This window comes from Phytobacter palmae, assembly GCF_039409775.1.
Taxonomy (GTDB): domain Bacteria; phylum Pseudomonadota; class Gammaproteobacteria; order Enterobacterales; family Enterobacteriaceae; genus Phytobacter; species Phytobacter palmae.
Window position 1 is genome coordinate 56,764 of the sequence record NZ_JBCIVJ010000015.1, and the last position, 55,890, is coordinate 112,653.

Here is a 55,890-nt window from a genome sequence, read left to right on the forward strand (position 1 = left end):
CCGATCACCGTCAGAGAAATGAAGCTGGATAAACAGCGTTCGTCACCCACAGTTGAGGCATGTATAAAAGCGTGGCTTGAAAGTGCACCCGCCAAACGCCTGGTAAAACACGATCACTGGGAAAGGGCGCTAAATCGCCACGTTGTGAGCCAGGTTGGTTCAATGGTCGTTGAAGACATGGAGGTTAAGCACTGGGAGCCTGTATTTGCCAGAATGCGAGCAAACGGCGCTGAGACGTTTGCTGGTGAAATGCTGTCGCGCATGAAAACAGTATTTTCATATTGCATCCGTACCGGGCTCATACGTTTTAATCCCGTTGCTGAACTGCGTGTGATGGATGTCGGTAAGCCTGTAAAGACCGGAAAACGCGTTTTTAACGACAAAGAGATCGGCGCATTCTGGTTAGCTGTAGAAGCTTCGACCATCACTGAACAAAACAAACTGATGTTGAAATTGCTGTTGCTGACCGCGTGCCGGGGTGTAGAAATGCGGCTCGCTAAAAAGAACGAATTCGACCTCGAGGGAAAGGTCTGGTACGTGCCGGAAAGCAGTTCGAAAACGCGGGAGCCCTTCGAGCGAGGATTGTCTGCCGAGGCCGTGAGGTTATTAAAACAAGCGTTTGCTCTTTACCCTGATTTTCAGCAGGTCTTCCCCCCTGCGGCAAAAAAAGAAGACCGGCCAATGGCTGCGGGCGTTCTTCTTAACCTTGCCGCCCAGCTTCGTGATGATCTGGATATTCCGCACTGGTCCATCCATGACCTGCGCCGAACTGCCAAAACTAAAATGAGTGAGCTGGGTGTTCAGCCCCATGTTTCGGAAAAAGTGCTGGGCCATAAACTCGCCGGGGTACTCGCGGTTTATGACCAGCATGCATACATCAAAGAACAGCAGGATGCGGTAGAGCGCCTGGCCGCTCATATTCATTCCTGTGTTGGCTCTACCAGGCCCTGAGATTCAAAAAAACTCATCACATCACAGTAACGATATTGCTCGCCACCGCGCCCCGGGTTTGTGCCGGGCGCTGGTGATGGAAAGGGCGTTCCGTTTTTTTGCCAGGCCTGGCGTTTTCTCCAGAACGTCGTGCGTGAAATGCCGCCCAGCATAGCCTGTACATTCTCACGGTTTACCAGCACTGGTGGAATAGTAACTTTATGCATTCTGCTCTCCCTATGGCCCCTGCCGGGGCCAGTAAATTCAACGTAAGTGCTTACCGCGCTTTTCTGCGTCAGCCTGGCAACTCGCACACATCCGGCAGCCTGGCATTGCCCGGCGCCGAGCCTCTTCAATCGCATCACCGCATTCATCACAGTGAGTCGCTGATACCGCGGTTCGGTTAATGCGCATACTGGCAACGGTCAGATCAATACGCGCCTGTGCCAGCTCGTTGGCGGCGTCGATAGTGTCAGGTTTCATGCTGCATTCTCCCCGGGTAGGGGTTGTAACCCATCACTTAAAGTTTTCTCGATGCGTGTTAAAACACCGCGTAGCCTTTGGATTTCTTCGTCACCAGTAAGTCGGCGTGTAGCCTCCCAGAGCGTGCGGATTAACACATACATAGGCACATTTGGTTCAAGGCCCAAGGCTTTCGCCAGGTCCTGCTGCGCATCTGTAAGCCTTTCCTCAGCCTCTTCACGACGCTTGCGTCTGCGTTCAATCTCTTCCTGGCTTTCCTTGCGAACCTCTTTAAGGCGTTCATCCCTGGCCTTAATTTCCTGCTCCAGGCGTTCTTTTGACCGATGAGCACGACACACAAGATCGGCAATCTCAGCACCGTGGGTTTTCATAAGTTTTTGGTCAACAAAGTAGGTATTAATTGCGCGGCTTTTAATTTGTGTGCGTTCTACCTGCCGGGTAACACCATCCATCAACAATTTCATCCATGCATCGCGTGGTAGGTTATCTATCTGGCGCATGGTTGGTCCTTTCAGGGTGTGCCAGCCTGTTTCTTTCCGGATCATCAGGCCGCAGCCTTCCGGAATGTCGCTTTTCTTGAGTAGCCCTTCTGGTACCGCAAACACTACGCCGCCAGCGTATTTAAAGTATTTGGTGTACTTCCCGGCCGTGACGTCTGCGCGGAAGTCACTCACGCTAACCTTCACCTCATAAACCACCGGGCAAAATTTGCTGTAGCTATGGGCCATTGCATAAACGTCAGGGCGGCATGTGCCGGATGGACCAAGTTGCATATCTTCCCAGCAGATGCGGGCAGTGTTTTGGCGTAGGTGTTCAGCCAGATCGTGCGCTAATTCGTTATGCCCCCATTTCATTCTTCACGCTCCGGATCGAATTTGTCCCAGCAGTTGATTTCGATATTCCGCTGCAGGCGACGCTCCGCGACTTCTTCCACGCTGCGGCCAGTCAGTTCTGAAACAACCGGGTTACTGTGACGGGCCAGCAAAGCAAGTTCCTCAATACTCCACTCCATAAATCCTCCTGTGTGGGAGGGTTTCCCCTCCCGACGTTGCTTAGCCCACGTATTCCGGTTTCATATCCAGCAGCGTTACGCTGTATTTTTCGTACAGTTCATCGCCGAGGTGACGCCTGGCCGCCGTCAGTGATTTCTCAACATCAAGAAAACGGGCTTCGGCATCCGGTTCATCTGGCTGTGGCAGGGAGTTGATAGCCGCTTCCACTTTGTTGCGGGCATCGACCAGGTAATAGCGTTTGACCGCTTTGTTTTTCAGTTCGGTGAACAATGCTGAACCCAGTACCGCTTTTTGCGATTCGATATCAGCGCGCACGGCTTTGGCACTGTCGACGTCCTCAGCGGTATCTATGCGGTCACGGAAGTCATCGGCCAGCAAATCAATGGAATGTGTGGACTCCTGCGCGCTGGTGGTTGTTTCCACCTCGGCAGTGATCTCCTGCACGGTCTTTCTCGCCCCAGAGACCGGATTAATTTCTTTCTCCGTTCGTTCTTCAACCTCATCAGGGCTGTAAACACCTAAAATCACATCAGGGCAATACAAACGCGCCCAGCGTTTTACGGCGAGATAAGCAAGCTGCTGACGCGGGTCGCTGGCCCACAAGGTTGAATTACGCACCTGAGCCTGAGACAACATCAAAACCAGTTCACGCGGTTCGTCCTCGCCCTTCATTGTTGCCCATACACGGATCCCTACACCTGCCTCGTCTTTTAAATCCCAGCCTGGGGCAATGTACTTATTGCCCTTGGAACTGGTTTTCTCTACGAAACGACCCACGATGTTTTCCCATGCTCCAAACCATTCGTAATGCAGGCGGTCTTTTGTCGGTGACATGTTGGTTACGACGGCGTTTAACCGACTGGATGAGATGGCAGCCGGTACTAACGTTGATCCGATCCACATCTCAACAGGCCTGCTGTATTCCGGTATTGCCGCGAACGGCGAGTCGAAAGGCAAAAGGTACAACGAAATTGCCACCAATATGATGTTCGATCATGTAGCCGTGTTGCTGGACGAACCCGGTGCAGGCACGCCAGGCGAAGGCGTTGGAATCTTCGTTAATGCCGAAGGTGAAGAACTCGAAATCGAAGTCGTAAATCTTGCTGATTCCGACTCTCCCGACCCGCAAGACCCCTCATTCAAAACCTTTTTCAACCAGCTAAAGGCGTTTTTCAGCGCCAACAGCGACTCAACCCATAAGGAAACAGACCCGATGAAAGAACTCATCGTCAATGCGCTGAAAGCCAAAGGTAAACCGGTTGACGGTAAAACCGATGCCGAGCTGATGGACGCATATAACCAGATGCTGGCGGAAAACGCCGACAGAAAAGAAGAAACGCCGGAAGAGAAAGCCGCACGCGAGAAGAAAGAGGCTAACGACAAGAAGGCGAAAGAGCAGGCCAACAATAACCAGGAAGCCCCTGCATGGTTCGCTCCATTCGCCGAGAAGTTGAACGCGATCGAGTCCGGTCTGTCGGTAAATGCAGACAAAGTTAAAAGTGAAATGCGCGCTGCTGTGAAAGCGAAGTTCGGCCTGGACGACCTCGCAGTAAACGCACTCGACGGCGCGGCTCTGGAAGGCTTCTACGCGCAGTGCCAGACATCAACGGGCCTGAATGGTGCATTCCGCCAGGCGAACAACAACCAATCTTTCAGCGAAATGCCGGAGTAAGAAATGGCTAAAGACGGGAAACATGTAATTCATGCGGGCGGAATTTTTGCCAACCCGCAGTTGCACCGGGAAGGCGCTGCGGCTGCTGATACCAAACCCGGAACCATCGGATTCTTCGATAACACCACGAAGAAATTCACGGCATCGGTAGACGGCAATGAAGACGCCATTCTCTATGTGGCCAACTATGACTATCTGCGCTGTAAAACGGTGGATGACACCATTGCCGCGGGTGACTGGGTAGTCGCGATGCATCCAACGCCCGGTGTTTTCTTCAACGTCCCTGCGGCGGCCGGCACGTACACGAAAGGTCAGCCGCTTTCAATCGCCAATGGCTTCGTAAAAGCGAAGGCCGCTGGTGAGTCTGTCCGCGCTTATGTCGAAGAGGACCGCGCATACACCATTGCCACCGCAGGCGATCTCCTGCGCGTCGTCATTAAGTAAGGAGCAACGAATGTTTGCATTTTCAACACGACAGGCAACCGAGACCCGAAACCTTGAGGCAAACACGGCTCAGTTTCAGGAGTTGCAGTTTGCCCGTAATGCCAGCGCCCAGGCTGTAGCAGATTTCATTGCCCGCACCCGCGCGCGTGGTGAAGCTGCCAATGCCCCGGTACTGGATGCAGTGAACGCAGTGGATGATATCCGCCGTCTGTATCGCACTTACGACCAGACCGTGCTGGCTGAATTCCAGCCCAATACCGAATTCACGTTACTCAACGATCTGATGCCTCTTTCCCGGTCTGTACGACTGGAAGAATCGGTATATGAATATGCGCGCACGGGTGGTCGCGGTTGGGCTCACACCTCAATGTCCGGCCAGATTGGTGCGGCGCTTGATGCGAAGTCCTATACCTTCGACGGCACGATGGTTCCTATCCACGATTCCGGTTTTAAGTTCAACTGGCGTGATCCGGTGTTCAATAAAGGCTCTGCACTGTCGTCTCTGGCCGACGCCCAGGCTGGCTCAGTCGATGATGTGCGCCGCCAGTACGTGGACTATATCTGGAGCGGTTTCCGCGATGCTGCGGGCAACTTCATTAAGTTTGACGATAAAACCTGGAAAGGCCTGCGCGCTGATGAGCGTGTCGCTCAAATTACGCTGACCTTCGATTTCGCGACCAGTACGGATCCGAAAGCTATTCGCGCCCAGGCCATTGCGCTGCGTGATGTGCTGAAACTGCAGAACTATCAATACGGCGAGCAGACCTGGTACGTTTCCAGCGAAATCATGTCGAACTGGGAACAGTATTTCGATGTGAACTCCCTGCGCACAGTGCTGGAAGAGATTAAGAAGCTCTCCGGCATTAAAGACATCAAAGAAGACGCCAAGCTATCCGGCAATCAGATTCTGGTTGTACCGCTGGGTGCTGGGGTTATCGCTCCGATTGTCGGCCAGGCGTTCGGTACCGTTGCCGATCCTCGCCAGTTCTACAACAGCGACTACGTATGGCGCACCTGGGGTGCTGCTGGTCTGATGGTTAAGCAGGACATCAGCGGTCACTTCTCTGTCGTTTACGCCTCGAGCTAAGGAAACACCTATGGCACTTGTAAAGATACTGGTAGCGAACCTCTTTGCCGGTGCCAGCTTCCAGAAGCTGGAGGCTGGTAAAGTTTATGACGTCGATGATGCGGTTGCTGAGAACTGGATTGCAGCGGGCAAAGCTGAGGCAACGAAAGAAAAGGGCGAGACGCTGCTGTTTGAGGTGGCTACGCCCTCGACACCCCTGGCAGTTGAAACCACCGTGCTACAGGAGCAACTCGACAATGCTCTTGCGATGGTCGAACAGTTAAAGGCCGAAGCGACAGTGAAGGATGTTGCTCACGCGGAAGCCCTGGCTGCTGAAACAAAACGCGCAGATGTAGCAGAAGCGGCACTGGCAGAAGCAACCAAGAAGGCGAAATAATCATGGCTGACCCAATCACAGCGGCAGACGTGCAGGCGTTCCTCGGTGAATTGGGTTATTCCATTCCCGGCGCGTTGCTGGATCCGATCCTGTGCGTGGTGAACAAAATCATTCCGTGCCTCAATGGTGCCGGCTATGACGAATGCACCGCAAAGCTCATCCTGATGTATGCCGCCGCGTTGATGGCAACGTCTTCCGGCGCCCGCCGCATCAAATCACAGGGGGCACCATCTGGCGCGTCGCGTTCGTTTGATTATGGCGAAGACAGCATCACATGGTTACGCGATTCTCTGTCCCACCTCGATACGGGCGGGTGCACCAGTGCACTGCCAATCAGCGCCGGTAATAGTGTCGGATTTTTCGATGTGGTGGGGGGCTGCTGATGGCCTGGATATCCGTTAAGCAGCGGCTGCCTCCTTCATTCTCGCGCGTATGGGTAATCATCGATACCGGGCAGCAAACGACAGCGTACGTCAAATCGGACGGTGAGTGGTTCATTAACTGCCCGCACATCCGGGCGACAGGCGCGGTTGTGCTGCAATGGAGGGAGTAGGCCATGTCGTCAATAGCCAACTGGTCATACACCGCTAAGGCAACTATCTGGCGAAAGCTTGCCGGGAAAGACGAGAACGGAGATCCGCTGGGTTATGCGGAACCAGAAATCATCTTATGTGATTATGAGGGTGGTCTTTCGAAGCGCATAGGTAGCCTTGGCACTGAAATCGTCGTGAACAATACCGTCTGGACAGAGGCACTGGCAGCGGCAGGGGATTACCTGCTGATTGGAGAGTCGACAGAAACGGACCCGGTCAGAGCTGGCGCTGACGAAGTGCGGCAGGTTATCCGCTATGCCGACACATTTGAGCGTCTCGCGGATGATTACGCTATTCTGACGGGAGTCTGATCTATCTGTACAATAATCGGTATAAATCATTAAATGGAATGAAAAATGAGAGATGGTGGATATTGGCTGCTGGTAGGTTTAATTCTTTTAATCGCTTCAATAATGTTATACAAATCAATTACCTATATTCGCTGTGGTATCTATACGAAAACCTTTAAAGGATCACGCCAGGACGAATGTATTCATAAAAATAAAACACCTCTCGTGTACTGGTTTCATGTGATTTTTGATTTAATAGCGAGCATCAGTATGCTCTATGTGGGTTTCTGGTTTTTAGATTGGGTTCCCCCATTTAACGAATTGTATGAGAGGATACGTTCAGTTTTATCATCATTGATATCCGCTTTTTGATGAGGACATTAGATCGAATCCGGTACTAATTATTAATCCTTTGCCTGACTCAACCTCGCCATGGCGGGGTTTTTTATTATCTGGAGAAAATCATGGGCGTTAAGGTGAAAGGGATTCAGCAGGCCAAGGATAATCTGAACCGTATCATTGATGACATTAAGGGGAGAAAAGTTGTTCGCGGAATTCAGTCTGCCTTGCTCATCGTTGGCGCCCAGGCGGCGATTTATACGCCTGTAGATACTTCAACACTTCTCAACAGTCAGTTTCGCGAAATAATGTTGAACGGAACACGCATCACCGGGAGGGTAGGCTATTCAGCAAACTATGCTGCGTATGTCCACGCTATGCCGGGCAAACTCAAAGGTCAGCCTCGCGCGCACTTCGGTAAAACCAGAGAAGGGCAGGAGTTCGGCGGCGGTACGGGTACTGGCAACTATTGGGACCCACACGGTGAACCTCAGTTTCTGACAAAGGCAGCCAACGAGACCAGAGACCAGATTGATGCCGTGATGCGCAAGGAGTTGGCGCTATGACACCCATGATGCATGAGCGCGTCCGTAACATGTTCGGCGACGCCGGACTTACAGGCGGTTTCACGGTGCAGAAGCTGTTATACGATGACCCTGGCGACTTGTCGACGGCGGTGATGGTATTCAGGCCAAACGGTGGCTCAGCAATCAGGAATGCGCTGGGCTCGGATTATTACGTCCTCGTCGATGTTGTCGGCGCGAAGGACAAGCGCGGCGATGCGCTAAATGCAGTGCAGCGCATTGTTGATTATGTCCAGGCCAATCCCATGGCTGATGAGTGCGTCGGCTATATCCAGAATATGGGCGCAATTCCCGCGCCGGTGCTCACAGAAGAAGGGCGAATAGTTTTCCGTCTCCAGTTCGTCTGCACCTATGGCGATTAGCCAATCCCAACCAAATAACCCGCTACGGCGGGTTTTCTTTTATACGTCAAAGAGGAGTTTCACATGGCTGATTGCCAGAACTCAAACGAGCGCCTGTTCGGTGGCGCGGTCGTGCTTGAAGTCGCCGATGGCTGCCCGGATGTCAAACCGCTTGAATCTGAGTGGAAGTCTTTAGCTGCGGGCACGTCGAAGGGGTTCGACTTTAACCCGAACAGCGTGACCAGTGATGCAGATGACGGCGGCGGCTATGTCGAAACCATCATCACCAACAGTGATTTCACTCTCAGCTTTGAGGGTGAGGTTCGCAAAAAGGATAAGCTGGATCAGTACGGCGTTGGCCGGTACATCGCTTATTTTGCTGGTGAGCTTAAGGCCAAGCGTCAGCCCGGTCTGTGGGTGCGCATGGATTATGGCCCGGTTGAGTTTATCGGTTATATGAACATCACGGCGCTGAGCTCTGACGGTGGTACCAACGACATCGTGACGTTTTCTACTGAGTTCAAAGTCGGCGATGCGAGCACTATCGAAGTGAACGAAGTCACCGATATCCCTGTGACTGGCGTGACGCTTACCCCGACAACCAGCACCGGGGCTGCAGGCGGTACCAGCACGTTTACGGTGAATATCGCCCCGGCCGATGCCAGCAACAAAGGCTTCACCATTGCTACGACTGACGCAACGAAAGCCACAGCAACGGCTTCCGGAAATACAGTCACGGTCACCCGTGTTGCGACGGGTACCGCGCAAATCGTCGTTAATACGGTCGACGGCAATAAGGTTGCCACGCACACCGTTACCGTCAGCTAATGGCTATTACAAAGGGCGGCGCGCTGCCCTTGATAATAATCGTTCACGGAATGGCCTATGACAGCATTAAAAGAAATTGGCGAAATCGGCATCAGTGATAGCCGGGAAGGGGGTAAAGATTTCCTGCTGCGCCCCTCATTCGCTGCGATGGCCCGCCTGGGCGAACCGGCCGAGATTGTGAGGATTTACGGCACGGTCAATGGCAGCGATGCGCAACAGTGGCTGGTGGCGTGTACTGGGGCGCTGAAATGCGTTCCCGCCTGGGTGTCGCCATCATTCAATCTGCTGGCTGATCGTCTGCTATCGGCGGCGATGCATGTTATGCAGGCATGCTGCGAAGAAGACCTGACCGCCATTATCGGCGAGTGGAAAGGGTGGTCACGCTATGTCGTGTATCGGCCCGGTATGATGCCCCGTAATGACATTGTTGTGATGGCTCAGCAGTTACTGCAGCATGGCGTAATAGGCAAAGCAAAGGTGCGCCGGCTGCAGCGCTATGAATCCGGTGAAACGACGAAAGAGTTCAGGGCATTCGATTACATCAGCGCCGCGCGCTCGCATTTTGGCATGGGCCGCGATGAGGCCGCGGCATTGACTATGACAGAGTTTCAGCTCCTGCTGGCAGCCAAATATCCGGATCAAAAAGGGTTCACCCGAGAAGAGTACGACGCGGTGGCCGATGATTATCTGGTCAGAAAAGCCAGAAGGATAGCTAAAGAACAATAAGTCACTCAGGTTGGCCTATTCAAAATGTGATGTAAGTCGCAAATAACAGAAGTGGTCAAAAAATAACTTTCCACCGTTTTTCATCGTTATATCTATTCATATCTATTAATAGGTCTGATTTATAACATTTAACTGTTATATGCTGATTTGACAGGGTTTTTTATTGGTAGTTTAATCAGGTTAGTAGTTGCTCTTTTATAATTAGGTGGATTTAATTATTTGAGTTTGCGTAATTTAATATCGCTTTATAATGAATTTTTTTAAAAGTAGTAGGCTTACATATCAGCACCGGTTGTTTTTTTTATATAGTGTTTAAGTAACGATATCTGATCTGTAGCCAAATCAAACGCCTGTTTCTGAATTTTTATAACTTCTTCCATTGCCTTAATTTTTTCTTCATAGGCTTCGATTAATTTACTATCTAAATCATCGTCATCATCTGCCAATGCTTCCTCTAGCAGGAAAACGATTTCTGCGTTCATTGATCTACCATTTTCCTTGGCTTGTACTTGTATTTTTTCTTTAAGCTCATCAGGAATCCTGACGCCCAATGGGGCGATCAAGCTAGCACCTTTCATACTACATCCTCGCAATCAATAATCTACATAATGTAGTTTAAATGGAATTGACTTGGAAGTATCACGGTGTAGTATTAATGCTACATTATGTAGTTTTTTTGGGGGTGCTCATGGACAACTAAAGCAAAACCCCACCAACAGGCATTCGTTTCCCAAACTCAATGTAAGAGATTTTAAAACTTGCAGCCAAAAATGAAGGTAGATCAGCAAATAGCGAAGTTATCAAACGCATCGAACAGAGCCTGATAGATGGTGGACTTATCAAGGGGCGAAAACAACGAAGCCCAGAAGTGCGCTAACACTCTGGGCTTCTTATCGAACAAATCCAGCGAAGGAAATATCGACATGAACATTGTAGCGAAAACAGGCCTTAACTTCCAAGGTATTCATCTACAGCCGATCGCAAATCTGGCTGACACCTGGCTTACTGCCAGTCAGATCGGTTTTGCCCTTCAGTATGCAGACGATAAAGCAGTGCAGCGTATTTACTCGCGCCATGCTGATGAATTTACAGAGAATATGACACGGGTGGTCAAAGTGACCACCCCTTACGGTGAGCAATTGACGCGCGCGTTTTCCCTTCGAGGTGCTCACCTAGTTGCCATGTTCGCCCGAACGCCAAAAGCGAAAGATTTTCGCCGTTGGGTGCTTGATATTCTGGATCGTGAAGCTGCACAGTCGCCAATCACAAAGCAATTTACCGATCAGGAACTAAGTGATCTCGCGTGGTTATGGAGAGCAAGTGATGTGATGATTGCGGCTTGCGAAAGCGTTTACGGGAGGTTATCGCCACTGAAACACAGGCCCGCGTTACGGACGTGACGCGCCTGGAGGCGAAAACCGACCAGAACGCGGCACAGGTAACGCAGCTCACGCAGGCGCTGGCTGACGAGACACAGGCCCGCGCGACGGCGGTTAATACGCTGACGGCACAGACGGAGGAGAATACCGCTGACGTAACCCAGCTCACACAGGCGGTGTCCACCCTCGACAGCGCTACCGCGTCCCGGTTCGACGAACTGTCAGGGAAAACGGCTAATGCATCCGGCGGGGTGCAAAACACAGCGATTGCGCTGATTCAGGAGACGCTGGCGCAGGTTAACACCCGGATGACGCTCAGTGCTCAGTACGGCGCAAACAGTGCCGGTATCCAGCGCGTTGATAACGTGATGGTGGACACGAGCAAAGCCGTTGCGGAGTCGCTGAAAACCCTGGATGCCACGGCTGGCGGAAATGCCAATATCACTGATTTTGCGAAAACGATGTCTGATTTTACGCAGACCTCCGCAACGCGAATCAACTCACTGAGTGTCACGGTAAACGGCCAGGCTGCGGCAATTACCACGAACGCCCAGGCAGTAGCGGATATCAACGGCAACCTGAACGCGATGTACTCGATAAAGGTCGGCGTGGATGCGAACGGGCGTCAGTACGCGGCGGGGATGGGGCTGGGTGTCCAGAACACCCCGTCAGGCATGCAGTCACAGGTTATTTTCCTTGCTGACCGTTTCGCTGTGATGAGCCAGGCTGGCTCAGCCGTCACGCTGCCGTTTGTTATTCAGAATGGCCAGACGTTTATTCGTGACACGTTTATCCAGGACGGGACCATCACCAATGCGAAAATCGGTGCGTATATTCAGTCAAATAACTACGTGGCGGGCTCAGTTGGCTGGCGAATTGGTAAAGATGGCTCATCTGAATTCAGTAATGTCACGGTGCGCGGAACTGTTTATGCGACGGACGGGGAATTTACGGGGAAAATCAATGCGACCAGCGGGACGTTTAAAGGCACCGTTCAGGCTGAATCATTTATCGGTGATGTGGCTGTGGGGCAGACGTTTAGTGATATTGAGGGAGATAATGTCACCCGAAATTTTGTATACACCGATTCCGGTAACCTGCCAGGTGAAAAACATGTAGTGGTACTGGCGCTGGTTAAGGTCCAGATTTCTGCGACTGAGGCCGGTGCAGGCGTTACTCAGACGATGGGGACGGCGACTCTCACCATTGGTGGATCGAGCAGAAGCATTGATATTTATACCCCACCCAATACTGACAGATCGCGTCCTACATACGTCACAGTTATGCACAGCGCCCGCGTGACCGGACAGGTGGTGAATTGTTCGATTCAGATGCGCAGCGCCAATACTCCCTACCATGCGAACGTTGGTATTTATTCCCCGACAATACACGTATCCAGAGGTTCCGGTTCGTTCACTCAATCCTGATTTCAACCCGCTCCGGCGGGTTTTTTTATGCCTGGAGAAAACATGATTTACACAACTGGCTCGATTGCGGTCAACGGCAATATCCTGACGGGTACTGGCACAAATTTTACAGCGGCAGGTTCGCTCATACGGGTTGGGTGCTCGTTGATTTCCCTGACTACACCGCCACAGGTATTCCAGATAACGGCAATCAACAGCGCAACCCAACTCACCATAACGCCAGCGGCAAACCCGGCAATTGCAGCCGGTACCGCTTACGCCATCCTGCTGAGCGATAGTCTGAGCGTTGACGGTCTGGCGCAGAATATCGCTGAGACGCTGACGCTGTATCAAAAAAATATGAGCGGTTTCGCCGACGTAATGAACGGGGCGGGTGACGTCACTATCACGATTAACGGTGTAGCCGTCACCGTTCCCGGCCAGAAATCGCTGGCAAAAAAAGGCGCTAACTCGGATATCACCAGTCTGTCCGGGTTAACCACTGCGCTGTCAATTGCACAAGGCGGTACCGGAGAAAAAACAGCAGCCGCCGCCGCCACGGCCCTTGGCCTGGGTACAAACAATGCACCGTATTTTTCCTCGCTGGAACTCAGTGCGGCCACGCCATTTATTGATTTTCATTTTAATAAAGGCACCGATGACTACAACGTCAGGCTGATTAATGGCCTCAGTGGTGTGCTGCAGTTGGTTGGACAAATGGACTCGTCAAAAGGCTTCATGTCGCGTGCGGGAATGGATGGTCCAACAGATGTTAACGTACCCTGGAATTTTTTCTGGAACTACGGTGGCAACGTCGGTTTATCCGGGTTTGTTGGCGTGACCAACCTCGGACGAATAACGTTCACAACATCATCAGATCGTCACCTGAAAAAAGATATCCAGTACATCGCCACGCCTGATATCGCACTGGCCGAAGTGCTGCAATGGAAACCTGCTCATTTCAAAATGAAAGCTCGCGGGGTAATTCCTGAAAGCGAGGATATGCTCGGTTTTATCGCAAACGACCTGGTAACGGTATCCCCTGAGTGTGTCGGCGGTTCTGGTCTGGTTGACGGGTATGATGAGGATAACCCTACTGACGCGTATTACCTGAAAGAAGTACCCCTGATTGCAAAATTGACTCAGGCGATACAGGCCCAACAGAAACTAATCGACGAGCTGACCGCGCGCGTTGCTGCACTGGAGACAACAAAATCCGAGCTACCAGAGGCCTGAAAATTTACACTCCAACTAAGCACTTCATTCGAATGGTGCTTTAACCCAAACTGCTCAATCTTCACTCACCCACAAACGAAGCGCTATCTTGATCATTTGCGCTCAAAAAACTACTGTATATAAAAACAGTAATAGTGGGTGCGTCGTATGCAATTCATCAAACCAGCAGATTTTCCGCGCGCAGTTGTCGCGCTACCGTTGTTCAGTGATCTGGTTCAGTGCGGTTTTCCTTCACCGGCTGCCGATTATGTTGAGCAGCGTATCGACCTGAACGAACTCCTTATTCATCATCCCAGCGCAACATATTTTGTGAAAGCCGCAGGGGATTCAATGATTGAAGGGGGGATAAGTGACGGAGATTTGCTGGTGGTGGATAGCTCCCGTACCGCGCAGCATGGCGATATCGTCATCGCTGCGGTGGACGGCGAATTTACAGTGAAACGACTGCAATTGCGCCCGAACATACAACTTAATCCTATGAACAGCGCCTATTCGCCGATACGGATTCAAAGCGAAGACGTGTTGGACATATTTGGGGTGGTGACGTTTATCGTAAAAGCGGCGAGCTGACTATGTTTGCGCTCTGTGACGTCAATTCGTTTTACGCGTCCTGCGAAACCGTGTTTCGACCTGATTTGAAAGGGAGACCAGTCGTTGTTTTATCAAATAATGACGGTTGCGTAATAGCCAGGAGCGCTGAGGCGAAACAGTTCGTTGTAATGGGCGAACCTTACTTCAAACAGAAAGATATGTTCAAAAAGCACGGCATCGTCGCGTTCAGTAGCAACTACGAGCTTTACGCAGATATGAGCAACCGGGTGATGACGACGCTGGAAGAAATGAGTCCTCGCGTGGAAATTTATAGCATCGACGAGGCCTTTTGCGACCTGACTGGTGTCCGTAACTGCCGGGTACTGGAAGAGTTTGGGCGGGAGATTCGCGCCACCGTTCTGCAGCGTACTCACCTGACAGTGGGTGTTGGAATCGCACCAACAAAGACTCTGGCGAAACTGGCGAACCATGCCGCTAAAAAATGGCAAAAGCAAACAGGCGGGGTAGTTGACCTTTCAAATGTTGATCGCCAGCGGCGGCTGATGGCTCTGGTTCCGGTTGAGGACGTCTGGGGAGTGGGGCGACGAATTACCAAAAAGCTGAATGCAATGGGGGTCAGAACAGCCCTCGATCTGTCCGAACAATCCACTTGGGTAATAAGAAAGCATTTTAACGTGGTGCTGGAGCGAACCATCCGGGAGCTACGCGGCGAGCCATGTCTCGAACTGGAGGAGTTTGCCCCAGCCAAGCAGGAGATAGTATGTAGTCGGTCATTCGGTGGCCGCATTACTGACTATGAAGAGATGCGCCAGGCCATCTGCAGCTACGCGGCCCGCGCTTCTGAGAAGTTACGCAGTGAGCACCAGTACTGCCGGTTTATTTCCGCCTTCGTGAAAACGAGCCCGTTCGCGCTTAACGAACCCTATTACGGTAACAGTGCCTCAGTGAAGCTGCTGACTCCAACGCAAGATAGCAGGGACATAATCTGTGCTGCAACGCGCTGCCTTGATAAAATCTGGAAAGATGGTCACAGGTATCAAAAAGCAGGCGTGATGCTTGGAGACTTTTTCAGCCAGGGCGTGGCGCAATTGAACCTTTTTGACGACAACGTGCCGCGCGCCAACAGCGAACAACTGATGACAATGCTGGATCAACTAAATGCCAAAGGTGGAAAGGGTACTCTTTACTTTGCCGGGCAAGGAATACAACAGCAATGGCAAATGAAAAGAGAAATGCTCAGCCCCAAATATACGACCAGATTTTCCGATTTACTTGTCGTTAGGTAAAATATCAGGCGATATTTTTTGCTGGCTGATGATTTAAGCCTCTTAGCTCATATGTGAACTTGACCGTTTTTTGTCAAAAATTGGACGTTGTTAACATCACTCTATGTTAGCGGGTCACAACTGCTTTATAAGAGATATTCAGTTATGTGAGGCCACACTAGGTGGCCTTTGTGTTAGCCATTTAGTGGTCTATTACCGCAATCACAGTTTTCAATTCGTCTTCCACAGTTGGGACAGTACAACGCATCTTTTTTCTGTATCATTTTGATTTTCATTGCTTATGTTTCCTTTTGCTTGTTTAGTAGAATATATTTCTGCAATCACCACACATACTTATCGGCATTTTATGACTTGTCTTTAGGAGGGATTTAACACCTGTGTCTAAATTAATTGTGAAGAAAATTATAAAGTTCCGCTGTTTGCTTATGGCAGACTAATCCATACCTTTATTCGTATTAATGAATTGCTTCGATTAACTCCCACCCTTGATTTATTACATTACCCACGGCACGCGTAACAGCGTGCCAGACAAAATTATCAGCAGGAACAGCCCCCTCGGCTGCAATTTCGCACGCCTCCTTCCCACCAATATCCTGTCGCATCCATTCCATGGCCGCTTCCGGCGTCAAAACCAATGGTCGCCGATCGTGAATATCGACCAGCCCCTTATCCGCCGCTGCTGTCACAATCAAAAATCCCTCTTCTTCATCGCCACGTTCGAACGGTGTGCTCCCAATGCAGGCCATAAAGATTGGATTGCCGTCGGCGCGGTGAATGAAGTAGGGCTGTTTCTTGTCACCTTCCTTTTTCCATTCAAACCAGCCGTCAGCGAAACAGATTGCACGGCCATGCTGCCATAATGGTTTAAACATTCTGCTAGTGGCTGCCGTCTCGACGCGAGCATTAATCAATGGTGCTTTATCCCACCACCCGGGTGCGTAACCCCAGACCACCGGATCAAGATGTAGTTGCTCGTCGCGTTCGCTAAGCAAAAGAACTTTAGTGCCAGGCGCGACGTTATACCGGCCAATCGGCTCGGGGTCATAAGCTATATCGCGTTCTGCTTCGTCTGTAAGGTAAGCAAGGTATTCTTCACGCGTTTGCGCTTGGGCAAATCGTCCGCACATATGCACCTCCAGTTTGATAAATGAAGTATAGGCATTCGGTCCGGGCGCTCTTTATTAACAGCATAATAGAACGGGGAGGAGATGAGCTTAGTGTGTGATGAGGTTAACACTAACCTTTTATCGTACTGATTAGACGTGTACTATCTGTGGTGAGCTTATCAGTAGAAGAGAAGGGTACATTTAGCATTTTGTACACGCGCATGTACACATTCGTCAGAGTGAAGACGAAAACCTTACCTAACCTGCTGATAATTATTTAAAATATGATTTTGCATGTGATCTTTCGTGTGGGTCACCACTGCGAATTAAGGATATGAAATGCCTGTAATTACTCTTCCTGATGGTAGTCAACGCCATTATGACCACGCTGTTAGCCCAATGGATGTGGCTCTGGACATTGGTCCGGGCCTTGCGAAAGCGACTATAGCGGGTCGTGTGAACGGTGAACTGGTTGATGCGTCCGATCTGATTGAGAATGATGCAACCCTGTCTATCATCACCGCCAAAGACGAAGACGGTCTGGAAATCATCCGCCACTCCTGTGCGCACCTGTTAGGTCATGCTATTAAGCAACTGTGGCCGAACACCAAAATGGCGATTGGCCCGGTTATTGACAACGGCTTCTACTACGACGTCGACCTTGACCATACCCTGACCCAGGAAGATATCGACGCGCTCGAAAAAAGGATGCACGAGCTCGCTGAAACCAACTATGACGTCATTAAGAAAAAAGTCAGCTGGCACGAAGCGCGTGAAACTTTCGTGAAGCGTGGTGAGAGCTATAAAGTCTCTATTCTTGATGAAAACATTGCCCATGATGACAAGCCTGGCCTGTATCATCACGAAGAATACATCGACATGTGCCGTGGACCGCACGTGCCTAACATGCGTTTCTGTCATCATTTCAAACTGATGAAAATCGCCGGTGCTTACTGGCGTGGCGACAGTAACAACAAGATGCTGCAGCGTATTTACGGTACCGCGTGGGCAGACAAAAAAGCCCTGAATGCCTATCTGCAACGTCTGGAAGAGGCTGCGAAGCGCGATCACCGTAAAATCGGTAAACAGCTTGACCTGTACCACATGCAGGAAGAAGCACCGGGCATGGTCTTCTGGCATAACGACGGCTGGACTATTTTCCGTGAGCTGGAAACCTTCGTGCGTTCCAAGCTGAAAGAGTACCAGTATCAGGAAGTGAAAGGTCCGTTCATGATGGACCGTGTACTGTGGGAAAAAACCGGCCACTGGGACAACTATAAAGATGCGATGTTCACCACCTCTTCTGAGAACCGTGAATACTGCATCAAGCCAATGAACTGCCCGGGCCACGTGCAGATCTTTAACCAGGGGCTGAAATCCTACCGCGATTTGCCGCTGCGTATGGCGGAGTTCGGTAGCTGCCATCGTAACGAGCCGTCAGGCGCGCTGCATGGTCTGATGCGCGTTCGCGGTTTTACACAGGATGACGCGCATATCTTCTGTACCGAAGAACAGGTGCGTGATGAAGTCAACGCCTGTATTCGACTGGTCTATGATATGTATAGCACCTTTGGCTTCGAGAAAATCGTTGTCAAACTGTCCACTCGCCCGGAAAAACGTATCGGTAGCGATGAGATGTGGGATCGTGCTGAGGCGGATCTGGCAGTTGCGCTGGAAGAAAACAACATCCCGTTTGAATATCAACTGGGTGAAGGCGCATTCTACGGTCCGAAAATTGAATTTACATTATATGACTGCCTCGATCGCGCCTGGCAGTGCGGTACAGTACAGCTGGACTTCTCGTTACCGGCTCGCTTAAGCGCCTCATATGTTGGCGAAAATAACGAGCGTCAGGTTCCGGTGATGATTCACCGCGCAATTCTGGGGTCGCTGGAACGCTTTATCGGCATCCTGACCGAAGAATTCGCCGGCTTCTTCCCAACCTGGCTGGCCCCTGTTCAGGTTGTGGTGATGAATATCACTGATTCACAAGCTGAATACGTCAACGAATTGACCCGTAAATTGCAAAATGCGGGCATTCGTGTAAAAGCGGACTTGAGAAACGAGAAGATTGGCTTTAAAATCCGCGAGCACACTTTACGTCGTGTCCCTTATATGTTGGTCTGTGGTGATAAAGAGGTGGAAGCTGGCAAAGTGGCCGTTCGCACCCGCCGCGGTAAAGACCTGGGCAGCCTGGACGTAAGTGAAGTGATTGAGAAGCTGCAACAAGAGATTCGCAGCCGCAGTCTTCAACAACTGGAGGAATAAGGTATTAAAGGCGGAAAACGAGTTCAAACGGCACGTCCGAATCGTATTAATGGCGAGATTCGCGCCCAGGAAGTTCGCTTAACTGGTCTGGAAGGTGAGCAGCTGGGTATTGTGAGTCTGAGAGAAGCTATCGAAAAGGCTGAGGAAGCTGGAGTAGATTTAGTTGAGATCAGCCCTAACGCCGAACCGCCAGTTTGTCGTATCATGGACTACGGCAAGTTCCTTTATGAAAAGAGTAAATCTTCTAAGGAACAGAAGAAAAAGCAAAAAGTTATTCAGGTTAAGGAAATTAAATTCCGACCTGGCACAGATGATGGCGACTACCAGGTAAAACTCCGCAGCCTGGTTCGCTTTCTGGAAGATGGCGATAAGGCTAAGATCACACTGCGTTTCCGCGGTCGTGAGATGGCCCACCAACAGATCGGTATGGAAGTGCTTAACCGCGTCCGTGACGATCTGAGTGAACTGGCAGTAGTCGAATCCTTCCCTACGAAGATCGAAGGCCGCCAGATGATCATGGTGCTCGCTCCTAAGAAGAAACAGTAAGGCCTTCAAGTAGCAATTCCTGTGGTGCCTTTGGGCTTCACAGGTTTTGCTCGCCTGGGTTTCGTTTATTAACAATGCGAAGTGGAAGTTATTAAAATGCCAAAAATTAAGACCGTACGCGGTGCTGCTAAGCGCTTCAAAAAAACCGGTAAAGGTGGTTTTAAGCACAAGCACGCTAACCTGCGTCATATTCTGACCAAAAAAGCTACCAAGCGTAAACGTCACCTGCGTCCGAAAGCCATGGTTTCCAAAGGCGATCTGGGCCTGGTAATCGCGTGCCTGCCGTACGCATAAGTCGTTAACGTTTAACTTTTTTAACTTAGAATAGATACAGGAGAGCACATATGGCTCGCGTAAAACGTGGTGTAATTGCACGCGCACGTCACAAGAAAATTTTGAAACAAGCTAAAGGTTACTATGGTGCGCGTTCACGCGTTTACCGCGTTGCCTTCCAGGCTGTTATCAAAGCAGGTCAGTACGCTTATCGTGACCGTCGTCAGAAAAAGCGTCAGTTCCGTCAACTGTGGATTGCGCGTATCAACGCAGCAGCACGTCAGAACGGTATTTCTTACAGCAAATTCATCAACGGCCTGAAAAAAGCCTCTGTTGAAATCGACCGTAAGATCCTGGCTGATATCGCAGTATTCGACAAAGTAGCGTTCACCGCTCTGGTTGAAAAAGCGAAAGCAGCTCTGGCTTAATAAGTCAGTGGAAGAGGGGGCAATGCTCCCTCTTTTCGTTTATACCCGTCATTTTTCACGTTGCATGCGCGTAGACTGGGGTCGTTTACCCGGTCACTTACTTAAGTAAGCTTCTGAGAATTCACTCTCTCGCCGCTTTTTCTGCAAAGCGAATTATTTAGGGTATAACATCATCAGAAGATTGACTTTTTTTCGATGAGCCCTTTCAATAAGGTCATCCGTTTTTTACCACACAAGGTAACGCAAGCATGAATGCTGCTATTTTCCGCTTCTTTTTTTACTTTAGCACCTGATTACGGGAGGCTAGCGCGTGAAAGAAGAAACGGAAAATTAACGCCAAAAGCCTCCAACAGGAGGCTTTTTTTGTGTCTGAATTTTAAGTAAAAAGTCCAACAACAAGGACATAACGAGGAAAATTATGTCACATCTCGCAGAGCTGGTTGCCAGTGCACGGGCAGCCATTAATGATGCCTCAGATGTTGCCGCGTTAGATAACGTACGCGTTGAATATCTGGGTAAGAAAGGGCATCTGACCCTTCAGATGACCACCCTGCGTGAGCTGCCGCCAGAAGAGCGCCCGGCTGCTGGGGCGGTGATTAACGAAGCGAAAGAGCAGGTCCAGCAGGCGCTGAACGCGCGTAAATTCGATCTGGAAAATGCTGCGCTGAACGCGCGTCTGGCTGCGGAAACCATTGACGTATCCCTGCCAGGACGCCGTATTGAAAACGGCGGTCTGCATCCAGTCACTCGTACCATTGATCGCATTGAGAGTTTCTTCGGTGAGCTTGGCTTTACCGTGGCGACTGGCCCGGAAATCGAAGATGATTATCATAACTTCGATGCGTTGAATATTCCTGGTCACCATCCGGCACGCGCTGACCACGACACTTTCTGGTTTGATGCCACCCGCCTGCTGCGTACGCAGACGTCTGGCGTGCAGATCCGCACCATGAAAGAACAGCAGCCGCCGATTCGCATTATCGCACCTGGCCGCGTGTACCGTAACGACTACGACCAGACGCATACCCCGATGTTCCACCAGATGGAAGGTCTGATTGTTGATACCAACATCAGTTTCACCAACCTGAAAGGTACGCTGCACGATTTCCTGAACAACTTCTTTGAGGAAGATCTGCAGGTCCGTTTCCGCCCGTCCTACTTCCCATTCACCGAACCGTCTGCGGAAGTGGATGTGATGGGTAAAAACGGCAAATGGCTGGAAGTGCTGGGTTGCGGCATGGTGCATCCGAACGTACTACGTAATGTAGGCATTGACCCGGAGGTCTATTCTGGCTTCGCGTTTGGGATGGGGATGGAGCGCCTGACTATGCTGCGTTACGGTGTGACCGATCTGCGAGCATTCTTCGAAAACGATTTGCGTTTCCTCAAACAGTTTAAATAAGGGCAGGACAAATAATGAAATTCAGTGAACTGTGGTTACGCGAATGGGTTAACCCGGCTGTCGATAGTGAAGCGCTTTCCGATCAAATCACCATGGCTGGTCTGGAAGTTGATGGCGTTGAGCCTGTAGCTGGCGCATTTAACGGCGTGGTTGTGGGTGAAGTTGTGGAGTGCGGTCAGCACCCGAATGCCGACAAACTGCGTGTCACCAAAGTGAATGTGGGCGGCGAACGCCTGCTGGATATCGTCTGTGGTGCGCCGAACTGCCGCCAGGGGCTGAAAGTTGCTGTTGCCACCATCGGCGCAGTACTGCCGGGCGACTTCAAAATTAAAGCGGCTAAACTGCGCGGCGAACCGTCAGAAGGCATGTTGTGCTCTTTCTCTGAACTGGGAATTTCCGACGACCACAGCGGCATCATCGAACTGCCGCTGGATGCAGCGATTGGCACTGATATCCGCGAATACCTCAAACTCGACGACAATACCATCGAAATCAGCGTGACGCCGAATCGTGCTGACTGCTTAGGGATCATCGGTGTTGCGCGCGATGTCGCTGCGCTGAATAAAGCACCGCTGGTGGAGCCGGAAATCGCCCCGGTTGCTGCCACCATTAATGATACTCTGCCAATCACTGTGGAGGCCGCTGATGCGTGCCCGCGTTATCTGGGGCGTGTGGTTAAAGGTATCAACGTAACAGCGCCGACTCCGCTGTGGATGAAAGAGAAGCTGCGTCGCTGCGGTGTACGTTCTATCGATGCGGTTGTGGATGTGACCAACTATGTTCTGCTGGAATTGGGTCAGCCGATGCATGCCTTCGATCTGGATCGTATCGACGGTGGTATCGTCGTCCGTATGGCAAAAGAGAACGAAACGCTGGTACTGCTCGATGGTAGTGAAGCCAGACTGGCTACCGACACGCTGGTGATTGCAGACCATAATAAAGCGCTGGCTATGGGCGGTATCTTTGGTGGTGAACATTCTGGCGTGAACAATGAGACACAAAACGTTCTGCTGGAATGTGCGTTCTTCAACCCGCTATCCATTACTGGCCGCGCGCGTCGTCATGGCCTGCACACGGATGCTTCCCATCGCTATGAGCGTGGTGTTGATCCGGCGCTGCAGTACAAAGCCATGGAGCGTGCGACCCGTCTGCTGATTGATATCTGCGGTGGTGAAGCCGGCCCGGTTGTTGATATCACCAATGAAGCCATGCTGCCAAAACGTGCGACCATTCGTCTGCGCCGCAGCAAACTGGATCGCCTGATTGGCCATCACATTGCCGATGAACTGGTTACCGACATCCTTAAACGCCTGGGGTGTGAAGTCACCGAAGGTCAGGATGAGTGGCTGGCCGTTGCGCCGAGCTGGCGTTTCGATATGGAGATCGAAGAAGACCTGGTGGAAGAGGTTGCGCGCCTGTACGGTTATAACAACATCCCGAATGCACCGGTACAGGCCGGGCTGGTAATGGGGTCACACCGCGAAGCAAACCTGTCGCTCAAGCGCGTGAAAACGCTGCTGAATGACAAAGGCTATCAGGAAGTGATCACCTACAGTTTCGTTGATCCGAAAGTACAGCAATTGATCCATCCTGGCGAAGAAGCGCTGATTCTGCCAAGTCCTATCTCCAGCGAAATGTCGGCCATGCGCCTGTCACTGCTGACCGGGCTGCTCAGTACTATTGTCTATAACCAGAACCGTCAGCAAAGTCGTGTGCGTATCTTCGAAACCGGTCTGCGCTTTGTGCCGGACACACAGGCTCCTTTAGGTATTCGTCAGGATCTGATGCTGGCAGGGGCCATCTGCGGTAACCGCTATGAAGAGCACTGGGATCTGGCTAAAGGCAGCGTTGATTTCTTCGATCTGAAAGGCGATCTGGAATCCTTACTCGACCTGACCGGCAAATTGTCCGCAATTGAGTTTCGCGCAGAGGCAAATCCGGCACTGCATCCTGGGCAGTCCGCAGCGATTTATCTGAAAGATGAATATGTTGGTTTCATCGGTGTTGTTCATCCGGAGCTGGAACGTAAGCTCGATCTGAATGGTCGTACGCTGGTGTTTGAACTGGAGTGGAATAAGGTCGCAGACCGCGTGGTTCCTCAGGCGCAGGAGATTTCTCGCTTCCCGGCAAACCGTCGCGACATCGCTGTCGTGGTCGCTGAAAATGTGGCTGCGGCAGATATTTTAGCCGAATGTAAGAAAGTTGGCGTAAATCAGGTAGTTGGCGTAAACTTATTTGACGTGTACCGCGGTAAGGGTGTTGCGGAGGGGTATAAGAGCCTCGCCATTAGCCTGATCCTTCAGGATACCAGCCGTACACTCGAAGAAGAGGAGATTGCCGCTACCGTCGCCAAATGTGTAGAGGCATTAAAAGAGCGATTCCAGGCATCATTGAGGGATTGAACCTATGGCGCTTACAAAAGCTGAAATGTCCGAATATCTGTTTGATAAGCTTGGGCTTAGCAAGCGAGATGCTAAAGAGCTGGTAGAGCTGTTTTTCGAAGAGATCCGTCGTGCTCTGGAAAACGGTGAGCAGGTGAAACTCTCCGGCTTTGGCAATTTCGATCTGCGTGATAAGAATCAACGTCCGGGACGTAACCCTAAAACGGGCGAAGATATTCCCATTACAGCCCGGCGCGTGGTGACCTTCAGACCCGGCCAGAAGTTAAAAAGCCGCGTCGAAAACGCTTCGCCCAAAGCAGAGTAATCTGGACTAATTAAAAAGGCCGCAATCGCGGCCTTTTTCTTTCAGCGCGGAATATCATCTTTAAATTCAACCCATTCAATGACGCATTAATTGAACTGCATGCTGAATTACGCACAACTCCAACGGCGTCGCAATGGCCAGTGGCTCTGCGGCTTTGCGCTGCTTTTGCTGGCCGCGCTGTTTATTAGCTTATGTGCAGGCGATCAATGGATTGGCCCTGCAAACTGGTTCGATGCTCGTGGACAACTTTTTGTCTGGCAAATCCGTCTACCCCGTACATTAGCGGTTTTGCTGGTGGGAGCGGCGCTGGCGTTAAGCGGCGCTATCATGCAGGCCTTATTTGAGAACCCACTGGCTGAACCCGGGCTTTTGGGGGTATCTAATGGCGCGGGCGTCGGGTTGATAGCCGCCGTGCTGCTTGGAAAAGGCGTATTGCCGGGCTGGGCGTTGGGGTTATGCGCCATCGCCGGGGCGCTGATCATCACGCTTATCCTGCTGCGCTTTGCCCGACGGCATTTGTCGACCAGCCGTCTGCTGTTAGCGGGGGTCGCGTTGGGGATCATTTGTAGCGCACTGATGACCTGGGCCATCTACTTTTCCACATCATTCGACCTGCGTCAGCTCATGTACTGGATGATGGGCGGTTTTGGCGGTGTGGACTGGCGACAAAGCTGGCTGATGGTTGCACTGTTACCGGTGATGGGCTGGACCTGCTGTCAGTCGCAGCCGCTTAACGTACTTGCACTGGGTGAGACATCGGCACGTCAACTTGGATTACCCTTGTGGTTCTGGCGCAATGTGCTGGTGGTGGCAACTGGCTGGATGGTGGGCGTCAGTGTCGCGCTGGCAGGCTCGATTGGCTTTATTGGCCTGGTTATCCCGCATATTCTTCGCCTTTGCGGCCTCACCGATCATCGTGCGCTTTTGCCCGCCTGTGCGCTTGCGGGGGCGACGGCACTGCTGTTTGCCGATATTGTTGCCCGAATGGCGCTGAGCGCTGCGGAATTACCTATCGGTGTCGTGACGGCAACGCTGGGGGCGCCGGTGTTCATCTGGCTCTTGCTCATGGCAAGACGCTAAGGGTGGCGGACGAAATATCCGGCAGGCAACAATAAGGTAAAAGTGTGTAACAACGACACGTTAAAAAAAGAAAATTCGCCTGATTTACTGGTTTTACATCTTTTTTTGCTAAATGACAGAAGAAGGATTATCGCGCATTATCTGGCTATTATTAACGTCCGGCCGGGCGAGAGATCCGGCGTCTGAATGAACCGACTAAGGGGATGCTATGCACCAGGATATTTTAAACACCGAGATTACAACGATTGATGGCGAACATATCACGCTGGAAAAGTACCAGGGCAAGGTTATTCTGGTGGTGAATGTGGCATCAAAATGTGGCCTGACGCCGCAATATGAACAGCTGGAGAATATCCAGAAAGCCTGGGAGAAAGACGGTTTTGTCGTGCTCGGCTTCCCGTGCAACCAGTTTGCCGGGCAGGAGCCAGGCAGCGAAGAAGAGATCAAAACCTTCTGCAGTACTACCTATGGCGTGACTTTCCCCATGGCAGCCAAAGTCGATGTCAACGGTGAAAACCGTCATCCTTTGTATCGCAAACTGATTGCCGCTGCGCCGAAGGCTGTCGCCCCGGAGGGCAGCGGTTTTTATGAGCGCATGGCCAGTAAAGGGCGCGCACCGCTCTATCCGGATGATATCCTGTGGAACTTTGAAAAATTCCTGATTGGCCGTGATGGCCAGGTTGTTCAGCGCTTCTCCCCGGATATGACACCCGAAGATCCTATCGTGATGGAAGCGATTAAGCTGGCGCTGGCAAAATAATGGCATTGCTGCAGCTTCATGACCTTGAGGATGCAGGAAGACTGGGGCCTGTTACGGCCCTGGTCGACAAAGCGCAAATGCTGCATCTCGTCGGGCCGAATGGTGCCGGGAAAAGCACGCTTCTGGCACGTATCGCCGGACTAAGACAGGGAAAGGGCAGTGTACAGTTAAATGGCCTTCCGCTTGAGCAATGGCATGCTCCGCAACTGGCTCGCCATCGCGCCTATCTGGCCCAGCAGCAGATGCCCCCCTTCGCCATGCCTGTATGGCATTATCTTTCGTTGCATCAGCATATCAACGACAGCGTGGTTGATGAGATTACGCGTAAGCTTGGGCTGGGAGATAAGCTGGGACGCGCTGTCAGTCAGCTCTCCGGCGGGGAATGGCAGCGAGTGCGGCTGGCTGCGGTGATTGCGCAAATTCATCCGGCTGCTAATGCGGATGGACAACTCCTGTTATTAGATGAGCCGATGAACAGTCTTGATGTTGCCCAGCAGGCTGCGCTGGATGGCATTTTAAGCGAGCTGGTGGCGGCAGGTGTTACCGTTGTGATGAGCAGCCACGATCTCAACCATTCGCTACGTCGCGCGCATCAGGTGTGGCTACTCCGTCAGGGCAAATTAATCGCCAGTGGCCTGCGTGATGAGGTATTAACGCCGCAAAATCTGGCTGCGGCATATGGTATGCCATTTCGCCGTCTCGATCTGGCTGGTCACAGGATGCTCATTCCCGAGATATAGCAGCAAACGAAACTTGCAAGGATTGCAATTCACACGCTAAATTATTCCAGCATAACGAAAATAGAGGTTTTGCTGGATGCGCATCTGGTTTCTTCTGGCGGTGTTAATTCTTTCAGGGTGCAGTAGTCATCGTGCGCCGCCGCCTAACGCACGCCTTTCTGATTCCATCACCGTCATTGCCGGGCTGAATGATCAACTGCGTGACTGGCGTGGCACTCCTTACCGCTATGGCGGTATGAGCCGTAATGGCGTTGATTGTTCCGCTTTCGTGATGATGACCTTCCGCGACAAATTTAACCTCGTGCTTCCCCGCGATACGCGTAAACAGGCGGAAGTGGGAACGAAAATCGATAAAGATGAGCTGCTGCCAGGCGATCTGGTGTTTTTTAAAACAGGCTCCGGTGATAACGGTCTGCATGTAGGCATCTACGATACTGATAATGCGTTTATCCATGCTTCGACCAGTCAGGGTGTTGTGCGTTCTTCATTAAACAATGTCTACTGGCGGAAGAATTTCTGGCAGGCGCGTCGTATCTAATCCCCTTCCGACAACAGGCAGCGAATGGCTAACCAATTCGCTGCTTTTGTGAACTAAACGCAAATTTTGTCATTTTCCTCACCGTTCATTCATTTTTTCTTCAATATTTATCATTTAACTATTCGTTACTTTAAAGGGCTGTCAGTATCGTGGCAGGCGCTGGTATGGGCAATTTAACCAGGATAAGCTTGCGCACGAAAATAAGGAATTTTCGACAATATAATGGGAAATGATGAAGTCAGTTTTGTTAAGTTCAGCTACGTTGAAGCATGTGCGCATTGGATTTTCGATGCAGGATATCAACCTTAATGCGGGGTTGGCGCCATGATCGTCTCGTTTGATGACACCTATCGCTCAGAGTTTTTACTACAGCCTGCGCGTAATGGCTACGGTACCCTCGTCGGGATTGAAATTGTGGTCAATTTCGTTGGGGCGGGTTCTGTACGGGCATCTGCAGAGCGGATAGTGCCACGCCTGAGCGCAGACGAAACGCTGACGCTTTTTACTGAGCAATTAGATTTGCTCGAATCCTGTAAGTTGTTCTTTATTCAGCATCAACTTCTCGCCTGGATAAATATTTCGCCGGTTGTTGTTGATGCATTACTGGTTAATGCTGAACTTGCCGAAACGGTAGCGAAATACCCTTTCCTCGAATTTACTGTGAATGAGAATTATCCCAACCTGACAAAGGGGAAAGAAAATAATTCACTCGTGGTGTTTAGCGAACGTTATCCTTTAATCCTGAATAATTTTGGTGCCGGGGCGCCTTCCACGCGCGCTATATTTGATGGTCTATTCAGGCGGGTGACCCTGGATAAACATTTTATTCATCAGCGACTGGCGTCACGCTCATTCGAACCCTTCATGCGCGCGATCGTCTCACAAATCTCCCCTTACTGCCGTTCGGTAATGATTGACGGTATTGATGATGAAAAAACCTTAAAGCGGGTGAAGCCGTATCAGTTCAGCGCTATGCGGGGGAATTTATGGCCAGCGGTTCCTGCTGCGCAGATAACCAGTCTTGTTCAGGGATAACCTTGCCTTTAACCCGTGTTTAACATCATATAAACACACTACAATAAAGACAGGAGGTACTATGGCCCTGTCTTTTATTACCCGCTGGCGCGATGAGCTGCCTGGTTTTTATACTGCCATTTCCCCGACACCGCTGAGTAATACCCGGTTGCTTTGGCACAATGCGCCTCTGGCGAAAAGTATGGGCATCGATCCCGTACTGTTTACGCCCGACGAGGGTGCAGGTGTGTGGGGGGGAGAAATGCTGCTTCCCGGAATGTCGCCACTCTCGCAGGTCTACAGTGGGCACCAGTTTGGCGTCTGGGCGGGGCAACTGGGTGACGGGCGGGGTATCCTGCTCGGCGAACAGCTACTGCCTGATGGCACAACACTGGACTGGCACCTGAAAGGCGCAGGGCTTACGCCGTATTCCCGCATGGGTGATGGGCGTGCGGTACTGCGCTCAACCATCCGTGAAAGTCTCGCCTCTGAGGCAATGCACTATCTGGGGATTGCGACAACACGTGCCCTTTCAATTGTCACCAGCGAAACGCCAGTTTACCGCGAAAGCGTGGAGCAGGGGGCGATGATGATGCGCATTGCGCAAAGTCATATCCGCTTTGGCCACTTCGAGCATTTTTATTATCGGCGAGAACCGGAAAAGGTACGCCAGCTGGCGGATTTTGTGATTCGTCATTACTGGCCGCATCTGCAGGATGATGTCAACAAATACGAAGTCTGGTTCCGGGACGTTATCGCCCGTACTGCCGCATTGATGGCGCGCTGGCAGGCGGTTGGTTTCGCGCATGGGGTGATGAATACGGATAACATGTCTATTCTGGGGCTGACAATTGATTATGGTCCCTTTGGTTTTCTTGATGATTACCAGCCCGGCTTTATCTGCAATCACTCGGACTATCAGGGACGTTACAGCTTTGATAACCAGCCAACCATTGCCCTGTGGAATCTGCAACGACTGGCGCAAACACTGTCGCCGTTCATTAGTGCCGATGTGCTCAATACGGCGCTGGAGAGTTATCAGCCGGTATTGCTGAGCGAATACGGCATATTGATGCGCCAGAAACTGGGCTTTTTTAGCCAGCAAAAGGATGACAATGTGCTGTTAAGCGAGCTCTTCGCTCTGATGGAGCGTGAAGGCAGCGATTATACCCGCACTTTCCGCATGTTAAGCCATACCGAACAGATGAGCGCCAGCAGCGCGCTGCGTGATGAGTTTATCGATCGCGAGGCGTTTGACAGCTGGTTTAGTCGCTACCGTGCGCGTCTGGCGCAGGAGACGATTACGGATGCGCAACGTCAGCAGCAGATGCAAAACGTAAATCCGGCGGTTGTGCTGCGTAACTGGCTCGCACAGCGGGCGATTGAACAGGCAGAGCAGGGTAATACCGAAGAGCTGGAGCGTCTGCATGCCGTCTTACGGGAGCCTTATACGGAGCGCAACGATGACTATAGCCGTCGCCCACCGGACTGGGGGAAACGGCTGGAAGTCAGCTGTTCAAGCTGAACATCTATTTCGTGAGTATCAGTTTCCCGGCGTGCGTCTGTCGCAATAGATATTCTTGTCCCTGATGTTCAATGACAACGCGCGCCGAATTTCCCAACAATGTTTTGCTGTTGATGCGGCGATCACCAGGATGGATGGTGGCTGGGCTGGCTGGCAGTTTCTCTGCCGGAGTGGTCGGCTTATCCTTGTTCGACATTGCACGGTCACTGTATGGATATGACAATGATAATTATTATTAATACCCGCGAAGCGAGCTGCAAGTAATATTTGGAAAACCAGTCATTTGGGGTAGGGGGGATATGTCCCGCCGGGAGACCCGACGGGAAAAAAATTACAACCGTGAGGAAACCGCCGCCGCGAGTTTATCAAGCAAAAATTCGCTGTCTTCCCAGCTCAGGCAAGGGTCAGTGATGGACTGGCCGTATACCAGGGGCTTGTCTTTGACGATTTTTTGCGTCCCTTCTTGCAGAAAACTCTCAGCCATCACCCCCGCAATGGCCGTGGAGCCATTTCGAATCTGTTCACAGATGTCATCGCACACCTCAAGCTGGCGACGATGCTGTTTCTGGCAATTGCCGTGGCTGAAATCGACGACCAGTTGCTCCGGCAGATCAAACTCGCGCAGGGTAGCGCAGGCGGTGGCAATATCTTCGGCATAGAAGTTAGGTTTTTTTCCGCCACGCATAATGATATGCCCGTAAGGGTTACCGCTGGTCTGGTAAATCGTCATCTGTCCGGTTTTATCCGGTGAGAGGAACATATGGCTGGTTCTGGAAGCTCGAATCGCATCCACTGCAATTCGGGTGTTACCGTCTGTGCCGTTTTTGAAGCCTACCGGACAGGAGAGCGCCGATGCCATCTCGCGGTGGATCTGACTTTCTGTGGTACGCGCCCCAATTGCGCCCCAACTGATCAGATCAGCAATAAATTGCCCTGTCACCATATCCAGGAATTCGGTCGCCGTCGGTACGCCCAGTTCATTCACTGCGAGCAGGAGTTTGCGCGCCAGTTCAATGCCGTGATTAACGCGGTAGCTGCCGTTCAGGTCGGGATCGGAAATCAACCCTTTCCAGCCCACAACGGTTCGCGGCTTTTCAAAATAGGTGCGCATTACAATTTCCAGTTGCGCACTATGCTTTTGCCTTAGCCCCTGCAGGCGACGGGCATAATCCATTGCCGCGTCCAGGTCGTGGATGGAGCAGGGGCCAATAATCACTAATAGTCGTTTATCTTCACCGTTGAGAATTTTCTCGATACGGCGACGGGATTGTATGACATGTTCCGCAACTGCAAGGGAAACGGGATGCCGCTGCGCTAGCTCAGCCGGAGTGACCAGACTCTCGATGCGCGCAGTGCGAAGTTCATCGGTTTTGTTCATCAGAATTCTCAAAATTTTGTGCTCAAACGGCCAAATGCCGGAGGCGATGCGCACACCTTAAACCAATCCTTGCTTAATTCAATAGCAGGTTGTGATGCGCATCACATCGAAGGCCAGCATGATAGCAAAATTGTCATTCACGTACTAGTGTGTTAGTACATGCGACGATTAAGACCCATTATGTCGAGAATTTTGGTGGCGATCTCTTCTACCGAGTAGTTGGTACTGTTTAACCACGGTATCTGATTTTTACGGTAAAGCGCTTCCACCTCCGCCACTTCCATGCGGCACTGGCGTAATGAAGCGTAACGGCTATTTTCCCGGCGCTCTTCACGGATAGCCGCCAGGCGCTCCGGATTAATGGTCAGACCAAATAATTTATGCTGGAGCGGTTTCAATGAAACAGGCAGAACGAGATTATCCATGTCATCGGCAATAAAAGGATAATTAGCTGCACGAATGCCGAATTGCATTGCCAGATAAAGGCTTGTCGGCGTTTTACCGCAACGAGAAACACCCAATAAAATCACCTGGGCCTGATCCAGGTTGCGCAACGAAATACCGTCGTCGTGAGCCAGCGTGTAATCAATAGCGGCAATCCTCGCGTCGTATTTAGTCAGGTTGCCTGGATTTAACCCATGAGTACGATGCGCAATGGGTGTCGGGTCGAGTTTTAATTCTTGCTGTAATGGTGCAACCAGGGCCTGAACAATGTCCTGACAGAATCCTTCACTCTGTAAAATAATGGTGCGGATTTCTGGTAATACGATGGAATAAAAGACTAACGGACGCACGCCCGTTTGTTGATAGATAGCGTCAATCTGGTCTTTCACTGCTCTGGCGCGGCTTTCATTCTCCACGAATGGCAGCGTGATGCTATTGATGGCAACCGGGAATTGCGACATCACCGCATGGCCTAATACCTCTGCAGTGATAGCGGTACCATCGGAAATATAAAAAACCTGGCGATCCACAGCGCTGTCCATTTTACCCTTCCTGATTGTCATGCGTAATTATCTGAAAGCATAAATTAAAGTCATGCATCTGCGTAGCGTCTTTTCTGAATTTTTAAAATGAAACGCTATTTTTGTTTTTAATGAAAAGCGCAGTTCATTTTTATTATGAGTTTAAAAAAAGAATGATTTTGAGGATTTTCCGATTACTCAGCCGCTTAACCATTGCCGGGAAAGTGTCCGAAAAGACAAAAATTTAAATTGCTTGAACGATTCACCGTTTTTTCAGGCGGAATAATTATGCCAGGATGAAAAGGTAGTAAATGCTTTATTACCCCATTCAAATATCACAAAAGGATTGTTTAGATGTCCAACAATGGCTCGTCTCCGCTGGTGCTTTGGTATGACCAACTCGGCATGAATGATGTAGACAGAGTTGGGGGCAAAAATGCCTCCCTTGGTGAGATGATTACTAATCTGTCCGGTATGGGCGTAAGCGTACCCAATGGGTTTGCAACGACTGCCGATGCGTTTAACCAGTTTCTCGATCAAAGTGGCCTGAATAAGCGCATCTATGACCTGCTGGATAAAACGGACATTGACGACGTTTCCGAGCTGGCGAAAGCTGGCGCGCAGATTCGCCAGTGGATAGTTGATACCCCGTTCCAGCCGGCGTTTGAAGATGCAATCCATCAGGCATATGCCAGACTGTCTGCTGATGACGAGCAGGCATCCTTTGCTGTGCGTTCTTCCGCAACGGCAGAAGATATGCCAGACGCTTCCTTTGCGGGTCAGCAGGAAACCTTCCTGAACGTGCAGGGGTATGATGCTGTGCTGGTGGCGGTGAAGCACGTCTTCGCTTCTCTGTTCAACGACCGTGCAATCTCCTACCGCGTGCATCAGGGTTATGATCACCGCGGTGTGGCGCTCTCTGCCGGGGTGCAACGGATGGTGCGATCAGACATTGGTTCTTCCGGTGTCATGTTCTCTATCGACACAGAATCCGGCTTTGATCAGGTGGTATTCGTCACCGCGGCCTGGGGCCTGGGTGAGATGGTGGTACAGGGTGCAGTTAACCCGGATGAATTTTATGTGCACAAACCAACGCTGGCAGCAGGGCGTCCGGCTATTGTGCGCCGCACCATGGGTTCGAAGAAAATTCGCATGGTCTATGCACCGACCCAGGAGCATGGCAAACAGGTGCGTATTGAGGACGTTGAACAGGCTAACCGCGATCGCTTCTCGCTGACCAACGAGGAAGTGCAGGAGCTGGCGAAACAGGCTGTGCAGATTGAAAAACACTATGGCCGACCAATGGACATTGAATGGGCGAAAGACGGCCATACTGGCAAACTGTTTATTGTACAGGCGCGTCCGGAGACTGTGCGCTCTCGCGGTAAAGTGATGGAGCGTTATACGCTGCACGCACAGGGCAAAATCATTGCCGAAGGGCGTGCGATTGGCCAGCGCATCGGAGCAGGCCCGGTAAAAGTGATTCACGACATCAGTGAAATGAATCGTATCGAAGCAGGCGATGTGCTGGTGACCGACATGACTGACCCGGACTGGGAACCAATCATGAAAAAAGCGGCCGCTATTGTCACCAACCGTGGTGGCCGTACCTGCCATGCAGCCATTATTGCGCGTGAGCTGGGGATCCCGGCTGTCGTCGGTTGCGGTGACGCAACGGAACGCATGAAAGATGGCGATAAAGTGACCGTCTCCTGCGCCGAAGGTGACACGGGGTACGTTTACGCTGAGATGCTCGACTTTAGCGTGAAAAGCTCAAGCATTGATGAAATGCCTGCGCTGCCGCTCAAAATTATGATGAACGTCGGCAACCCGGACAGAGCGTTTGATTTTGCCTGTCTGCCAAATGAAGGGGTTGGCCTGGCGCGCCTGGAATTTATCATCAACCGCATGATCGGCGTACACCCGCGCGCATTGCTGGAGTTTGATGACCAGGACGTAAAACTGCAAAACGAAATCCGCGAAATCATGAAAGGCTATGATTCGCCGAAAGAGTTTTATGTTGGGCGTCTGACCGAAGGCATTGCAACACTTGGTGCGGCGTTCTATCCAAAACGGGTGATTGTGCGTCTGTCAGACTTTAAATCCAACGAGTATGCAAACCTCGTCGGCGGTGAACGTTACGAACCGGATGAAGAGAACCCGATGCTCGGCTTCCGTGGTGCTGGTCGCTATGTCTCCGACAGCTTCCGCGACTGTTTCGCGCTGGAATGTGAGGCGGTCAAACGCGTACGCAACGATATGGGGCTGACCAATGTGGAGATCATGGTCCCGTTTGTTCGCACCGTTGAACAGGCGAAAGCAGTGGTCGAAGAGCTGGCACGTCAGGGGCTCAAGCGTGGCGAAAACGGACTCAAGATTATCATGATGTGCGAGATCCCCTCGAATGCGCTGCTGGCTGATCAGTTCCTGGAGCACTTTGACGGCTTCTCTATCGGCTCAAATGACATGACGCAGCTGGCGCTGGGGCTGGATCGCGACTCCGGCGTTGTCTCAGAGCTGTTCGATGAGCGTAATGACGCGGTGAAAGCCCTGTTGTCGATGGCTATTCGCGCTGCCAAAAAACACGGCAAATATGTCGGTATCTGTGGTCAGGGCCCGTCGGACCATGAAGACTTCGCCGCCTGGCTGATGGAAGAGGGGATCGATAGCCTCTCCCTGAACCCGGACACTGTGGTTCAAACCTGGCTGACGCTGGCTGAACTGAACAAATAAGTCACATTGTTATTCTGATAAAACCTCACTTCTGCGGAAGTGGGGTTTTTTTATGCCAAAAATACGGATGAAAAAGTTAATTCTCAGCTGAAACAAAATGTGTTTGCGCACGCTTGCCTTAGCGATATTGGTCACACCAGTCCTGCCGTAGATGCTGCGGTTATGACAGGTAATGTATGAGGTGGCTTATCATTTGCGATTTCTTATTATTCGCCGTATGGGCTATTGAGGATTTCTCCGTTGAGGTAACCGGACGTTAACCGCATCGCAGTTGTTTTTCCTGCATCAGCCTGTTTGTTGGATAAAAAAAAGCCCACCGTGGGAGATGGGCAAAGACTACACACAGCAATTCGTTGTTTCACTCAGGGGATTTCCATGCTTATAAATCAAGGTGTTGATTTATAACCGTGACCTTATAGTAGGCCATCCGGGATTTTAGCGTCGATCAGATTCGTCTCATTAGTTAAACGGTGGTTAAGATTTTGCGGGAAAAATGGCGCAAGCCTTCTGTCGGGAGGCTTGCGCACGGGAGGAGCAGTAAATAAATGATTAGCAATGCTTCATAATCAGATTAAAGGGCGTATCAGATATGGGTATCATCTGGATGGTGTATCTCTTCCAGCGCATCATTTTCCGCCGGGCCGGGCATGGGCGCTTCGTTAACCCAGGCGGAAAAGAGTCGCCATGAAACGGCCAGTAATACCGGACCAATAAACAACCCGATCATCCCGAAAGCCACCAGACCGCCAATAACACCGGAAAGAATCAGGATCATCGGCAGGTCGGCCCCCATACGAATCAACATTGGACGGATAAAGTTATCCAGCGTGCCCACCACGCAACTCCAGACCAGCAACACCGTGCCCCATGTCGAGTCGCCACTCCAGTAGAGCCAGATAATTGCAGGCACCAGCACAACCAGCGGACCGAGTTGTACAAGGCATGTCATTAACATAATGACGGTGAATAACGTGGTGTATGGCACACCCGTTATCGCCAGGCCAATTCCTCCCAGAACCGCCTGCACCAGCGCAGTGACGACCACGCCGAGCGCGACAGCGCGAATAGCCTGACCGGCCAGCAGAACAGCGGCATCGCCGCGTTTGGCCGCCAGACGATAGGCAAAATGGCGAATCCCCAATGCGACCTGCTCGCCGCGCCAGTACAGCAGGGCGCTAAATAGCAGCATTAACGCGCAGTGCAGCATAAAGCGACCGATATGTGCAGCCTGTCCGACAAACCATGTGGTGGTGGTGCCGACATAAGGACGAACTTTGGCAAGTATCGCACTGCCACCCATATCCAGCAGGTTGTGCCAGCCGCTATACAGTTTGTCGCCGATCAGCGGAATACTGTTCAGCCACTCCAGAGCCGGCGGCGTCATTTCACCCGATGTAATGGCCTGAATGACCGGACCGCTATTGTCCACCAGGCTGTTAACCAGCAGCGCTACCGGAACAATAAATAGCAGGATTAACAATAACGTCATCACGATGACCGCCAGTGAACGGCGGCCAAACAACGCGCGCTGTACGCGAAGGAGCACCGGCCAGGTGGCAATGACCACGGTACCAGCCCAGGCGAAACCAAGAATAAAAGGCTGAACGATCCACAAACAGGCGATGATCATAAGGGCTAAAAACAGTACCGACAGCATCACCTGCGGTACATCCCTGGACTGCGATTGAAAGGCCATAAAACGTAATCACCTTTAAAGGGAGGATGCGAAATCAGTAAAGATAATGATTAATGATTTCAGCGGTTTTTGACAGTCTGATTCTGCCCGTAATTCTGGTGGGCGCATAAGAAAAAAATGTGATACAACGATGGATGCTGCAAGCAAACGATTAACTATTCACAACTACTAACAGTCAGGCAGGGTCAAGAGTAATGATCCCACAGATTTCTCAGGCACCAGGTGTCGTTCAATTGGTGCTGAATTTTTTACAGGCACTGGAGCAACAAGGTTTTACCGGCGATACCGCCACAAGTTATGCCGACAGGCTGACCATGGCGACCGACAACAGTATCTACCAATTGCTACCCGATGCGGTTGTCTTTCCCCGTTCTACTTCCGATGTCGCCTTGATTTCACGCATCGCGGCGGAAACGCGTTTTCAGTCGCTGGTGTTCACACCGCGCGGTGGTGGCACCGGTACAAATGGCCAGGCGCTGAATCAGGGTATCATTGTTGATATGTCCCGCTATATGAACCGCATTATAGAGATCAATCCTCAAGAGGGATGGGTGCGGGTTGAAGCGGGTGTCATCAAAGATCAACTCAATCAGTTCCTTAAACCTTACGGCTATTTCTTCGCGCCAGAGCTTTCCACCAGTAACCGTGCGACACTCGGCGGCATGATCAATACCGATGCTTCCGGTCAGGGGTCACTGGTCTACGGAAAAACGTCCGATCATGTCCTGGGCGTTCGCGCCGTATTACTTGGCGGCGATATTCTGGACACCCAACCGGTGCCAGTGGAACTGGCGCAGACGCTGGGTAAAGCGAATACGGCTGTAGGGCGCATCTACCGTACTGTTTTCGAGCGTTGCCGGGATAACCGTCAGCTGATTATCGACAAATTCCCTAAACTAAACCGGTTCCTCACGGGTTACGACCTGCGCCATGTCTTCAATGATGAGATGACCGAGTTTGACCTGACCCGCGTATTGACCGGCTCAGAGGGAACGCTGGCATTTATTACCGAAGCGCGGCTGGACATTACCCGTCTGCCGAAAGTGCGTCGCCTGGTAAATGTGAAATACGATTCATTCGACTCCGCGCTGCGTAATGCTCCGTTTATGGTGGAAGCGCGAGCACTGTCGGTTGAAACGGTGGACTCAAAAGTCCTCAACCTGGCACGTGAAGACATCATCTGGCACTCCGTAAATGAACTGATCACCGATGTGCCGGATAAGACCATGCTGGGTCTGAATATTGTCGAGTTTGCCGGTGATGACGAAGCGCTAATTAATGAGCAGGTTACCTCTCTGTGCTCTCGCCTGGATTCCCTGATGGCGGAAGGGGCTGGCGGGGTGATTGGCTGGCAGATTTGCGACGAACTGGCGGGCATTGAGCGTATCTACGCGATGCGTAAAAAAGCGGTCGGCCTGCTGGGTAATGCGAAAGGGGCGGCAAAACCGATTCCGTTCGCAGAAGATACCTGCGTGCCTCCGGAACACCTTGCGGACTATATCGCCGAGTTTCGCGCATTGCTTGACAGCCATGGGCTGAGCTACGGCATGTTCGGCCATGTGGATGCCGGTGTATTGCATGTGCGCCCGGCGTTAGATATGTGCGACCCGCAACAGGAGGTTTTGATGAAGAAAATCTCCGATGATGTGGTGGCGTTGACGGCTAAATACGGTGGCTTGCTCTGGGGTGAGCACGGTAAAGGTTTTCGTGCCGAATACAGCCCGGCATTCTTTGGTGCGGAACTGTATGCAGAGCTGCGTAAAGTGAAAGCCGCGTTTGACCCGGCTAACCGCCTCAACCCAGGTAAAATCTGTCCGCCTGAGGGGATTGACGCGCCGATGAAGCAGGTAGATGACGTTAAACGCGGCAGCTTTGATCGTCAAATTCCGCTTGCCGTGCGTTCGTCATGGCGCGGCGCGATGGAGTGCAATGGCAACGGTTTGTGCTTCAACTTTGATGCCAAAAGTCCCATGTGTCCGTCGATGAAAATTTCCGCAGATCGTATTCATTCGCCGAAAGGCCGTGCCACGCTGGTCCGTGAGTGGCTGCGTCTGCTGGCCGATCGTGGTATCGACCCGGTGAAGCTGGAAAAAGAGATGCCGGAAAAACGTGCCAGCCTGCGCTCGCTAATTGAACGTACCCGCAATAGCTGGCACGCGCGTCACGGCGAGTATGATTTTTCGCATGAAGTGAAAGAGGCTATGTCGGGGTGTCTGGCCTGTAAAGCCTGCTCGACCCAGTGCCCGATCAAAATTGATGTGCCGGAGTTCCGCTCTCGCTTCCTGCAGCTTTACCACACGCGCTACCTGCGTCCTGTACGCGATCATCTGGTCGCGACGGTGGAAAGCTATGCGCCGCTGATGGCACGCGCGCCCAGGACATTCAATTTCTTTATGAGTCAGCCGTGGGTGCGTTCCCTTTCGCAAAAACATATTGGCATGGTGGACCTGCCGTTGTTGTCTGTTCCCTCTTTACAACGGCAGATGATCGGCCACCGTTCGGCGAACCTGACACTGGAGCAGCTTGAAACGTTGAGTGATGCGGAAAAAGCGACCACGGTGCTGGTGGTGCAGGATCCGTTCACCAGTTACTACGATGCGCAAGTGGTGGCGGATTTCGTTCGTCTGGTGGAAAAGCTGGGTTATCAGCCCGTTGTCCTGCCCTTTTCACCGAACGGCAAAGCGCAGCATATCAAAGGGTTCCTGCAACGTTTTGCGAAAACCGCACAGAAAACCTCGGATTTCCTTAACCGCGTTGCGCAACTGGGAATGCCGATGGTGGGTGTCGACCCGGCTCTGGTGCTCTGCTACCGTGATGAATACAAGCAGACACTCGGCGAGAAGCGCGGCGATTTTCATGTCATGTTAGTACATGAATGGCTGCCTTCCGCACTGGAAGGGCGCGAGAATCGCACTATTAGCGGTGAGCCCTGGTATCTGTTTGGCCACTGTACTGAGGTGACTGCGCTACCTGCTTCTGTTTCGCAATGGACCTCCATTTTTGCCCGTTTTGGCGCGAAGCTGGAAAATGTCAGCGTAGGTTGCTGCGGTATGGCAGGAACCTATGGACATGAAGTCAAGAACCACGCCAACTCGTTGGGAATTTACGAGTTGTCCTGGCATCAGGCGCTACAACGTTTACCGCGTAGCCGTTGTCTGGCGACAGGCTACTCCTGCCGTAGCCAGGTGAAGCGTGTGGAAGGTAATGGCGTGCGCCATCCGTTGCAGGCGCTACTGGAGATAATAGGATGATCTGGAAACGTGAGGTAACCCTTGACGCGCTCAATGCAATGGGCGCGGGCAACATGCTGGGGCTGCTGGATATCCGTTTTATTGCAATAAATGAAGACTCGCTGGAAGCGACCATGCCGGTTGATAGCCGCACATATCAGCCGTTTGGTTTGTTGCATGGGGGCGCTTCTGTGGTGCTGGCGGAGTCGCTGGGTTCCGTTGCCGGATATTTATGTACCGAAGGCGAGAAGAAAGTGGTTGGCGTTGAGGTAAATGCCAACCATATTCGTTCCGCTCGCAGCGGGCGTGTGCGCGGCGTGTGTCGTGCTCTCCATACCGGTAGTCTCCATCAGGTATGGCAAATTGATATTTACGATGAGCAGGATAAATTATGCTGCACTTCGCGACTCACGACTGCCGTTATCTGAGATAAATTTGCGACAGGGGAACCTGTCGCAAAAATTCATATTTTCTTCATTCATTTTCACATCCAGACTTGTCCATTCGTGCTATATTGGGCGGGTTTCAAAACCGCTTCGATGTCCATCGAAGCCAGACGCTGTAACGCATAAAGACCTGATGAAGTAATTCGTTGTTTCCTTAAGCGCTACTCCCTACACGCTTACAGGTAACAACAATGCATTCATCGTTTAAAAGGGCCTTTTTACACCCTCGTAACTGGGGCACATGGGCTGGTCTTGGCCTGCTCTGGTTGCTCGTTCAACTGCCTTATCCTCTTATCTCCCACTTTGGGGAAATGCTCGGAAAATTAGCCCGTCCTTTTCTTAAGCGTCGCGAACGTATTGCTCGCCGCAATCTGGAGCTTTGTTTTCCCAGGATGAGCGACGAGCTTCGCGAGGCAATGATTGAGAAAAATTTCATGTCGCTCGGCATGGCGCTATTTGAAACCGGTATGGCCTGGTTCTGGCCTGACAGCCGTGTGCGCCGCTGGTTCGACGTTGAAGGCTATCAGAACCTCGTTGCCGCACAGGCGAGCCAGCGTGGCGTGATGGTTGTCGGTGTCCATTTTATGTCGCTGGAGCTTGGTGGCCGCGTGATGGGCCTGTGCCAGCCGATGATGGCGACATACCGTCCGCATAATAGTGAATTGATGGAGTGGGTACAGACGCGAGGCCGTATGCGTTCCAATAAATCAATGATTGACAGACGCAATCTGAAAGGACTTGTGAGCGAGCTTAAAAAAGGCGAGGCCGTCTGGTTTGCACCCGATCAGGATTACGGCAGCAAAGGCAGTACCTTCGCGCCCTTTTTCTCTGTCGAAAATGCGGCAACTACCAACGGCACATATGTTTTATCCCGCCTTTCCGGGGCTTCAATGTTGACGGTTACCATGGTGCGCAAAGCGGATCGCTCAGGTTATTCACTGCATATCGGCAAGGCTATGACCGATTATCCGGCGAAAGATGAACACGAGGCCGCCAGTTATATCAACAAAGTCATTGAGCGCGAGATTTTGCGCGCGCCGGAACAGTATCTGTGGATCCATCGTCGCTTCAAAACCCGCCCGCCGGGAGAAGCATCGTTGTACCTGTAATTCCTGTCCCGGTCGGCGTTCAGCCGACCGGATACTGGCCCGCAACAGGGCCAGCCAGATTTTTCTCCTGACTAACGCGACCATGTCGAACGGCATCCACGCCCTGTAGACCTGTCGATATTGCTTATGCAGTAGCGCAATGCAACTTCACCAAACGTAAACTTTTCGCGTTAAGGGCGTATTAATCGAGCGCCGGGATCGCCAGCCCTTTAAGCTTAATCACGAAGTGATTTTCATGGCGGGTAATTTTCGCGCCTTCATCGCAATATTCGGTTGAGAGCTGAAAAAACGCGTCTGCGTCAACATCGAACGCCAGTTCGATTTCACTATACTTCCCTGAGTTAAGCATTTGATAAACTTGCTTTAAGCTGTGTGCTTTGGCTATCGACATGATTAAAGAACCTCAGAAATGATGGCGAAATGGTTAAAACCTGACCATTGCTTTATAGCAGGCAATGGCGAAATTTCCATCCGTGAAGCAGGAGGGAGCACGTAACGTTAACAGGTAATTTTTACATCTTGAATTATGATATGTTATATCATAACATTCCCCTCTTTTCATAAACCGAGGGACGGATTTTGGCCAGCCATTTTGCAAAAACAACGATAGTCCTGGGTGCTCTTTTCATGAGTGCGAGCGCATTTTCTCATGACCATCACTCGCACGGGAAACCGTTAAGCGACATGGAAAAAAAAGCGGCGAACGGCGAATTTAATGACAACGACGTCAGGGACAGAAATCTGAATGACTGGGACGGTATGTGGCAGTCTCTTTATCCTTATCTGCAAGACGGCAGTCTGGACCCGGTATTGCGGAAAAAGGCGGAGAAAGATAAGAGCAAATCGTTTGATGAAATTAAAGCGTACTACCAAAAGGGATATGCCACCGACATCGATACCATCGGTATTGAAAATGGCGTAATCGAATTTCATGTGGGCGATAAGGTGAGTGCCTGTAAATATGATTATGCCGGGCATAAAATCCTCACTTATACCTCCGGTAAAAAGGGCGTGCGTTACCTGTTCGAATGTAAAGATGCCAGCAGTAAGGCGCCAAAGTATGTGCAGTTTAGCGATCACATTATTGCACCACGCACTTCAGCGCATTTCCATATTTTTATGGGCAATACTTCTCAGGAAGTGCTGCTGGCAGAGATGGACAACTGGCCAACCTATTACCCTTATCAGCTCAAAAAAGATCAGGTTGTCGATGAGATGCTTCATCACTAACGGAAAATCAGGGTCCGCTTCGGCGGGCCTTTTGCGTCTTCCTGCGCTTTAGTTTCTCTGTCGGCTCTTGTAGCATAGGCCGCTCAGCGGTTTTAACGGTATTTGCAGGAGGCAAAGTGTTTGCCGAATATGGTGTTATCAGTTTCTGGTCCTATTTCATTGGGGCGATTTTCATTATCCTGGTACCAGGCCCGAATACATTCTTTGTGCTTAAAACCAGCGTGGCGGGTGGGCTGAAAAATGGCTATGTTGCTGCGGCGGGGGTATTTATCGGCGATGCCGTATTGATGTTCCTGGCCTATATGGGTGTGGCAACGCTGATTAAAACAACGCCGGTATTATTCAACCTCGTCCGCTATCTTGGCGCATTTTATCTGCTCTGGCTGGGTGTAAAAATGCTCTACAGTACGTTTTCTCGTCGGGGCAAAAGCGTGAATGAGCATGAGGAACACAGGGGCGATATTTTCAAACGTTCGCTGGTACTGAGTTTAACCAATCCGAAAGCGATTCTGTTTTATGTGTCGTTTTTCGTGCAGTTTATTGACGTTCATTATACCAATACGGGAACGGCGTTCTTTATTCTGGCCAGTACGCTGGAGTTAATTAGCGTCTGTTATTTCAGTTTTCTGATTATCTCCGGATCCTATGTGACACAGTTTGTGAAAACTAAAAAACGTCTCGCAAAGCTCGGTAACTCCTTAATTGGTCTTATTTTCGTCGGTTTTGCCGCCCGACTGGCAACGCTGCAATCCTGAACAGCGCAGAGGCCTGTGTTTAACGGACCTGAACCTAACTCTTATACGGCGTATGTGATGAAAATTTATTTGGTCCGGCACGGTGAAACCGTCTGGAACGTTGAAAACAGGATTCAGGGGCATCTGGATAGCCCGGTTACGGAGGCAGGTATCAGGCAGATCTCTGCCCTGTGTCGGGATCTGGCAGACAAATCCATTACCCTTATTGTCGCGTCGCCTTTAGGCCGATCGGTAACCGCTGCCGGGCAAATCACGTCGTGGTTAGATTGCCCGTTGCAGTTTGAGCCTGCCTTTGTCGAACGTCATTTTGGCGAGTTTGAAGGCAAACGCCTCGCTGAACTGACTGAGAAAGAGCGGGTACAGGCTGTGGCGATGCTTTCCGGCAGTTCTGATATCGGGCCGCAAAATGGCGAGGCACTACAGGATGCCACCCGGCGAGTTCTTAGCGCTCTGTCCGGTTTGTCGTCTGGTCAGGGTAATATATGCGTTGTTTCCCACGGGCATGTTATTCAATCGGTTATCAGCACGCTTTCGGGTAATAATGCCGAACATTTTGAGCGGTATGCACATATAAATGGCGCCTATTCCGTTCTCGCCTGCACGGAAAAAGGACTCACGGTAGAAAAATGGGGGGTAGCGACCCATCTTTTCTTCCGACATACGCAATGAGCGTTTGTTCTGCTCTGGATTAAATGCAATCTATCTTGTTGATAATCGGTTTTGTGACGCAGTTAACTTTCTGATATCAGGAAAAATTTTCTAAGAATCCTTTTTTAGCTCCCTATCTCAAAAATAGGTATTACCTATACATCTTTTGCGGACGCAGGCGCGCCAGACTTGCTGTCGAAAATAGCTATTATTTATCAAATCATTAAACAATCTTTCACTTCTCTGTTAAGCCTTCGCACAGAGTCTATGCTTATACCATGTGCTTAAAAAACGGGCAGTACACGAATAACCCTTCGGAATAGAGGTTGAAGTGATAATCATTATCACTAACATAGTGTTATGTCCTTCATGATTTATGACGTGAGGTAGAACTATGGAATTGCAATCAGAAACGTTCGATCCGGCCGACTTTGCCTGGCGCGGGCTAACGATGACACCAGCCGCCGCAGAGCATATTCGTGGATTAATCCGCAAGCAACCCGACCTGTTGGGTGTCCGGCTGGGCATTAAACAGACCGGCTGCGCCGGTTTTGGCTATGTGCTGGATACCGTCACGCAACCGGATAAAGACGACCTGCTTTTTGAAAATGACGGTGCACGACTATACGTGCCGCTCGGGGCGATGCCATTTATTGATGGCACCGAAGTGGACTATGTGCGCGAAGGATTAAACCAGTTATTCAAATTTCATAACCCGAAAGCCCAGAACGAATGTGGCTGTGGCGAAAGCTTTGGGGTATAGGCGGTACTATGTCTCGTAACACAGAAGCAACAGACGATGTCAAAACCTGGACCGGGAACCTCAACTATAAAGAGGGCTTTTTTACCCGGCTAACCACTGACGAACTGGCGAAAGGCATTAATGAAGATGTCGTGCGGGCAATTTCAGCCAAACGAAACGAACCTGAATGGATGCTGGAGTTTCGCCTGAGTGCATATCGCGCCTGGCTCGAGATGGAAGAGCCACACTGGCTGAAAGCCCATTACGCGAAGCTTGATTATCAGGACTATAGCTATTATTCAGCGCCATCCTGTGGCAGCTGCGATGACACTTGTGCCTCGCAACCGGGAGCGGTACAGCAAACTGGCGCGAATGCGTTTCTGACTGACGAAGTGGAAGCGGCATTCAACCAACTTGGTGTGCCGGTCCGTGAAGGGCGTGAAGTGGCAGTCGACGCCATTTTTGACTCCGTATCCGTTGCCACCACTTACCGGGAAAAACTCTCCGAGCAGGGGATTATATTTTGCTCATTTGGCGAGGCCATTCACGACCATCCGGAACTGGTGAAAAAATACCTCGGTACCGTCGTCCCCTCCAATGACAACTTCTTTGCGGCGCTGAATGCGGCGGTCGCCTCTGACGGTACCTTTATCTATATCCCGAAAGGGGTGCGTTGCCCGATGGAATTGTCGACCTATTTCCGCATCAATGCCGAAAAAACCGGGCAGTTCGAACGCACTATTCTGATCGCGGACGAAGGCAGCTACGTTAGCTATATCGAAGGGTGTTCCGCACCAGTGCGCGACAGTTACCAGCTTCATGCGGCAGTGGTGGAGGTCATCATCCATAAAGATGCAGAAGTGAAATACTCAACTGTGCAGAACTGGTTCCCCGGCGATAACAACACTGGCGGGATCCTCAACTTCGTGACCAAGCGTGCGCTGTGTGAAGGTGAGAACAGCAAAATGTCATGGACGCAGTCGGAGACCGGCTCAGCCATTACCTGGAAATACCCAAGCTGCATCCTGCGTGGGGATAACTCCATCGGTGAGTTCTTCTCCGTGGCGCTGACCAGTGGTCACCAGCAGGCAGATACTGGTACCAAGATGATTCACATCGGCAAAAACACCAGGTCGACCATTATCTCGAAAGGGATCTCTGCCGGACATAGTCAGAACAGCTATCGCGGGCTGGTGAAAATCATGCCGAGCGCCACTAACGCACGTAACTTTACCCAGTGTGACTCCATGCTGATAGGCCCGGATTGTGGCGCGCATACTTTCCCGTACGTGGAGTGTCGCAATAACAGTGCCCAACTGGAACATGAAGCTACCACGTCACGCATCGGGGAAGATCAGCTGTTCTACTGCCTGCAGCGCGGTATCAGTGAAGATGATGCTATTTCAATGATCGTTAATGGATTCTGTAAAGACGTGTTCTCCGAGTTGCCGCTGGAGTTTGCCGTTGAAGCACAAAAATTGCTGGCTATTAGTCTCGAACACAGCGTCGGTTAAGAATTAAGGAATAAACATGTTAAGTATTAAAGACCTGCAGGTAAGCGTTGAAGATAAAGAGATTCTGCGTGGCCTGAGCCTGGATGTGCGTCCGGGGGAAGTGCACGCCATTATGGGGCCCAACGGTTCCGGCAAAAGTACGCTATCTGCAACGCTGGCAGGACGTGAAGATTACGAAGTCACCGGCGGCAGCGTCGAGTACAAGGGTAAAGATTTGCTGGAACTTTCTCCGGAAGATCGCGCCGGAGAAGGCGTGTTTATGGCCTTCCAGTATCCGGTTGAAATTCCCGGCGTCAGTAATCAATTCTTCCTGCAAACGGCACTCAACGCCGTGCGCAAATACCGTGAGCAGGATGAGCTGGACCGCTTTGATTTTCAGGACCTGATGGAAGAAAAAATCAAACTACTGAAGATGCCGGAAGATCTATTGACCCGCTCGGTTAACGTTGGTTTTTCAGGCGGTGAGAAGAAGCGTAACGACATCCTGCAAATGGCCGTACTGGAACCTGATTTGTGCATCCTCGATGAAACCGATTCGGGGCTTGATATTGACGCGCTCAAAATCGTTGCCGATGGCGTCAATGCGCTGCGCGATGATAAGCGTTCTTTCATTATTGTGACGCACTATCAGCGGATCCTGGATTACATCAAGCCGGATTATGTCCACGTACTGTATCAGGGGCGCATTGTGAAATCCGGTGATTTCACACTGGTTAAGCAACTGGAGGAGCAAGGTTATGGCTGGCTTACAGAACAGCAGTAACGCGCTGCAACAGTGGCATCATCTGTTTGAACAACAAGGCGGGGCGCGCTCTGAGCAGGCGCAGCAGCATCTGCAGCAAATGCTGCGTTTAGGCCTGCCGACGCGCAAACACGAAAACTGGAAATATACGCCGCTCGACGGTTTACTAAATAGCCAGTTTGTCACCACGGCGGGGGTGTTGAGCGCACAAGAGTGTGATGCACTTGCATTGCCGGTCGATGCGCTACGTCTGGTGTTTGTTGATGGTTATTACAACGCGGCGCTGAGCGACGACATTGCCGGTTCTGGCTTCACCGTGACCATTAACGACGACCGTCAGGCTTTGCAGGCCCCGGTGCAGCCGGAGGTGTTTTTACACTTAACCGAAAGTCTGGCGCAAAGCATCACTCATATTAGCGTCAGCCGTAATCAGCGGGCGACCAAACCGCTTCTGTTAATGCATATCACCCAGGGGCTGGCCGGATCAGAGATGAACACGGCCCATTATCGCCACCATATCTCGCTTGCCGAAGGGGCCGAAGCGACAATCTACGAGCACTTTGTCAGTCTCAACACGCATCGCCATTTCACCGGCGCGCGGCTGACGATGGACGTGGCGGCAAATGCCCAACTGCACCATGTCAAACTGGCGTTTGAAAACCCGGAAAGCTACCACTTTGCGCACAACGACATTCGACTTGGCGCAGATGCAGCGGCGTACAGCCATAGCTTCCTGCTGGGCGGCGCTGTGTTGCGTCACAATACCAGTACTCAACTCAACGGTGAAAATACGACGCTGCGCATGAACAGCCTCGCGATGCCAGTGAAATCAGAAGTATGTGATACCCGCACCTGGCTTGAACACAATAAAGGCTATTGCAACAGCCGCCAGCTGCATAAAACCATTGTCAGCGACAAAGGACGTGCGGTGTTCAACGGGCTGATTAACGTTGCGCAACACGCCATCAAAACCGACGGACAGATGACCAACAATAATTTGCTGTTGGGACGACTGGCGGAAGTGGACACCAAACCGCAGCTGGAAATTTATGCTGATGACGTGAAATGTAGCCACGGTGCAACGGTCGGGCGTATTGACGACGAACAGATGTTTTACCTGCGTTCGCGCGGCATTGACCAGCAGGCGGCGCAAAAAATGATTATTTACGCCTTTGCCGCTGAGCTCACCGAAGCTATCAGCGACGAAGCGCTCAGACAGCAGGTGCTGGCGCGCATTGGCCAACGCCTTGCGGGAGGCTTAGCATGAGTTTTTCCGTTCACAGCGTACGCGCCGATTTTCCGGTCCTGACGCGTGAAGTTAACGGGGTGCCGCTGGCGTATCTGGACAGCGCAGCCAGCGCACAAAAACCTAATCAGGTTATTGATGCCGAGGCAGAGTTTTTTCGCCACGGCTATGCGGCGGTGCACCGGGGGATCCATACCCTGAGCGCTGAAGCCACGCAGCGCATGGAACAAGTTCGAACCCAGGTCGCAAGTTTTCTGAACGCCCGGTTACCGGAAGAGCTGGTTTTCGTGCGTGGTACTACCGAAGGTATCAATCTTGTCGCCAATAGTTGGGGCAACAGTCAGGTGCAGGCGGGGGACAATATCATCATCAGCGCCATGGAGCATCACGCGAATATCGTGCCGTGGCAGATGCTGTGTGAGCGCGTCGGTGCTGAGCTACGGGTCATACCGCTCAATATCGACGGTACATTACAACTGGAGGCGCTGCCTGGGTTGTTTGATGCCCGTACGCGCTTACTGGCGATTACTCAGGTCTCTAATGTGCTGGGAACGGAAAATCCCGTAGCGGACATCATTGCGCTGGCCCATCAACATGGCGCGAAAGTTCTCATTGATGGCGCTCAGGCTATCATGCATCACCCGGTCGATGTACAGGCGCTGGATTGCGATTTCTATGTCTTCTCCGGCCATAAGCTTTACGGGCCGACGGGGATTGGGGTGCTGTATGTCAAAGAGGAGATCTTGCAAGCTATGCCGCCGTGGGAAGGTGGGGGCTCTATGATTGCCACCGTGAGCCTGACGGAAGGGACCACCTATGCCAAAGCGCCGTGGCGTTTCGAAGCGGGTACCACGAATACCGGAGGGATTATCGGTCTGGGCGCGGCTATCGAGTATGTGAGCGGACTTGGGCTGGATGCGATTGCGCAGTATGAGCAGACGCTCATGCGTTATGCCCTGAATGCGCTAGCGGATGTGCCCGATTTAACGCTCTATGGCCCGCAGGATCGTCTGGGGGTGATTGCCTTTAATTTGGGTAAACATCACGCCTATGATGTAGGAAGCTTCCTTGATAATTATGGTGTGGCCGTGCGGACCGGGCATCATTGCGCAATGCCGCTGATGGCGTTTTATAATGTACCGGCAATGTGCCGTGCGTCGCTGGTGATGTACAACACAGAAGAAGAGGTGGATCGTCTGGTGGCTGGCCTGAAACGTATTCATCAGTTGCTGGGCTAACAGAGAGGCAAACATGGCCGTTTTACCCGACAGAGACAAGCTGCTGCGCAATTTTGGGCGCTGTGCCAACTGGGAAGAGAAGTATCTGTATATCATTGAGCTGGGGCAGCGGTTGCCTGCGCTCAGCGACGAGGCACACAATCCCGAAAACATTATTCAGGGGTGCCAGAGTCAGGTCTGGATTGTGATGCGCCGTAATGACGAGGGCATGATAGAACTGGCGGGCGACAGCGATGCAGCCATCGTCAAAGGCCTTATTGCCATCGTATTTATTCTTTATCAGCAGATGACTGCCCAGGACATCGTGGCGTTCGATGTGCGTCCGTGGTTTGAAAAGATGTCGTTGACTCAACACCTTACGCCTTCCCGTTCTCAGGGGCTGGAAGCGATGATTCGTGCAATTCGCTCCAAAGCCGCCAACATTAGCTAAACTAAATAGACAGCTTTCATCCTGTTACGCGAGGTGCATCCGCGCCTCGTTGGTTTTTCAGCTTTCGGCCTCTGCCGTGATACAGGACATCCAGTATGAAACGCGCGTCTACTATTACATTGTCTCTTATTGGCGCTTTTAGCGCTATTCAGATGGCCTGGGCTGTGGATTATCCGCTGCCACCGGCCGGAAGTCGTCTTATCGGTCAAAACCAGACTTATACTGTTCAGGAGAGTGATAAAAACCTGCAGGCCATCGCCCGGCATTTTGACACCGCAGCAATGCTGATTATCGAAGCCAATAACACAATCGCACCGATACCCAGAGCGGGTACGGTCGTCACCATTCCGTCACAAATGCTGCTACCGGATACGCCACGAGACGGGATTGTGGTCAACCTTGCTGAGCTGCGACTTTACTATTATCCCCCCGGCAAAGATATCGTTCAGGTTTTCCCGCTGGGGATTGGTCAGCAGGGGCTTGAAACACCGGTAACAACCACCCGTATTAGCCAGAAGATCCCCAATCCTACCTGGACGCCTACCGCAGGCATCCGCGCGCGTTCTCTGGCGCAAGGCATTGAATTGCCCGCTGTCGTACCCGCCGGGCCAAATAATCCTCTGGGGCGCTATGCGCTGCGTCTGGGGATAGGAAACGGCGAATACCTCATTCATGGTACCAGCGCGCCTGACAGCGTAGGGTTGCGCGTGAGTTCAGGGTGCATGCGGATGAACGCGGCAGACATTCAGGCGCTCTTCTCGCAGGTAAATACCGGTACACGGGTAACCATCCTTAACGAGCCGGTTAAATATGCCGTAGAGCCTGACGGACGGCACTATATTGAGGTACACCGTCCACTGTCGCAGAATGTCGGAGAGAACACACAGACGCTGCCTATCGCTTTCTCCGCAAGCCTGGCGAGCACCATTGAGCAAGGCGGTGGTGACAGAGCAATGATTGACAAGGCGTTATATCGACGGGCGGGTTATCCCGTGACGATTCCGGCAAACAAAAGCGGGAAGGTAACAACTGAAAGCGTCGTGTCCGTGCAGAATCGTGATGCCGGAGCAGATGTGAATTCGGATGAAAGCGGCAAGACCGTTACGCAGTAACAACAGAGAAGGTAAATCGCAGACAAAAAAATGGCGCACAATGTGCGCCATTTCATCACAGGTACTCTTACTTACGGTAAGAATGAGCCTGGTTATCCAGACGCTGGTTAGCGCGAGCTGCGTCGTCTTTAGCAGCCTGAACGTCGGAACGGATTGCGTTCACGTCGTTGCTCAGCTGGTCAACTTTAGCGTTCAGAGTCTGAACGTCAGAAGACAGCTGATCGATTTTAGCGTTGCTGGAGCAACCAGCCAGCAGAGTAGAACCCAGGATTACCGCGCCCAGTACCAGTTTAGTACGATTCATTATAAATACCCTCTAGATTGAGTTAATCTCCATGTAGCGTTACAAGTATTACACAAAGTTTTTTATGTTGAGAATATTTTTTTGATGGGAATCCACTTAAATTTGATCGTTCGCTCAAAGAAACACCGACTTTGAATAAAACGTTAAAAAAAGTGTGATAAAACAGCAAGCTTCCATCGGATTCATCTTAGATAATAAGCAGTTTAAATAGTGAAATCCGATTTGCTTTTTTATTCGAGGCGATTTCTGATATATAAAAAAAGCGCCCGAAGGCGCTTTTTTAAACACGAATATTCGTCCGGTTATTATTACAGGACGTGCACAGATGCCGTGTTGGTCGTACCGCTGGAGACCAGTGCGCCGGAAACCATGACAACAACATCGCCTTTCTGCGCCAGACCGCTCTGTACGGCCAGTTCTTTGCCCAGACGGTAGAAATCATCCGTGGAGGCGATTTCTTCAACCAGCTGCGCGACAACACCTTTACTCAGTACCAACTGACGCGCAGTGGTTTCGTTGGTGGTCAGCGCCAGGATGGTGGCATCCGGGAAGTATTTACGTACAGCGCGCGCAGATTTACCGCCCTGGGTAGCGACCACGATCAGCGGGGCATCCAGTTTTTCAGCGGTTTCAACCGCGCCACGGCAAACCGCTTCGGTGATACGCAGTTTACGGCTGTCGTTGTTGAAATCCAGACGGCTGGTCATGACGCGATCGGTACGTTCGCAGATGGTCGCCATGATGGTCACAGCTTCCAGCGGGTATTTCCCTTTTGCCGATTCACCAGACAGCATAACGGCGTCGGTACCGTCAAGGATGGCGTTTGCAACGTCGCCTGCTTCCGCACGGGTCGGACGCGGGTTCTTGATCATAGAGTCCAGCATCTGGGTCGCAGTGATAACCACTTTGCGCGCGCGGATACATTTCTCAATCATCATTTTCTGCGCGAAGATAACTTCTTCAACCGGAATTTCTACGCCCAGGTCACCACGAGCAACCATGATGCCGTCAGACGCTTCGAGGATTTCGTCGAAGTTATTGAGGCCTTCCTGGTTTTCAATTTTGGAGATGATCTGGATGTTTTCGCCGCCGTGCGCTTTCAGGTGCTGACGAATTTCTTCAACATCAGAACGTTTGCGGATGAAAGAGGCCGCAACAAAGTCAACGCCTTGTTCGCAACCGAAGATCAGATCCTGTTTATCTTTCTCAGCCAGTGCCGGCAGAGCGATAGAAACGCCTGGCAGGTTAACGCCTTTGTTTTCGCCCAGGTCACCGTTGTTCAGTACCTTACAGATGACTTTGTTGCCTTCGATGGCAGTGACTTCCATGCCAATCAGGCCATCGTCAACCAGTACTGTGTTGCCAACCTGCAGGTCGCTGGTGAAACCTTCGTAGGTAACTGCAACGGTTTCAGCGTTGCCGATAACTGTTTTGTCGGTAGTGAAGGTGAAAGTCTGGCCCGCTTTCAGCGAAACATCGTTACCGCCTTCCAGTTTGATTGTGCGGATTTCCGGACCTTTAGTGTCCAGCAGAATCGCCGCTTTTTTACCGGTTTTGCTCATCACGTTGCGCAGGTTCTGGATGCGCTGACCGTGCTCAGCATAGTCACCGTGAGAGAAGTTCAGACGCATTACGTTCATTCCTGCGTCCAGCATTTTTGCTAACATCTCTTCGGATTCGGTTTTCGGACCGATGGTGCAAACAATTTTGGTCTTTTTCATGACAGTCTTAGTCTTTAAGTTGAGAAGGATATGGAAATCACGCTCCGGTTAGCGCGAAGCTTCGGAGTCAAACCTGTGTTGCGAAAGTTGCGATGCCACTGCCTAAGGATAGGTGACATCAAAAAAGCGTGCAGAGTAATGTGTGCCTGTGTTTCAGCCCAGCCGGGTAAGTCATAATGTAATGGTTGAGTTTTACAGTTCAATGAGCTGAAACCATTCAAGAGTGAATAGGATGCCATTATACGATGAAAAAGGGGCAAAAGGAAAATGAAAACGCTGTTTCAAAAATCATCTGGGCAGTTTCACAACGAAGTGTTATCAACGTGTTAAGTTATCACCAAAATGAATTTGCGTCGTTGACGCCAAAGTAAAACCTTTGCCCGCAAAAAGGCAAAGGTCTGGGAAAGTTTGCTGACAGGGCAGTTATCGATTTATGGCAACATAGCTGAAACAAATACCCGTGCGCTTTGCGTCAGACACGTTGGGCTTAACCGATTTAGCTATGAAGCCGTTGCAGTGCCTGAGCATGAACCTCCGGGCAACCCGCCGCCAGAATATGTCCACCCGCCTCAGGGCGACCACCACTTAAGCTGGTTACCACACCGCCCGCCTGCTCAATAATTGGAATTAACGCAACGATATCATATGGTTGAAGTGCGTATTCCAGGCAAAGATCAATCTGTCCGGCAGCCAGCATTGCCATGGCATAGCACTCACCGCCATAACGTGTCATCAGCGCAGCATCGTCCAGCGCAGCAAAATTAACTTCCGGGAAACGAGCGATGGGTTCAGGCGAGGTGACATGCAATATCGCCTGGTCCAGCGAGAGGCCCTTGCGGGTGGTGAGAGGAGCATTACCCTGCGGGCCACTGCGCCATGACTGCCTGCCATCTGCCCAGAAGCGTTCACCGGTAAAAGGTTGGCTCAGCATGCCCAGATGAGCACGACCTTCAACGGTCAGGCCAATAAGCGTTCCCCATACCGGAATTCCACACAGAAACGGTCGGGTACCGTCGACTGGATCCAGGACCCATTGCAACGGCCCACTTCCGGTAATCCCGAATTCTTCGCCCATAATAGAATGGTCAGGGTAACGGGCGTCAATGAGGGCGCGAATGGCGCGCTCTGCTTCGCGGTCCGCATCGGTCACAGGATCAAAGCGATAACCCTCTTTCGGTTTTGTGTCCACATGCAGGTTTAATCGTGAACGAAAACGCGGCAATGTCTGCTTGTCTGCCGCATCGGCAAGTTCATGCAAAAAAGCGATATCCGGTAAAGCGTGGTTCATGATTGAGTCCTCATCAATAAAACTACGGTAAGTCTTCCATGCTCGTTATTGCTCGATTGTGCATCTTTATTGCGTATTCTTCAAATTATTACCATGTTCATGTTGCGCAACCAGGAAAATCAGGAAGCAGTCCTGGAGGAAGTGGACATAATCGAGCGGCAGACTTAAGGTCCACGGTTACCCGATGACAGAAAGTGCAAAGCGCAGGGTATACAGGCAGTAGATACTCAAAGCGCCAGGCGTTATGGACGTGTGCAACCTATCAGGACGAACCCTGGTCAATCATCTCAGAACCTGGAGTGATAAAGATGACGATAAAAGTACTTGGCTATGCCGCACAATCGAGTAAAGCCCCTCTTGCTCCACACTATTTTGAGCGTCGGGATCCCCGAGCGGATGATGTGGTTATCGATATTCTGTATTGCGGTGTATGTCACTCTGACTTACATCAGGCGCGCAACGACTGGGGTTTTAGCCAGTATCCCCTGGTGCCGGGGCATGAGATTGTAGGCCGCGTCACCCGTGTAGGGACAGATGTGAGTAAGTTCAAGGCCGGAGATTTAGTGGGAATCGGCTGCATGGTAGATTCCTGCCGCGAGTGTGCCTCCTGTAAGCAGGGGCTTGAACAATATTGCGAAGAAGGCAACATTCAGACCTATAACGGCATTGACCGGCATGATCATATGCCGACCTACGGCGGTTATTCGCGCACAATTATTTGCAGTGAAGATTTCGTGTTGCGCATCCCGGAAAACCTTGATGTACAGGCCGTTGCGCCGTTACTTTGCGCGGGCATTACCACCTGGTCGCCGCTGCGCCGCTGGGGCGTAAAAACAGGCAGCAAGGTTGCCGTAATTGGCCTGGGCGGGTTAGGACATATGGCACTGAAACTGGCGCATGCGATGGGTGCGGAAGTTACGTTATTCACCCGTTCACCAGGCAAAGAAGCAGATGCGCGTCAACTGGGGGCGCAACACGTGGTGTTGTCGACCGATCCGCAGCAGATGGAGGCAGTGAAAGGGCAGTTTGAGCTTATTATCGACACCGTGCCTTATGCCCACGATATCAATCCTTATATGCCAACGTTGACGCTGGACGGCACGCTGGTGTTTGTTGGCCTGCTTGGGGATATTGAACCAACGGTCAGCACATTGCCGATGATCCTGGGGCGTCGTTCCGTATCAGGTTCGTGTATCGGCGGCATAGCCGAAACTCAGGAGATGCTCGATTTCTGCGGTCAGCACAACATCACGGCGGACTCAGAAGTGATTCGTATGGACCAGATCAATGATGCCTTTGAACGTTTACTGAAAAGCGATGTGAAATACCGCTTCGTGATCGATATGCAGACGCTGGCAGAATAAAAGCAATTCACCGAAGGCTTCGGTTAACGCCGGGGCCTTTTTGAAGGC

Annotated in this window: 60 protein-coding genes, 1 other RNA gene, 2 pseudogenes and 1 other annotated feature (1 of these 64 only partly in view); of the genes and pseudogenes, 46 read left to right on the forward strand and 17 right to left on the reverse strand. The window is 51.4% G+C overall.

Features of this window, described 5'->3' with window-relative positions; translation table 11 throughout:
- A protein-coding gene (locus AAIG39_RS17825) for a tyrosine-type recombinase/integrase (RefSeq protein WP_343194410.1) crosses the window boundary here: on the forward strand, window positions 1–951 show its 3' portion. It extends 243 nt beyond the left edge of the window; 951 of the gene's 1,194 nt are visible here — the last part of the coding sequence; its start codon lies beyond the left edge, outside the window; the stop codon is at window positions 949–951.
- Here AAIG39_RS17825 and AAIG39_RS17830 read toward each other — a convergent pair.
- The 5 genes and pseudogenes from AAIG39_RS17830 to AAIG39_RS17850 all read right to left on the reverse strand — a co-directional run.
- On the reverse strand, window positions 921–1,157 hold the full coding sequence (locus AAIG39_RS17830) for a hypothetical protein (protein ID WP_079496497.1): 237 nt from the start codon (window positions 1,155–1,157) through the stop codon (window positions 921–923). The two genes, AAIG39_RS17825 and AAIG39_RS17830, sit on opposite strands and share 31 nt — an antisense overlap.
- A gap of 37 nt (window positions 1,158–1,194) precedes the next feature.
- Window positions 1,195–1,413 carry a TraR/DksA C4-type zinc finger protein gene (locus AAIG39_RS17835; RefSeq protein WP_343194411.1) on the reverse strand — a complete coding sequence of 73 codons (219 nt, stop codon included), beginning with the start codon at window positions 1,411–1,413 and terminating at the stop codon, window positions 1,195–1,197.
- On the reverse strand, window positions 1,410–2,267 hold the full coding sequence (locus tag AAIG39_RS17840) for an MmcB family DNA repair protein (protein ID WP_343194412.1): 858 nt from the start codon (window positions 2,265–2,267) through the stop codon (window positions 1,410–1,412). The genes AAIG39_RS17835 and AAIG39_RS17840 overlap by 4 nt, the downstream gene beginning before the upstream one ends.
- Complete coding sequence (locus tag AAIG39_RS17845) at window positions 2,264–2,425, reverse strand: hypothetical protein (protein ID WP_343194413.1); 162 nt, start codon at window positions 2,423–2,425, stop codon at window positions 2,264–2,266. Before AAIG39_RS17845 ends, AAIG39_RS17840 begins: the two co-directional genes overlap by 4 nt.
- A 40-nt stretch (window positions 2,426–2,465) precedes the next feature.
- Window positions 2,466–3,281: pseudogene (locus AAIG39_RS17850) on the reverse strand (RecT family recombinase); the annotation flags it as partial.
- Between AAIG39_RS17850 and AAIG39_RS17855 the strand changes: the two are divergent.
- The 10 genes and pseudogenes from AAIG39_RS17855 to AAIG39_RS17900 form a co-directional block, all read left to right on the forward strand.
- A pseudogene (locus AAIG39_RS17855) lies at window positions 3,280–4,098 on the forward strand (DUF2213 domain-containing protein); the annotation flags it as partial. The pseudogenes AAIG39_RS17850 and AAIG39_RS17855 sit on opposite strands and share 2 nt — an antisense overlap.
- A 3-nt stretch (window positions 4,099–4,101) precedes the next feature.
- A complete protein-coding gene (locus AAIG39_RS17860) occupies window positions 4,102–4,542 on the forward strand; it encodes a hypothetical protein (RefSeq protein ID WP_343194414.1) in 441 nt (146 codons plus the stop codon).
- Window positions 4,543–4,552: 10 nt separating this feature from the next.
- Window positions 4,553–5,629, forward strand: a complete 1,077-nt coding sequence (locus AAIG39_RS17865) for a major capsid protein (protein ID WP_343194416.1) — start codon at window positions 4,553–4,555, stop codon at window positions 5,627–5,629.
- A 10-nt stretch (window positions 5,630–5,639) separates the two neighbouring features.
- A complete protein-coding gene (locus AAIG39_RS17870; RefSeq protein WP_343194417.1) occupies window positions 5,640–6,005 on the forward strand; it encodes a hypothetical protein in 366 nt (121 codons plus the stop codon).
- 2 nt (window positions 6,006–6,007) lie between these two features.
- On the forward strand, window positions 6,008–6,388 hold the full coding sequence (locus AAIG39_RS17875) for a DUF7370 family protein (RefSeq protein ID WP_343194418.1): 381 nt from the start codon (window positions 6,008–6,010) through the stop codon (window positions 6,386–6,388).
- A gap of 173 nt (window positions 6,389–6,561) precedes the next feature.
- Window positions 6,562–6,909 carry a hypothetical protein gene (locus AAIG39_RS17880; protein WP_343194419.1) on the forward strand — a complete coding sequence of 116 codons (348 nt, stop codon included), beginning with the start codon at window positions 6,562–6,564 and terminating at the stop codon, window positions 6,907–6,909.
- Between the two features lie 443 nt (window positions 6,910–7,352).
- Window positions 7,353–7,793: an HK97 gp10 family phage protein gene (locus AAIG39_RS17885; protein WP_343194420.1), complete on the forward strand. Its 441-nt coding sequence runs from the start codon at window positions 7,353–7,355 to the stop codon at window positions 7,791–7,793.
- Window positions 7,790–8,173: a phage tail termination protein gene (locus tag AAIG39_RS17890; protein WP_343194421.1), complete on the forward strand. Its 384-nt coding sequence runs from the start codon at window positions 7,790–7,792 to the stop codon at window positions 8,171–8,173. Before AAIG39_RS17885 ends, AAIG39_RS17890 begins: the two co-directional genes overlap by 4 nt.
- Window positions 8,174–8,236: 63 nt before the next feature.
- Window positions 8,237–8,980 carry an Ig-like domain-containing protein gene (locus AAIG39_RS17895; RefSeq protein ID WP_343194422.1) on the forward strand — a complete coding sequence of 248 codons (744 nt, stop codon included), beginning with the start codon at window positions 8,237–8,239 and terminating at the stop codon, window positions 8,978–8,980.
- Window positions 8,981–9,037: 57 nt separating this feature from the next.
- Window positions 9,038–9,706 carry a DUF6246 family protein gene (locus AAIG39_RS17900; protein WP_343194423.1) on the forward strand — a complete coding sequence of 223 codons (669 nt, stop codon included), beginning with the start codon at window positions 9,038–9,040 and terminating at the stop codon, window positions 9,704–9,706.
- A gap of 275 nt (window positions 9,707–9,981) precedes the next feature.
- Here AAIG39_RS17900 and AAIG39_RS17905 read toward each other — a convergent pair whose 3' ends face one another.
- Entirely contained in the window at window positions 9,982–10,284 is a 303-nt protein-coding gene (locus AAIG39_RS17905) for an Arc family DNA-binding protein (RefSeq protein ID WP_343194424.1), read from the reverse strand.
- 170 nt (window positions 10,285–10,454) lie between these two features.
- On the opposite strand from AAIG39_RS17905, the gene AAIG39_RS17910 reads away from it, so the two are divergent.
- From AAIG39_RS17910 to AAIG39_RS17935, 6 genes are all read left to right on the forward strand, one after another.
- Window positions 10,455–10,583 carry an Arc family DNA-binding protein gene (locus AAIG39_RS17910; protein WP_343194453.1) on the forward strand — a complete coding sequence of 43 codons (129 nt, stop codon included), beginning with the start codon at window positions 10,455–10,457 and terminating at the stop codon, window positions 10,581–10,583.
- A gap of 46 nt (window positions 10,584–10,629) precedes the next feature.
- Window positions 10,630–11,106, forward strand: coding sequence for a BRO family protein (locus AAIG39_RS17915; protein ID WP_343194425.1), 477 nt, complete (start codon window positions 10,630–10,632; stop codon window positions 11,104–11,106).
- Entirely contained in the window at window positions 11,046–12,512 is a 1,467-nt protein-coding gene (locus AAIG39_RS17920; protein ID WP_343194426.1) for a phage tail tip fiber protein, read from the forward strand. The genes AAIG39_RS17915 and AAIG39_RS17920 overlap by 61 nt, the downstream gene beginning before the upstream one ends.
- Window positions 12,513–12,554: 42 nt before the next feature.
- Window positions 12,555–13,727: a tail fiber domain-containing protein gene (locus AAIG39_RS17925; RefSeq protein ID WP_343194427.1), complete on the forward strand. Its 1,173-nt coding sequence runs from the start codon at window positions 12,555–12,557 to the stop codon at window positions 13,725–13,727.
- Window positions 13,728–13,874: 147 nt separating this feature from the next.
- Complete coding sequence (locus AAIG39_RS17930; RefSeq protein ID WP_107223176.1) at window positions 13,875–14,297, forward strand: translesion error-prone DNA polymerase V autoproteolytic subunit; 423 nt, start codon at window positions 13,875–13,877, stop codon at window positions 14,295–14,297.
- A 2-nt stretch (window positions 14,298–14,299) separates the two neighbouring features.
- Window positions 14,300–15,565: a Y-family DNA polymerase gene (locus AAIG39_RS17935; RefSeq protein ID WP_343194428.1), complete on the forward strand. Its 1,266-nt coding sequence runs from the start codon at window positions 14,300–14,302 to the stop codon at window positions 15,563–15,565.
- A gap of 455 nt (window positions 15,566–16,020) precedes the next feature.
- Here AAIG39_RS17935 and AAIG39_RS17940 read toward each other — a convergent pair whose 3' ends face one another.
- A complete protein-coding gene (locus AAIG39_RS17940; RefSeq protein WP_343194429.1) occupies window positions 16,021–16,692 on the reverse strand; it encodes an SOS response-associated peptidase in 672 nt (223 codons plus the stop codon).
- Window positions 16,693–17,010: 318 nt separating this feature from the next.
- Here AAIG39_RS17940 and thrS point away from each other — a divergent pair, with 318 nt between their 5' ends.
- From thrS to selO, 14 genes are all read left to right on the forward strand, one after another.
- Window positions 17,011–18,939, forward strand: coding sequence for a threonine--tRNA ligase (gene thrS / locus AAIG39_RS17945; protein ID WP_090086565.1), 1,929 nt, complete (start codon window positions 17,011–17,013; stop codon window positions 18,937–18,939).
- Window positions 18,940–18,942: 3 nt separating this feature from the next.
- Window positions 18,943–19,485 (forward strand): translation initiation factor IF-3, encoded by a 543-nt coding sequence (gene infC, locus AAIG39_RS17950; protein ID WP_071845866.1) that lies wholly within the window; start codon window positions 18,943–18,945, stop codon window positions 19,483–19,485.
- Window positions 19,486–19,581: 96 nt separating this feature from the next.
- Window positions 19,582–19,779: a 50S ribosomal protein L35 gene (rpmI, locus tag AAIG39_RS17955; RefSeq protein WP_001124225.1), complete on the forward strand. Its 198-nt coding sequence runs from the start codon at window positions 19,582–19,584 to the stop codon at window positions 19,777–19,779.
- Between the two features lie 50 nt (window positions 19,780–19,829).
- Window positions 19,830–20,186 carry a 50S ribosomal protein L20 gene (gene rplT, locus AAIG39_RS17960; RefSeq protein WP_013366084.1) on the forward strand — a complete coding sequence of 119 codons (357 nt, stop codon included), beginning with the start codon at window positions 19,830–19,832 and terminating at the stop codon, window positions 20,184–20,186.
- A 243-nt stretch (window positions 20,187–20,429) separates the two neighbouring features.
- Window positions 20,430–20,553, forward strand: a sequence feature (Phe leader region).
- Window positions 20,435–20,479 (forward strand): pheST operon leader peptide PheM, encoded by a 45-nt coding sequence (gene pheM / locus AAIG39_RS17965; protein ID WP_001386830.1) that lies wholly within the window; start codon window positions 20,435–20,437, stop codon window positions 20,477–20,479. (Overlaps the previous feature by 45 nt.)
- 51 nt (window positions 20,554–20,604) lie before the next feature.
- On the forward strand, window positions 20,605–21,588 hold the full coding sequence (pheS, locus tag AAIG39_RS17970) for a phenylalanine--tRNA ligase subunit alpha (RefSeq protein WP_090086568.1): 984 nt from the start codon (window positions 20,605–20,607) through the stop codon (window positions 21,586–21,588).
- Between the two features lie 14 nt (window positions 21,589–21,602).
- Window positions 21,603–23,990, forward strand: a complete 2,388-nt coding sequence (gene pheT / locus AAIG39_RS17975) for a phenylalanine--tRNA ligase subunit beta (protein WP_343194430.1) — start codon at window positions 21,603–21,605, stop codon at window positions 23,988–23,990.
- Window positions 23,991–23,994: 4 nt separating this feature from the next.
- Window positions 23,995–24,294, forward strand: coding sequence for an integration host factor subunit alpha (ihfA, locus tag AAIG39_RS17980; protein ID WP_006820203.1), 300 nt, complete (start codon window positions 23,995–23,997; stop codon window positions 24,292–24,294).
- Window positions 24,295–24,393: 99 nt separating this feature from the next.
- The gene (gene btuC, locus AAIG39_RS17985) at window positions 24,394–25,374 is read left to right on the forward strand and encodes a vitamin B12 ABC transporter permease BtuC (RefSeq protein ID WP_343194431.1); all 981 of its coding nucleotides are present in this window, start codon (window positions 24,394–24,396) and stop codon (window positions 25,372–25,374) included.
- Window positions 25,375–25,582: 208 nt separating this feature from the next.
- A complete protein-coding gene (locus AAIG39_RS17990) occupies window positions 25,583–26,134 on the forward strand; it encodes a glutathione peroxidase (protein ID WP_090086575.1) in 552 nt (183 codons plus the stop codon).
- Entirely contained in the window at window positions 26,131–26,874 is a 744-nt protein-coding gene (gene btuD / locus AAIG39_RS17995; protein ID WP_090086577.1) for a vitamin B12 ABC transporter ATP-binding protein BtuD, read from the forward strand. The genes AAIG39_RS17990 and btuD overlap by 4 nt, the downstream gene beginning before the upstream one ends.
- A 76-nt stretch (window positions 26,875–26,950) precedes the next feature.
- Window positions 26,951–27,412: a C40 family peptidase gene (locus tag AAIG39_RS18000; protein ID WP_085006323.1), complete on the forward strand. Its 462-nt coding sequence runs from the start codon at window positions 26,951–26,953 to the stop codon at window positions 27,410–27,412.
- A 324-nt stretch (window positions 27,413–27,736) separates the two neighbouring features.
- Complete coding sequence (locus AAIG39_RS18005; RefSeq protein WP_343194432.1) at window positions 27,737–28,447, forward strand: EAL domain-containing protein; 711 nt, start codon at window positions 27,737–27,739, stop codon at window positions 28,445–28,447.
- 61 nt (window positions 28,448–28,508) lie between these two features.
- Entirely contained in the window at window positions 28,509–29,951 is a 1,443-nt protein-coding gene (gene selO / locus AAIG39_RS18010) for a protein adenylyltransferase SelO (protein WP_343194433.1), read from the forward strand.
- A gap of 4 nt (window positions 29,952–29,955) precedes the next feature.
- On the opposite strand, the gene hemP is transcribed toward selO, so the two are convergent.
- From hemP to ppsR, 3 genes are all read right to left on the reverse strand, one after another.
- A complete protein-coding gene (hemP, locus tag AAIG39_RS18015) occupies window positions 29,956–30,147 on the reverse strand; it encodes a hemin uptake protein HemP (RefSeq protein WP_343194434.1) in 192 nt (63 codons plus the stop codon).
- Window positions 30,148–30,282: 135 nt separating this feature from the next.
- Window positions 30,283–31,329 (reverse strand): 3-deoxy-7-phosphoheptulonate synthase AroH, encoded by a 1,047-nt coding sequence (gene aroH, locus AAIG39_RS18020; RefSeq protein ID WP_343194435.1) that lies wholly within the window; start codon window positions 31,327–31,329, stop codon window positions 30,283–30,285.
- A gap of 152 nt (window positions 31,330–31,481) precedes the next feature.
- A complete protein-coding gene (gene ppsR, locus AAIG39_RS18025; RefSeq protein ID WP_090086585.1) occupies window positions 31,482–32,315 on the reverse strand; it encodes a posphoenolpyruvate synthetase regulatory kinase/phosphorylase PpsR in 834 nt (277 codons plus the stop codon).
- Between the two features lie 333 nt (window positions 32,316–32,648).
- Here ppsR and ppsA point away from each other — a divergent pair, with 333 nt between their 5' ends.
- On the forward strand, window positions 32,649–35,027 hold the full coding sequence (ppsA, locus tag AAIG39_RS18030) for a phosphoenolpyruvate synthase (RefSeq protein ID WP_090086587.1): 2,379 nt from the start codon (window positions 32,649–32,651) through the stop codon (window positions 35,025–35,027).
- 301 nt (window positions 35,028–35,328) lie between these two features.
- Here ppsA and rprA read toward each other — a convergent pair.
- Window positions 35,329–35,436, reverse strand: an RNA gene (gene rprA / locus AAIG39_RS18035) — antisense sRNA RprA.
- Window positions 35,437–35,610: 174 nt separating this feature from the next.
- Window positions 35,611–36,723, reverse strand: a complete 1,113-nt coding sequence (ydiK, locus tag AAIG39_RS18040) for an AI-2E family transporter YdiK (protein ID WP_343194436.1) — start codon at window positions 36,721–36,723, stop codon at window positions 35,611–35,613.
- Between the two features lie 194 nt (window positions 36,724–36,917).
- Here ydiK and ydiJ point away from each other — a divergent pair, with 194 nt between their 5' ends.
- The 3 genes from ydiJ to lpxP all read left to right on the forward strand — a co-directional run bounded on the left by ydiJ (window position 36,918) and on the right by lpxP (window position 41,508).
- Window positions 36,918–39,974 carry a D-2-hydroxyglutarate dehydrogenase YdiJ gene (ydiJ, locus tag AAIG39_RS18045; RefSeq protein ID WP_343194437.1) on the forward strand — a complete coding sequence of 1,019 codons (3,057 nt, stop codon included), beginning with the start codon at window positions 36,918–36,920 and terminating at the stop codon, window positions 39,972–39,974.
- Window positions 39,971–40,381, forward strand: coding sequence for a 1,4-dihydroxy-2-naphthoyl-CoA hydrolase (gene menI / locus AAIG39_RS18050; RefSeq protein ID WP_343194438.1), 411 nt, complete (start codon window positions 39,971–39,973; stop codon window positions 40,379–40,381). Before ydiJ ends, menI begins: the two co-directional genes overlap by 4 nt.
- 209 nt (window positions 40,382–40,590) lie before the next feature.
- Entirely contained in the window at window positions 40,591–41,508 is a 918-nt protein-coding gene (lpxP, locus tag AAIG39_RS18055) for a kdo(2)-lipid IV(A) palmitoleoyltransferase (RefSeq protein ID WP_090086595.1), read from the forward strand.
- A 181-nt stretch (window positions 41,509–41,689) separates the two neighbouring features.
- Here the strand turns inward: lpxP and AAIG39_RS18060 are convergent, their stop codons facing one another.
- Entirely contained in the window at window positions 41,690–41,899 is a 210-nt protein-coding gene (locus AAIG39_RS18060; RefSeq protein ID WP_249572415.1) for a hypothetical protein, read from the reverse strand.
- Window positions 41,900–42,087: 188 nt separating this feature from the next.
- On the opposite strand from AAIG39_RS18060, the gene zinT reads away from it, so the two are divergent.
- The 10 genes from zinT (at window position 42,088) to ldtE (ending at window position 51,165) form a co-directional block, all read left to right on the forward strand.
- Window positions 42,088–42,738 carry a metal-binding protein ZinT gene (gene zinT / locus AAIG39_RS18065; protein ID WP_343194439.1) on the forward strand — a complete coding sequence of 217 codons (651 nt, stop codon included), beginning with the start codon at window positions 42,088–42,090 and terminating at the stop codon, window positions 42,736–42,738.
- Between the two features lie 116 nt (window positions 42,739–42,854).
- A complete protein-coding gene (gene leuE / locus AAIG39_RS18070; RefSeq protein WP_090086598.1) occupies window positions 42,855–43,493 on the forward strand; it encodes a leucine efflux protein LeuE in 639 nt (212 codons plus the stop codon).
- 57 nt (window positions 43,494–43,550) lie between these two features.
- Window positions 43,551–44,162, forward strand: a complete 612-nt coding sequence (locus AAIG39_RS18075) for a histidine phosphatase family protein (protein ID WP_343194440.1) — start codon at window positions 43,551–43,553, stop codon at window positions 44,160–44,162.
- 373 nt (window positions 44,163–44,535) lie between these two features.
- Window positions 44,536–44,904 carry a Fe-S cluster assembly scaffold SufA gene (gene sufA / locus AAIG39_RS18080; protein WP_090086602.1) on the forward strand — a complete coding sequence of 123 codons (369 nt, stop codon included), beginning with the start codon at window positions 44,536–44,538 and terminating at the stop codon, window positions 44,902–44,904.
- A gap of 8 nt (window positions 44,905–44,912) precedes the next feature.
- The gene (gene sufB, locus AAIG39_RS18085; RefSeq protein WP_090086604.1) at window positions 44,913–46,397 is read left to right on the forward strand and encodes a Fe-S cluster assembly protein SufB; all 1,485 of its coding nucleotides are present in this window, start codon (window positions 44,913–44,915) and stop codon (window positions 46,395–46,397) included.
- Window positions 46,398–46,413: 16 nt separating this feature from the next.
- Window positions 46,414–47,160 (forward strand): Fe-S cluster assembly ATPase SufC, encoded by a 747-nt coding sequence (gene sufC / locus AAIG39_RS18090; protein WP_090086606.1) that lies wholly within the window; start codon window positions 46,414–46,416, stop codon window positions 47,158–47,160.
- On the forward strand, window positions 47,135–48,406 hold the full coding sequence (sufD, locus tag AAIG39_RS18095; protein ID WP_090086608.1) for a Fe-S cluster assembly protein SufD: 1,272 nt from the start codon (window positions 47,135–47,137) through the stop codon (window positions 48,404–48,406). The genes sufC and sufD overlap by 26 nt, the downstream gene beginning before the upstream one ends.
- A complete protein-coding gene (gene sufS / locus AAIG39_RS18100) occupies window positions 48,403–49,623 on the forward strand; it encodes a cysteine desulfurase SufS (protein ID WP_343194441.1) in 1,221 nt (406 codons plus the stop codon). The genes sufD and sufS overlap by 4 nt, the downstream gene beginning before the upstream one ends.
- Before the next feature lie 13 nt (window positions 49,624–49,636).
- Window positions 49,637–50,053 carry a cysteine desulfuration protein SufE gene (gene sufE, locus AAIG39_RS18105; RefSeq protein ID WP_090086612.1) on the forward strand — a complete coding sequence of 139 codons (417 nt, stop codon included), beginning with the start codon at window positions 49,637–49,639 and terminating at the stop codon, window positions 50,051–50,053.
- Between the two features lie 95 nt (window positions 50,054–50,148).
- Window positions 50,149–51,165, forward strand: coding sequence for a L,D-transpeptidase LdtE (gene ldtE, locus AAIG39_RS18110; RefSeq protein WP_090086613.1), 1,017 nt, complete (start codon window positions 50,149–50,151; stop codon window positions 51,163–51,165).
- Between the two features lie 67 nt (window positions 51,166–51,232).
- On the opposite strand, the gene AAIG39_RS18115 is transcribed toward ldtE, so the two are convergent.
- The 4 genes from AAIG39_RS18115 to AAIG39_RS18125 form a co-directional block, all read right to left on the reverse strand.
- Window positions 51,233–51,469, reverse strand: coding sequence for a major outer membrane lipoprotein (locus AAIG39_RS18115; protein WP_007374746.1), 237 nt, complete (start codon window positions 51,467–51,469; stop codon window positions 51,233–51,235).
- Window positions 51,470–51,777: 308 nt separating this feature from the next.
- A complete protein-coding gene (gene pykF, locus AAIG39_RS18120; RefSeq protein ID WP_047370016.1) occupies window positions 51,778–53,190 on the reverse strand; it encodes a pyruvate kinase PykF in 1,413 nt (470 codons plus the stop codon).
- Between the two features lie 14 nt (window positions 53,191–53,204).
- On the reverse strand, window positions 53,205–53,429 hold the full coding sequence (gene ynhH / locus AAIG39_RS25730) for a protein YnhH (protein ID WP_425503335.1): 225 nt from the start codon (window positions 53,427–53,429) through the stop codon (window positions 53,205–53,207).
- Window positions 53,430–53,686: 257 nt separating this feature from the next.
- The gene (locus tag AAIG39_RS18125; protein WP_090086615.1) at window positions 53,687–54,478 is read right to left on the reverse strand and encodes an inositol monophosphatase family protein; all 792 of its coding nucleotides are present in this window, start codon (window positions 54,476–54,478) and stop codon (window positions 53,687–53,689) included.
- 308 nt (window positions 54,479–54,786) lie between these two features.
- Here AAIG39_RS18125 and AAIG39_RS18130 point away from each other — a divergent pair, with 308 nt between their 5' ends.
- Window positions 54,787–55,842: an NAD(P)-dependent alcohol dehydrogenase gene (locus AAIG39_RS18130; RefSeq protein WP_090086617.1), complete on the forward strand. Its 1,056-nt coding sequence runs from the start codon at window positions 54,787–54,789 to the stop codon at window positions 55,840–55,842.
- Window positions 55,843–55,890 lie beyond the last annotated feature (48 nt).

Excerpts from the sequence above, each read along its gene's own strand:
- AAIG39_RS17830 (WP_079496497.1), bottom strand. The coding sequence starts at position 1,157 with ATGCATAAAGTTACTATTCCACCAGTGCTGGTAAACCGTGAGAATGTA.
- AAIG39_RS17835 (WP_343194411.1), bottom strand. The coding sequence starts at position 1,413 with ATGAAACCTGACACTATCGACGCCGCCAACGAGCTGGCACAGGCGCGT.
- AAIG39_RS17840 (WP_343194412.1), bottom strand. The coding sequence starts at position 2,267 with ATGAAATGGGGGCATAACGAATTAGCGCACGATCTGGCTGAACACCTA.
- AAIG39_RS17845 (WP_343194413.1), bottom strand. The coding sequence starts at position 2,425 with ATGGAGTGGAGTATTGAGGAACTTGCTTTGCTGGCCCGTCACAGTAAC.
- AAIG39_RS17860 (WP_343194414.1), top strand. The coding sequence starts at position 4,102 with ATGGCTAAAGACGGGAAACATGTAATTCATGCGGGCGGAATTTTTGCC.
- AAIG39_RS17865 (WP_343194416.1), top strand. The coding sequence starts at position 4,553 with ATGTTTGCATTTTCAACACGACAGGCAACCGAGACCCGAAACCTTGAG.
- AAIG39_RS17870 (WP_343194417.1), top strand. The coding sequence starts at position 5,640 with ATGGCACTTGTAAAGATACTGGTAGCGAACCTCTTTGCCGGTGCCAGC.
- AAIG39_RS17875 (WP_343194418.1), top strand. The coding sequence starts at position 6,008 with ATGGCTGACCCAATCACAGCGGCAGACGTGCAGGCGTTCCTCGGTGAA.
- AAIG39_RS17880 (WP_343194419.1), top strand. The coding sequence starts at position 6,562 with ATGTCGTCAATAGCCAACTGGTCATACACCGCTAAGGCAACTATCTGG.
- AAIG39_RS17885 (WP_343194420.1), top strand. The coding sequence starts at position 7,353 with ATGGGCGTTAAGGTGAAAGGGATTCAGCAGGCCAAGGATAATCTGAAC.
- AAIG39_RS17890 (WP_343194421.1), top strand. The coding sequence starts at position 7,790 with ATGACACCCATGATGCATGAGCGCGTCCGTAACATGTTCGGCGACGCC.
- AAIG39_RS17895 (WP_343194422.1), top strand. The coding sequence starts at position 8,237 with ATGGCTGATTGCCAGAACTCAAACGAGCGCCTGTTCGGTGGCGCGGTC.
- AAIG39_RS17900 (WP_343194423.1), top strand. The coding sequence starts at position 9,038 with ATGACAGCATTAAAAGAAATTGGCGAAATCGGCATCAGTGATAGCCGG.
- AAIG39_RS17905 (WP_343194424.1), bottom strand. The coding sequence starts at position 10,284 with ATGAAAGGTGCTAGCTTGATCGCCCCATTGGGCGTCAGGATTCCTGAT.
- AAIG39_RS17915 (WP_343194425.1), top strand. The coding sequence starts at position 10,630 with ATGAACATTGTAGCGAAAACAGGCCTTAACTTCCAAGGTATTCATCTA.
- AAIG39_RS17925 (WP_343194427.1), top strand. The coding sequence starts at position 12,555 with ATGATTTACACAACTGGCTCGATTGCGGTCAACGGCAATATCCTGACG.
- AAIG39_RS17930 (WP_107223176.1), top strand. The coding sequence starts at position 13,875 with ATGCAATTCATCAAACCAGCAGATTTTCCGCGCGCAGTTGTCGCGCTA.
- AAIG39_RS17935 (WP_343194428.1), top strand. The coding sequence starts at position 14,300 with ATGTTTGCGCTCTGTGACGTCAATTCGTTTTACGCGTCCTGCGAAACC.
- AAIG39_RS17940 (WP_343194429.1), bottom strand. The coding sequence starts at position 16,692 with ATGTGCGGACGATTTGCCCAAGCGCAAACGCGTGAAGAATACCTTGCT.
- thrS (WP_090086565.1), top strand. The coding sequence starts at position 17,011 with ATGCCTGTAATTACTCTTCCTGATGGTAGTCAACGCCATTATGACCAC.
- rpmI (WP_001124225.1), top strand. The coding sequence starts at position 19,582 with ATGCCAAAAATTAAGACCGTACGCGGTGCTGCTAAGCGCTTCAAAAAA.
- rplT (WP_013366084.1), top strand. The coding sequence starts at position 19,830 with ATGGCTCGCGTAAAACGTGGTGTAATTGCACGCGCACGTCACAAGAAA.
- pheS (WP_090086568.1), top strand. The coding sequence starts at position 20,605 with ATGTCACATCTCGCAGAGCTGGTTGCCAGTGCACGGGCAGCCATTAAT.
- pheT (WP_343194430.1), top strand. The coding sequence starts at position 21,603 with ATGAAATTCAGTGAACTGTGGTTACGCGAATGGGTTAACCCGGCTGTC.
- ihfA (WP_006820203.1), top strand. The coding sequence starts at position 23,995 with ATGGCGCTTACAAAAGCTGAAATGTCCGAATATCTGTTTGATAAGCTT.
- btuC (WP_343194431.1), top strand. The coding sequence starts at position 24,394 with ATGCTGAATTACGCACAACTCCAACGGCGTCGCAATGGCCAGTGGCTC.
- AAIG39_RS17990 (WP_090086575.1), top strand. The coding sequence starts at position 25,583 with ATGCACCAGGATATTTTAAACACCGAGATTACAACGATTGATGGCGAA.
- AAIG39_RS18000 (WP_085006323.1), top strand. The coding sequence starts at position 26,951 with ATGCGCATCTGGTTTCTTCTGGCGGTGTTAATTCTTTCAGGGTGCAGT.
- AAIG39_RS18005 (WP_343194432.1), top strand. The coding sequence starts at position 27,737 with ATGATCGTCTCGTTTGATGACACCTATCGCTCAGAGTTTTTACTACAG.
- selO (WP_343194433.1), top strand. The coding sequence starts at position 28,509 with ATGGCCCTGTCTTTTATTACCCGCTGGCGCGATGAGCTGCCTGGTTTT.
- hemP (WP_343194434.1), bottom strand. The coding sequence starts at position 30,147 with ATGTCGAACAAGGATAAGCCGACCACTCCGGCAGAGAAACTGCCAGCC.
- aroH (WP_343194435.1), bottom strand. The coding sequence starts at position 31,329 with ATGAACAAAACCGATGAACTTCGCACTGCGCGCATCGAGAGTCTGGTC.
- ppsR (WP_090086585.1), bottom strand. The coding sequence starts at position 32,315 with ATGGACAGCGCTGTGGATCGCCAGGTTTTTTATATTTCCGATGGTACC.
- ppsA (WP_090086587.1), top strand. The coding sequence starts at position 32,649 with ATGTCCAACAATGGCTCGTCTCCGCTGGTGCTTTGGTATGACCAACTC.
- ydiK (WP_343194436.1), bottom strand. The coding sequence starts at position 36,723 with ATGGCCTTTCAATCGCAGTCCAGGGATGTACCGCAGGTGATGCTGTCG.
- ydiJ (WP_343194437.1), top strand. The coding sequence starts at position 36,918 with ATGATCCCACAGATTTCTCAGGCACCAGGTGTCGTTCAATTGGTGCTG.
- menI (WP_343194438.1), top strand. The coding sequence starts at position 39,971 with ATGATCTGGAAACGTGAGGTAACCCTTGACGCGCTCAATGCAATGGGC.
- lpxP (WP_090086595.1), top strand. The coding sequence starts at position 40,591 with ATGCATTCATCGTTTAAAAGGGCCTTTTTACACCCTCGTAACTGGGGC.
- AAIG39_RS18060 (WP_249572415.1), bottom strand. The coding sequence starts at position 41,899 with ATGTCGATAGCCAAAGCACACAGCTTAAAGCAAGTTTATCAAATGCTT.
- AAIG39_RS18075 (WP_343194440.1), top strand. The coding sequence starts at position 43,551 with ATGAAAATTTATTTGGTCCGGCACGGTGAAACCGTCTGGAACGTTGAA.
- sufA (WP_090086602.1), top strand. The coding sequence starts at position 44,536 with ATGGAATTGCAATCAGAAACGTTCGATCCGGCCGACTTTGCCTGGCGC.
- sufB (WP_090086604.1), top strand. The coding sequence starts at position 44,913 with ATGTCTCGTAACACAGAAGCAACAGACGATGTCAAAACCTGGACCGGG.
- sufC (WP_090086606.1), top strand. The coding sequence starts at position 46,414 with ATGTTAAGTATTAAAGACCTGCAGGTAAGCGTTGAAGATAAAGAGATT.
- sufD (WP_090086608.1), top strand. The coding sequence starts at position 47,135 with ATGGCTGGCTTACAGAACAGCAGTAACGCGCTGCAACAGTGGCATCAT.
- sufS (WP_343194441.1), top strand. The coding sequence starts at position 48,403 with ATGAGTTTTTCCGTTCACAGCGTACGCGCCGATTTTCCGGTCCTGACG.
- sufE (WP_090086612.1), top strand. The coding sequence starts at position 49,637 with ATGGCCGTTTTACCCGACAGAGACAAGCTGCTGCGCAATTTTGGGCGC.
- ldtE (WP_090086613.1), top strand. The coding sequence starts at position 50,149 with ATGAAACGCGCGTCTACTATTACATTGTCTCTTATTGGCGCTTTTAGC.
- AAIG39_RS18115 (WP_007374746.1), bottom strand. The coding sequence starts at position 51,469 with ATGAATCGTACTAAACTGGTACTGGGCGCGGTAATCCTGGGTTCTACT.
- pykF (WP_047370016.1), bottom strand. The coding sequence starts at position 53,190 with ATGAAAAAGACCAAAATTGTTTGCACCATCGGTCCGAAAACCGAATCC.
- ynhH (WP_425503335.1), bottom strand. The coding sequence starts at position 53,429 with ATGGCATCCTATTCACTCTTGAATGGTTTCAGCTCATTGAACTGTAAA.
- AAIG39_RS18125 (WP_090086615.1), bottom strand. The coding sequence starts at position 54,478 with ATGAACCACGCTTTACCGGATATCGCTTTTTTGCATGAACTTGCCGAT.
- AAIG39_RS18130 (WP_090086617.1), top strand. The coding sequence starts at position 54,787 with ATGACGATAAAAGTACTTGGCTATGCCGCACAATCGAGTAAAGCCCCT.